This is a genomic window from Rufibacter psychrotolerans (genome assembly GCF_016924645.1).
GTDB lineage: Bacteria > Bacteroidota > Bacteroidia > Cytophagales > Hymenobacteraceae > Nibribacter > Nibribacter psychrotolerans.
In genome coordinates this window covers 57,672-115,342 of sequence record NZ_JAFFJV010000006.1, presented here as the reverse complement: position 1 = coordinate 115,342, position 57,671 = coordinate 57,672, and the positions used below count along the sequence as shown (strand labels likewise).

Sequence of the window (57,671 nt, the reverse complement as noted above, 5' to 3'; positions counted from 1 at the left end):
GCGTCTGTGATGACGCGGCGTTTCCGCAGCTCAAAGTAACACTCGGCCGTGGCCCTGGCGTCTACCACGGCATTGTGCTGGTCTTGCAGCGTTTTATGGAACAGATGGGTGTACAGTTCGCCTAGACGCAGGTATTTGCGGTGCGGTAGCAGGATGAGTTCAGACGAGGCCGCCATGGTGCAGAACTGGGGCAGCCCCGTAAACGGATTGGGCCAGCCCTCGCGGAAGAAATCGGCGCTCAGAACGTGGTAGTCAAACTCCATGAAATGCCCCACTACCATGGGTTGGTACTGCTGCAGGTCTTGCTGCAAAACGGCCAACACCTCTGCCCTGCCTTTGCCGTGGGCCCTGAGAAACTCGGGGGTTAGGTGATGCACCGCAATGGACGCCGGAGTCACCTCAAACCCCTCTGGCCTGATGAAGTGGTCTTCCTGCTTTACCAGCTCCCCGCCTTTGGTATAGACAAACCAGGCCACCTGCACGGTGTGCGGCCAGTTACCCTCTTTGGCGTACGGGGCCTCCCAGTCTTGGGGCAAGCCCGAGGATTCAATGTCGATGAACAGCAGGTAGTCTTTCACGCGTGGCGGGTTGGCGTTGGTGCCTCTTGGGAAACGCACAGCTAAAATTACGGAAACGGTTGCATACTCCACGCTTTACCGCAGGAAAGCAGCATGCCAGCGGAAAAGCCTTCTACCGTTCCGCTAAAAAGGGGCGGGCCAAAACCGGGTGCACACAGAAAGAGCGGGCTTTTTGTACCCGCTCTTTCTGTGTGTTTCTGTGCTGTTTTACCAGAATCTGACGTAAAGCGCACTCACCAGCAACATGGTAATGATGATCAGGATCAAGGTGGAGTTAGACACCCGGAACATGGAAGTATCCAGTTCAAACGCTTTCGGGTTGACCCTAGGCCCCAGCAAACTCAGCACCACCATCACAATCATGGTGAACAGGAAGGCCAGGCCCATGCAGATGAGGAACGGGATCTCATAGCCGCCTTTGCCGTTGGGGTACGCCGTGTACAGGAACGTCTCGTTCCCGAACCAGGCCGGTGCATAGTTGTTGAACACCACCGACAGCACGAAGCCCGTGAACAGACCGGCAATGGCCGCCGTACCCGTGGTGCGCTTCCAGAACATGCCCAGCAGGAACATGGCAAACACCCCCGGGCTAATGAAACCGGTGTACTTCTGGATAAAGGTAAAGCCGCCCTCGCCGCCAATGCCCAGCAGGTCATCCCAGGTCAGGAAGATGGAGAACACCATAGACGCCACAATGGTCAGCTTCCCTACCGACACCAGCTTTTGCTCACTGGCGCCTTTGTTGATGTACTTCTGGTAAATGTCAAGCGTGAAGATGGTGGAAATACTATTGGCCTTGCCCGCCAGCGAGGCCACAATGGCCGCCGTGAGGGCCGCCAAAGACAAGCCTTTCATACCCGTGGGCAGGAAGCCCAGGATGGCCGAGTAGGCGTTGTCGGCGTTGAAGTGCCCGCCCGGGGCCATTTCTTCCTGCAAGGCGCCGTTCTTGTACAGCACATACGCCGCAATACCGGGTAGCATTACAATAATAGGCATCATGAGTTTCAGCAGGCCGGCAAACAAAATACCGGTACGGGCGGTGTGCAGGTCGGCGCCCAGGGCCCGCTGGGTGATGTATTGGTTACAGCCCCAGTAATTGAGGTTCACAATCCAGATACCGGCGAAGTACATGCCAATGCCCGGCACCATCAGGTATTTGTTGATCTCGGCCTGGGTGGCATCCGGGCCCGGCTTGTCAAACACCATGTGGAAGTGCTCCGGCGAATCCTGCAGCAGTTTGTTGAAGCCCGCAAACATATCGGTACCCAGCCCGAAGTGCTCACTCACCAGCACCAGAGCGGTGTAGGTAGTGGCCAGGCCTCCCAGGATGAGGACTGTCACCTGAATCACATCGGTGAAGCCAATCACCTTCATCCCGCCCAGGGTGATCACAATGGCGAAGACCGCCAGCGCCACCATGATCAGGTGAAAGTTCTCGCCCCCGGCCAGGTTACTGATGGCCAGCGCCCCCAGGAACAAGATAGAAGTAAGGTTCACAAACACGTAGAGGAACAGCCAGAAAATGGCCATCACCAAACTGGTGGTCTGGTTGTACCGGTTCTCCAGGAACTGCGGCATGGTGAAGATCTTGTTCTTGAGGTACACCGGAATGAACCACACGGCCACAATGATGAGTGCCACGGCGGCGATCCACTCATACGCGGCCACGGCCACCCCTACCACAAACCCGTTCCCCGACATGCCGATGAACTGCTCAGCCGAGATGTTGGAGGCGATGAGGGAGGCCCCGATGGCCCACCAGGTCAGCGAGCCTTCGGCCAGGAAATAATCTTTGCTGTCGGCCTGGGTACTTTGCTTCTTGCGGTAAATCCAGTATCCATAGCCCGACACGATGATGAAGTACACTATGAAGATGACATAGTCTATGGTGGCGAATTTGCTCATATAAAAAGGTTACAGATGAAGGAACAGGGTAACAAGCTCATGGAGAGAACTTCCTGGATAGAAAACAGGCCTTGCGAAATACCCAAGGCCTGTTTTCAACTCATTTTTTTAAAATTAGCGGTAAACCTGATAGTAGGCTTCGCTCCAGCGCAATTCATTCTTGAACTGGCCCAGTTTGGTGTCCCGGTCAATGAGCACGCACTCAATGCCAGCCATCTCAGCGAAGTCTTGCAGCATTTCAGAAGAAACGTTCTGGCTGTAGCAGGTATGGTGCGCTCCGCCGGCCAAGATCCAGGCGGCGCAACCGGTTTTCATGTCTGGAAGTGGTTTCCATAACACGCGGGCTACCGGCAGGTTAGGCAGCTCGGCCTGCGGCTCCACGCCTTCCACCTCGTTCACGATCAAGCGGAAACGGTTGCCCATGTCCACAATGGACGCGTTGAGGGCAGCTCCACCCGACACGTTGAATACCAGACGCACCGGATCAGCCTTGCCGCCAATGCCCAGCGGGTGAATCTCGCAGGAAGGTTTCTCTGAGGCCAAGGCCGCGTCTACCTCTAGCATGTGCGAACCTAACACCAACGAGTTGTTCGGGTCAAAATGGTAAGTATAGTCTTCCATGAAGGCGTTAGCACCTTCCAGACCGCTGCCCATTACTTTCATGGCGCGCACCAGGGCTGCTGTTTTCCAGTCACCTTCCCCAGCGAACCCGTAACCATCGGCCATCAGGCGCTGCACCGCTATACCTGGTAATTGGATCATGCCGTGCAGGTCTTCAAAAGTATCTGAGAAGCCTTTGTAGCCGCCGTCTTCCAGGAACCTGCGCAAGCCCAGTTCAATCTTGGCCGCCTCGCGCAGCGACTCGCGCTGGGCACCGCCTTCTTTCAGGGCATCCACCACGTTGTACTGCGTTTCGTACTCCTGCATCAGGCCTTCAATGGCCTCGTTGCTTACTTCATTGATCACCTTCACCAGGTCGCCTATGCCGTGGGTGTTCACCGCGAACCCGAATTTAAGCTCGGCCTCTACTTTGTCGCCCTCGGTAACGGCTACGTAGCGCATGTTATCGCCAAAGCGCACGAACTTAGCGCCCTGCCAGTCAAACCAACCGGCGGCCACGCGGCACCATCTGCCAAGCTGCTCCAACACCTCGGGGTCTTGCCAATGGCCTACTACCACTTTGCGGTTGATGCGCATGCGAGATACCATGAATCCAAACTCGCGGTCACCGTGGGCGCTCTGGTTCAGGTTCATAAAATCCATGTCAATGGAATTCCACGGAATGTCGCGGTTGAATTGGGTGTGCAGGTGCAGCAAAGGCTTTTGCAGCACGTTCAACCCTCTGATCCACATTTTGGCCGGGGAGAACGTGTGCATCCAGGTGATGACTCCAATACAGTTTTCTGCTACGTTTGCCTCCTGGCAGATCCGGAAGATTTCCTCGGTGGTTTTAACGGTTGGCTTGAAAACCACCCGAACCGGAACCTGAGCCGCTCCGTCTAAACCTTTCACTATTTCCTGAGAATGCGCTGCTACTTGGTTCAGCGTTTCTTCGCCGTACAGGTGTTGGCTTCCGGTGACAAACCAAACCTCAAACTGTTTTAAATCAATCATTTTATTCTTCTTTTAGGCGGTTATCTTCTGTGAGGGACTGAAAAGCACCGTCTGGTTATGTATAGGGTTGATAATTCTGTTATTGACCGTAGTAGGAATGTGGTCCGTGCTTACGCTCATAGTGCTTCCGGATGAGGGAATCTTTCAGACGAGGCACATCTTGCCTGATCTGCTCCGTGAGGAACGCCATTCTGGCCACCTCCTCTACCACGGCACTGTTGTATACGGCTTTTTTGGCGTCTTTGCCCCAGGTGAACGGCGCGTGGTTGCCCACCAACACCATTTCCACCTCTTCATAGCTGATGCCTTTGATTTCCAGGTAATCCATGATTTGGAAACCGGTCTGGTACTCATAATCGCCCTGGATCATCTCGTCAGACATGGGCGGGGCACAGGGGATGTCAGCGGTGGTATGGTCTGCGTGCGTGGTGCCGTAGATGGGGATGTCGCGCTGGGCCTGGGCCCAGGCCGTGGCGTAGGTAGAGTGCGTGTGCACAATACCCCCGATTTTCTCCCAATGCTTGTACAGCACCGCATGGGTAAGCGTGTCTGAAGACGGACGCAAGGTTCCTTCTACGGTATTACCGTCAAAGTCTACAATCACCATTTTTTCCGGCGATAGGTCCTCGTAAGGCACGCCGCTGGGTTTAATGGCGAACACTCCCAGATCACGGTCAGCGGCGCTCACGTTCCCGAAGGTAAAAAGCACCAAACCCAGTTTGGGCAACTGCATGTTGGCTTCGTAAGCCTCTTGTCTGATATGCTGGTATTGGCTCATGAATTAGCGCGTGGTAGAAGCCTCTTCCAAGGCATCTTCTTTTTGGTTCTCTTCTTCTGTATGGCCGGGCTGGGCTTTGGTGCCGGTTTCCACTAAATCAGATTTAGCGGCCAGGCTACCACTGGTGATATGCTCTTCAATGGAGCTACCCAGCTCATTGTATTTGGCGTAGCGTTTGGCATAAATCTCTGCCCGCTCCTGGTTAGGGAAATATTCGGCGTCAAAGCCTTGTCCCATGACGGCCATGGCATCTTCTACTTTCTCGTAGAGACCGGCTGCCGTGGCGGCAAACATGGCTGCACCCACGGCGCAGGTTTGCTCAGACTTATGCACCCTTATGGGCATGTTCATGACATCGGCCATCATCTGCATGATGAACGGTGATTTCTTGGCCACGCCACCTAAGCCAATCAAGCCCTTTACCGGCACGCCCTGCTCTTCAAAACGGTCTACTATTTTCTTCGCGCCAAAGCAGGTAGCCTCTACCAGCGCGCGGAACACGCGTGGCGCATCGCTACCCAAACCAAGACCGGCTATAGCGCCTTTTAGTAACTGGTTAGCATCTGGCGTACGGCGGCCGTTGAACCAGTCAATGGCAAATTCGTTGTTTTCTGATAGAGGAATCTGATCGGCGGCTTTGCTCAGTTCTGGAATCAATCTGGAAGAGGCTTCCTCTACCAGAGCTTCGGCGGTAGCGGCATCCAGCACTTTGGAGTCTTTCAGCAGGTTCTGCAAAGGCCACATGAGCAGGCGCTTGAACCAGGCATACGTATCTCCGAAAGCCGACTGCCCGGCTTCCATTCCCATCATACCGGGTATGATAGAACCCGGCACCTGACCGCAGATGCCTTTCACCAGCACATCTTTCACCTCGTCCATGGGGGCTACCAGCATGTCGCAGGTAGAGGTTCCCATTACTTTGCTCAGGTGGTACGGCTCTATCTGGCCACCTACGGCGCCCATGTGGCAGTCAAAGGCTCCTACGCCAATCACTACATCGGTGGGGAGGCCTAAAAGTTCGGCCCACTCTGCGCTGATGGTGCCCACGGCCTGGTCTGAGGGGTAGGTCTCGGTGAACAGGCGGGAAGTAAAGCCGCTCAACACTGGGTCCAGGGAGGCGAAGAATTCCTCTGGGGGCAACCCACCAAAGTCTTCGGCCCACAAAGATTTATGACCGGCTGCGCAAACGCTGCGCTTCATAGCGGTTACGTCTGACCCGCCGGTTAACAGAAACGGAATCCAGTCACAGTGCTCTACCCAGGAGTAAGTAGCTTCCCGCACTTGCTCATCTTGTCTGAGCACGTGCAAAAGCTTGGCCCAGAACCACTCAGAGGAATAGATTCCGCCTACGTATTGCAGGTAATTGACATCAAACTTGGTGGCGTGCGCGTTGATCTCCGCGGCCTCGTTTACAGCGGTATGATCTTTCCACAGCACAAACATGGCATTGGGATTATTCTCAAAGCCGGGTAGCAACGCCAACGGCGTTCCGTTTCTGTCAACGGCCACCGGAGTAGAACCGGTAGTATCCACGGAAATGCCTCTTACGGCCTTGGCTACCGCCTCACCTCCGGCCTGCTCAATGCAGTCTTTGATGGTTTTCTCCAACCCCTCTACATAATCTAAAGGGTGCTGGCGCCACTGGTTGGCGGCCGGCTCACAAAACAGGCCCTGGTTCCAGCGCGGGTAGTTGAAAACGGAAGACGCCACTTCTTTGCCATTGCGTGCATCAACCAAGACAGAACGTACCGAATCTGATCCGTAGTCCACCCCAATTACATATGTCTCTTGTCCCATATCCCAAGTTATTGATGTAAAGCTAGTTGGCTTTGGCCGGGCAGAAAGCCCCTGCGGTTACCGATTTATAAATAATTTTCCTTTACCAAAGCATCATTTTACAATTATAATAATTTAGATTTATAAATTGTTATTATGACACTTAATTTTTCACCAGAATTTCCCGCCTCTGTCATTTACCGGAAATCACACACGAAATGCTCCCAGAAGCTGGCTGCATAAACCGGCAAGGCTCCCGTTTTGGGGCAGTTTTATAGAAACCACCTCCAAAATGGGAGCCTTGCCAAAGACCTCAGGCGTGCTGAATTTCCTCTTGCCAGGATGGGCACCAGGTTAGATCAGGAACTTCTCTGGGTTGGGGATGAACTTCAGGAACGCCTGGAAGTTGTCATAGTACTTCTCTTTGTCCAGCTTGAAGTAGAAGGCTCCTTTGCGGGAGTTCTCTTTGTCTTTCTCGTCTTGCTTTACCAGCAACCCCGTAGACAGCACCTTGCGGCTGAAGTTGCGCTTGTCAAACGTGGTGTCATAGAGCTTCTCGTAAAGGGTCTGTAGCTGCGGCAGGGTGAACTTCTCAGGCAACAATTCAAACAAGATGGGGTGCAGGGCCGCTTTGTAGCGCAGGCGCATTTTGGCCATCTCTACCATCTGCTCGTGGTCAAAGATGAGTTGGGGCTTCTCGCTGAGCAGAAACCACTCTGCGTGGTAATCTGAGCTCAGCTGGGCCTGGTACTTCTGAATATCAATAAGAGCGAAATACGGCACCACAATGGTACGCTCCACAGGGTCACGGTTAGGCTCACTAAAAGCCGAGATCTGCTCCAGGTACACTCCTTCCAGCCCGGTCAGTTGCTTTAGAACGCGCTGGGCACCTACTTCCAGGCTCTCATGGGGCTGAACGAACCCGCCCATCAAGCTCCACTTATTTTTCTCGGGGGCAAATCCTCTCTGGATCAGCAACAGCTTGAAATTCTCGCCGTCAAACCCAAAGATGATACAGTCAACGGCAACAAGAAACCTTGTTTGCCCGGCATACTTCATCATTTCACTTGTATTTTTTGCGGCAGTACCACTAGCAGGCAAAGCTACCACGTCTTCTTCTGTAACCTTATTTTCCATATGAATTACCTGGTCTATGCTGCCTTTGTGCCCCGGCTTGGGGTGGCTGCGCAAACGCTGCCTGAGAAACCGCAAATGAGGCACAGGGTACCACCGGTTAGGTGGTTAAAACCTCTGAAATTACAGAGCAGGACGCTCTTTCCCAAAGCACTGCCTTTAGACCTGGCAAGCTGGCCTCCCCGTTTCAGGCCCGTTTTAGCCAAAAGGCCCCTAAAACGCCTCTCCTAAGACGGTCCGGTACTTAGAGCAATAGTGGAGGAAAAGGTTTAATAAAGAAATCCCCGGAAATTATCCTGAGCAATAATTTCCGGGGAGAACAAAGGCTTTACGGTACGCTGAGAGTTACTTCGCAGCGAATTTGTACACGGTGGTGGTGTTGTAGGTCTGGCCGGGCTTCAGCACGGTGCTGGGGAAGTTTGGCTGGTTTGGCGTGTCTGGAAAGTGCTGGGTCTCCAGGCAGAACGCCGACCGGAACTCATCTTTGGTACCGTTCTTCAGCGTGTGGCTGGCATCCATGAAGTTGCCGCTGTAGAACTGCAGGCCTGGCTCCTGGGTGTGTACTTCCATGGTGATACCGCTCTTCTCTCCGGTTATGGTGGCCACTTTCTCCATTTCTGATCCGGCGCTTCCGTTCAGGACATAGTTGTGGTCATAGCCGTTGCCGTGCTGTAGCTGCTCGTTCTGGTCTTTGATCCTGGCTCCAATGGCCGTGGCCTGGCGGAAATCAAAAGGAGTGCCCTCTACCGGCGCAATGCCCGTAGGGATGAGGGTAGAGTCTACCGGGTTGTACCTGTCTGCGTTGATCTGCAGGGTATGGCCCAGGATGTCACCGCTGCCTTCACCGTTCAGGTTAAAGTAAGTGTGGTTGGTGAGGTTGACGTGGGTGGTTTTGTCAGTGGTTGCCTGGTAGTTGATCTTTAGCTCGTTGTCATCGGTGAGGGTGTAGGTCACTTTGGTGGTGAGCGTGCCGGGGTAGCCCTCTTCCATGTCTCTGGACACGTAGGTGAGCTCCAGGGTTTTGTCGTCTACCTGCCGGGCGTCCCACACCACGCGCGAGAAGCCTTTGTTGCCGCCGTGCAGGTGGTTGGCGCCGTTGTTGGTGGCCAGCGTGTACTCCTTGCCTTCCAGCTTGAACTTGCCTTTGGCAATGCGGTTGCCGTACCGGCCAATGGTAGCCCCGAAGAAGGTATCGGCGCCCTCGGTGTAATCTTCCACGTTGTCAAACCCCACGGACACATCGGTGAGGTTGCCGTTCTTATCGGGTACCAGCAGGCTTACCACGCGGCCCCCGTAGTTGGTGATGGCCACCTGGACATTGTTCTGGTTTTTGAGCACGTACAGATCGGTTTGCTTGCCGTCTATGGTCTTCTGGAAATTGGCGCGGGCGGGTAGTTTCACTTGGTTGGCGGTGGTAGAGGTTTGCGTTTGGGTTTCTTTAGATTCCTGGTTTCCGGAGTTTTGGTTACAGGCGCCGGCAAACAGCAGGGCGCTTAACAGCAGGGCAGAAACAGGTCTTCGTACGTATTTCATGGGCTAGTTATGAGTTTTAAGGGACTATTTTCTAAAACTGAGCTAAAAGCGGTGAAAACAAAACTTACTGCGCCAGGGCAACCACCGGCCACTGCTCCTTATCCCAGGTTAGCTTCTCTATGCGCAGTTTAGGCCGGCCATTCTCCGCAGCGCTGTAGCCGTGGAAAACAAGGTAATCGGTACCGTCAAAGGTGTAGACCGAGTTGTGCCCTACCCCGTTCCAGGCGGCATTCCCCTCCAGCAAAATAGTGCCGCCGCCCGCGTCCATGGCCACGCCGTTCTTGTCCAGGTACGGACCCTGTACCTTTTTAGACCGGCCCACAATCATCTTGTAATCGCTTTTGGCGCCTTTGCAGCAGTAGTCAATGGAAGCGAACAGGTAATAATAACCGTTTTTCTTGAAAATAAAAGGGGCTTCTATCGCATTTCCGCCCGCCTCCGGCGGATTACCTGGCAGCGGGGCTGGATTAGTCTGGATGGTGAGGCCCTTTTTTCGGCTGGCGATGGTGATAAACTTGCTGGCATCGTCGGCCACCGACAGGCGGTCTTTGTTCAGTTTCACCAGTTGCAACCCGCCCCAGAAAGACCCGAACGAGAGCCAGGGCGTGCCTTTCTCGTCGGTGACCAGGTTGGGGTCAATGGCGTTCCAGTTGGTCTGCCCCGGAATAGACTCTATGATCTTGCCGTGGTCCACCCACTTAAAGTTCTTGTCCTGCGGGTCCAGCGTCACGTTGGTGGCCAGCCCAATGGCCGAGGTGTTTTTCCCGAACGCCGAGATGGAGTAGTACAGGTAATACTTGCCCTTGTAGAAGCTGATGTCGGGGGCCCAGATGTGGTTGTTCTTGAACCCGGCCACCGCTTGCACCGCCCACTCCGGCGCCGTGGCAAACACCGGTTTCTCGCGTTTCCAGTTCTGCAGATCGGTAGAGGACAGCACCGAAATACCCGGGCCGGTACAGAACAGGTAGTACGTTTTGCCCTGTTTGGCCATGACCGGGTCATGCACCGTGATGTCACTGATGGGCCGGGTCTCTGCTTTCTGCGTTGCCGTCGTTGCCGGCGTGGTGGTTACCTGTCTGGCCTGTGCGCATCCCATTCCCGCCACCAGGCACAAGGCAACGTAAAATTGTCTGACTATCTTTTTCATACTTTTCGGTATTTGTTTCCAGGCCGATTCTTTGAAAACAGGCCTGAAACAGTTCTGTTACTAATTCCTTCTTGTCCACTTCCAGGGTCGGATACCGGTACTGGTATTCCTTGGGGCAGCTGCGCTTATCTTCCCGGGCTCGCCGTTTCCGGGCTTGGGAACACCAGCACAAAGCCGCCGTTGGGTTTCACGGTCACGGTGTAGTTGCCGCTGGCCGGCACTTCCACGCGCTGCTGCTGAAAGCCGGTAGCCTCCTGCCCGTCGGTGATCAAACTGCCTTTCTTTTGGGGCAGGAAGGAAAGGTCCAGCCGCAGCTCTTTGGCGGTATTCTCGCCGTTGATGCCGGCCACGTACCAGCGGCCGTCGGCCTGGCGGGCCATCACTACTTCTTTCCCGGGGTAACCGTCAATGAACCGGGTATCTTCCCACACGCTGGGCACCTGGCGCATGTATTCCTGCACATAGGCCGGCATTTTGGCCATACCCGAGGGAATCTCCACGTAGTGCTGAATGCCTGACGTGAACAGCACCGAGAGCGCCAGCTCAAAGCCCTGGGTAGTTTTCCGGGTGATGTTCGGGATTCTATCCAGGTTCACCGGTGTGAAATCCATGGGGTCAAAGACGTTGCGGGTAAACGGAATCACGGTGGCGTGGGCCGGGGCCTCGTCGGCGTTCTGCTGGTCAAAGGTGATAAACTCAAACCCTTTGATCGACTCCATGGTCATGAGGTTGGGATAGGTGCGCTGCCAGCCGCGGGGCAGGGTACAGCCGTGGAAATTGACCAGCAGTTGGTAGTCGGCGGCGTCTTTCAGGATGTCAGTGTAGTACTGCATCACGCTTTGCCCATCGCCCCCGAAGAAATCCACCTTCACGCCTTTGATGCCCATGTCCCTCAGGCGGCCAAACTCCTGCTGGCGGCTCTGGCGGGTGAGCATTTTGTCTTTGGGCGTGTAGGGCGTAGAGTTCCAGTCGCCGGCCGAGTTATACCACAGCAGCAGATCTACGTTTTGGGTCCTGGCGTAGTCAGCTAGTTCTTTCATCTTCTCGTAGCCGATTTTCCGGTCCCATTCGGCGTCAATGAGGCAGTAGCTCCATTTCATGCGGCTGGCGTAGTCAATGAAGCGTTTCTGCACGTCGTACACGGTGGAATCGTCTTTGAGCAGGGCCCAGCTCCAGGCGGACTTGCCGGGTTTGATGAACGAGGGGTCTAGTTTTATGGCTGGTTTGGCCAGATCGGTTCCCAGGGTAGACTCCGCAATGGTCTTGAGCGACCCCACGGCAATGATGCGCCAGGGCGTGTACCACGGCAAAGAAGATTCTGGGTTCACCACCCCACCGGACATTTTCTCGGCTTCCTGCGGAAACGCGATGCGGTACTCCCCGCCGGGAGCGTGCTGCGCCAACCGGGAACCGCAGTAATCGCCCTCCGGGGCCGACTCCGTGATCAGGGCCCAGTTCTCTCCTGTCTGAAAAAGCGCCGGGAACACCCAACCCGCCTTGAGCGGCGACGGCGTGCCCACCGGGATGCCCTTCAGGTAATGCTCCTCATACGAGGGGTTGGTCTGGCTCCAGCCGGTTTTAGCATCAGACATAGGTTGCAACCAACCTTTGGCATGCTCCGGAAACCTGAAACTGGTCACCTCCTGGCTGATCCGTTTTTTCTCTGAGGTCTGCCCGGGGAAGTAGTAGCGGAACGCCACGCCGTCGTCAGAGACCTGGAAAATAACATCCATTTTCTGGCCTTGGGCGTTTTTCAGGTGGAACGTGCGCTTGTGGGCCTTGTACGTGTTGCGCTTGCGCTTGGCCGTGAGGATCTCATAAGTGTTCTGCACCTCCTCCACATTAGACACGGCTTCCAGCGCCAGGCCTTGGGTAAAATCGGCATCTTCCATGCGCACACCCAGTCTGGAAGCCTGCAGGACCGGCACCCCGGCCTTGGCCACCGAGTAAGCAGCCTGCTGGTCTGGCGTAAGATGGAACCGCACCGAGATGCTTTTGTCGGGGCTCTCCACCAGGTAGTCGCTTTCTGTAGAAGCGCTGGAAGTGGTGCCGTTTTTGCGGGAGCATGCCCCCAGCAGGAACAATCCCAGCACTAGAAATCCGGCGAAACGCGTAGCAGATTGTATCATTCTATGGGTACAGTTTAAAAGCTTGTTGATGTCAAAACGCAGCGGGAGCCGTTTCCGGCCTTATTCTCAGAAATCAGCCCAAAAACAACTCGCCGTACATTTCACCCTGGCTCGGATTTACTTGTGTGGCTTATTGGGGCCCCCGTGGGAGGCCTAGAAGCAAATCCGTGCTTTGGTACGGAATGGTAAAAGGAGTTGAGGGAAGCGATCCCTGTTTTAGGGCTAAATCTCCCAAAACAGCCCTAAAACGGAACCACTGAAACGAAACCGCTTCCTCTCGTTACTTGGTATTCTTTGAGTATTGCCCCGGGTTAGGCGTTACTTTCACCCTGATGACGTTCACCGAGTAAGGCTCCAGCGCCAGCTTCACCCGCTTGTTTTTTACCTGCACCTGCTGCTGCACCGGACTGATGGCCGTAGGGTTGGCAAAGGAGTTCATCTGCTCCAGGTTGTTGCTTCTCAGTTTCTGCACGGTGCCCTTGCTTTGCGTGCTCTTCACGCCCTCCAGCACAAATTCCCCCTCCTGTGCCTGGCGCGAAGTGTTCACCACTTTCAGGATCACTTCGTTCGTCTTTCTGTCCAAGCTGGCCGAGGCAAACAGGCTGTCCTGCCCCGTCACGTTAACATTGTTGCGCTGAATGGGCACCAGGTGCGTGCCTACGTTGGTGGAGAACAGCTTCTGCACGTAGTAATTAGGCGTGCCGTAAGACTGCAGGTTGTTCACCCAGATCATGTCGGGCGTCCACTGCCAGCCCTCTTCGTGGGCGAACAGCGGCGCGTACGAGGCCATTACTACCACATCGGCGTTGCGCTCCAGACCGGTCATAAACGCCGCCTCTGACAAAGCGCCGCGCCAGTTGTTTTTGTTGTCTGGGCTGGCAATGGCTACGGTCTGGGCCGCATATTCCCCGGCGAAGATCTTGGGACCTTTGCGGTCATAGGCATCATAGCGGGTGGCGTTCTGCTGGAACCACTCCGGCGCCCGGTAGTAGTGCTCGTCAATAATGTCGGCGTTGAGGCTGCGCATGGTTTTGTTCAGATACTCAAACTCAGGCCCGTCTGGGAAAGGACCGGTGGTGGTGATGAGTTTCACCTCTGGGTACTTGGCCCGAAGCGCCTTCTCAAACACCTTGTAGCGCTCTACGTACTGCTCTCCCCACTGCTCATTGCCCACGCCCAGGTACTTCATGTTGAACGGAGCCGGGTGGCCCATCTGCGCGCGAATTTTCCCCCAGGGAGAATCCACGGGGCCGTTGGCGAACTCAATCAGGTCCAGCGCATCCTGCACGTAGGGGTCTAACTGGTCCAGCGGCACCACCTCACCGGTATTGAACTGGCAGGCCATGCCGCAGTTAAGAATGGGCAGCGGCGCGGCGCCAATGTCTTCGGCTAATTGAAAATACTCAAAGAAGCCCAACCCGAAGGTCTGAAAATAATCGGGCGTATGGCGGTGCTTAAACTCGGTGTTCCAGCGGTTCACCAGGGTTTCTCTGTCTTCAATAGGCCCTATGGTTTTCTTCCACTGGAAACGCTCGGCCAGCGTACGGCCCTCCACAATACACCCGCCGGGGAAGCGCAGAAAGCCGGGCTTCAGGTCGGCCAGGAGCTGCACCATATCGGCGCGCATGCCGTTGGGGCGCTGCTTCCAGGTGTTTTTGGGGAACAGCGAAATCATGTCCAGGTCTACGGTGCCGGTGCCTTGCGCCAGCAGCTGTAGTTGCGCCTTAGGCTCGGTAGCGGTGGCGGTAAGGCTTACCTCATACTTTTTCCACTCGTTACCTGCAGGTGTTACTTTGCCGGTCCCAATTTCTTCTCCCTTGGCATTGACCAGGCGCACGGTCAAAGGCACTGAACCCGTGCCTTGCTGGCGCGCCAGTACACTAAAGTTGTACTGTTCGCCTTTCTTGATGCCCATGCCCCGGAAACCTTCGTTGGAAAGCCCGTAGGTCCCGTTGTTGGTTTTAGAGGTCAGCCGGATAAACCTTGGGTTGGCTTTTCCCTCTACCCCGGTGTTGATCATGAGAAGACTGCCTTCGGTGTCGTTCTTCTTCAGTTCTTTCCAGCCCATGAGGGGCGTATCAAATTCAAAGGAGCGGTTCTTGACCAACTCCGCGTAGATACCGCCATCGGCACCCAGGTTAATGTCTTCAAAGAAAATCCCGTACATGGTGGGGGCAATCTCGCCGTACACCTGGTCTGCTTTCACCTGGAAAGTTCTGGTGGCACTGGTCTGCGCCGACAGGTTGAGCGCCAGCATGCAACTGGCGGCCAATGCCGTAAAAGAAAGGGTTTTGTGTGTCATGGTAATCAAAATAGAATACTGTGAACAATCATTTCTGGCAGGCAGATGGGCCCAGCCTGTATTATCAAATGAGTTTTACTTCAGCAAGCGCACCTCATAGATGCCGGCCGTGGAAGAACCTTCCTTTGCCTTGAAGGTCACCTTGAGGAGGTTATCAGAGGCTTTGTTGAGGATCTCTGCGGGAATAGCGTAGTCTACCTCCACAAACTTTTCGCCGCCGGTACCGTCTGCTGTTACCGTCTGCAGCACTTTGTCATTCACCAAGATCTGGAAGTTGCGGTCGCGGTCCAGCCCGTAGTAGGTAACGCGTAGTTTGCGGGGCCCCTGACCTTTGTTTTTCAGGTTGTAGCTGAACCAGCCGCTGGCGTGGCGCCAGTGCCGGTCTTTGAACACGCCCGCCTCGGTGCGTTCGCCCTGGAAGCCGTGGTCAGATTCAGGCTGCTGCTCTCCCGGCGACACCTGGTCAACGGTAATGGCGGCCAGCGCCAGCTTCTCTCTTTCCTTTTCATGGAGGGCTGCCTTACGGGCCTCCAGCTCCTCAGGCGTGGTCACGGGCCAGTACACCATGTAGCGGGCATCATGGATCTGGTAAAAAGGCACCAACTGCACAGGCTGCTCTGTTTTTTGCCCGGCCAGCCCAGACAAGGTGAAGGTCAACGGCTTGTCCGGCAGCGACGAGAGGTAAGACGTCAGGTCTTTGCCAGAGGAAACCAGCACCGGGGCTTCTTCCAGCGAATACATGGGTCCGTGGGCAATGTGCCCCATGCGGCTCCCATCGGCTACCAGGCCGGTTAAATCCGTTTTGCCGGTTTCGGCGGCCAGCACAATGGGGCCGTGCACAAACGACACCCAGGGTGATTTGTCCGGCAGGTACTCGGCTTTGGTTTCCATGGGCAACAAAACGGTGACCACGTCCCCAGACTTCCATTTGCGTTCAATGCCCGCGTAGCCGTTGGCCGAAGCAGTTGGCTTTACCTCTTTGCCGTTCACCAGTAGCTTAAAGCCATTTTCCCGTACCCATTCTGGCTGCCGGATGAAGACAGTAAACTTGCGGGCTTTCTTCAGTTTCAGCTCTACCTCTGATTTTTCCTCGAAAGGGAAACGAGTGGTTTGGGCCAGGGTCAGGCCTTTGTCTTTCCACTCCAGTTCTGACGGAATGAACAGGTTCAGGTACAGGTCTTGGTCTGCGTGCGCGTAAATGAGCTCCCCGTATTTTCCGTGGTTCTCCAGACCTGAGCCCACGCAGCACCAAAAACTTTCCTGCGGACTGGAGTACACCCGGTAATGCCGCGGCCGCATAGACGTGAAGTACACAAACCCACCCCGGGTGGGGTGCTGCGACGAGAGAATGTGGTTGTAGAGCGCCCGCTCATAGTAGTTGAGGTAACTGGCCGAGGCACTGTTGAGGTACAACTGCTTCGTGAGTTTGAGCATGTTGTAAGTATTGCAGGTCTCCGGCCCCTCATTGCTCTCAATCATGGACGAGAAGTTATTGGCCGGGTGGAAGTGCTCCCGCACGCTGTTGCCGCCAATAGAAACCGTGCGGTTGTTCACCACCGTTTTCCAGAAGAAATCAGCCGCATTGGTCCAGGTCTTATCTCCGGAGACTTCGGCCACCCGTTGGTAGCCAATCACCTTCGGGATCTGGGTGTTGGCGTGCATGCCGTTCAGTTGGTCCTTGCCCTGCAGCAAGGGGGTAAGCACGGAGGTCTGTGAAAAACGTTTTGCGAGAGTTAAGTATTTTTGGTCACCTGTCATCTCCGCCACATCGGCAAAGACTTCGTTCAGGCCGCCGTGCTCACTGCGGAGCATGTCCTGAATCTGGGCATCGGTGAGGTTGGCGGTCAGGTCCAGCGCCCAATCAGTAAGCTTGATGAGCATGTGCTTGGCCTTCTCGTTTCTGGCAAACCAGTAGGCATCGCGCAGTCCGGCGTAGGTTTTGTGGATGTTGTACAAGGGCACCCACTTCTTGTTCAGATCAAAACCTCCGGCGTTTATCTTGCCGGTCTTGATCTCCTGCCACATCTGCTTGCCCCCGGGCGTGCTGCCCAGGTAGCCATCGGGGCTTTTTTGCTGACAGGCCTCCAGCTGGTCTACCATGTAATTGATGCGGCGCAGGAGCTCAGGATTACCCGTAGAAGCGTACATCAGGGACAAAGCCGTTAGGTAGTGGCCGCCAATGTGCCCATCTAACCCGGTGTTCTCCCAGTTGCCGTAGTTTTCGGCCTTGGGCCGGATTCCGGCTTCTTTCTGGAAAGGAGCCAATAAACGGTCCATGTCCAACTCCAGAATGTACTTCAGGTCGGTCTGTTGCGCCTGCTGAAAAGGACTTTCCAACAATCGCACCGAAGACAGGGGGAAACTTTCTAATTTACCCGTTTGGGCATACCCTAACACCGGAAGCAACGCAACTGCTAAAACCCGAAAAGCTTTGTGTATCATCAGCACTCGTACTTGAAAAATTTAGAATGTATTTGCTCTTCTTAGCCACCATTGACCATTATGAGCCTATTTTTCAGAAAGTAGCCCTTAAACAGAAGAAAAGTAAAGAAGCAGGTGCACTAGAGAAGATTTAACTCTCTGTACACCTGCATTCCCAAACTACCCTATTTCTTTTTCAGCCAGATGGCTAATCCGCCCCCGTTCAAACCCGTCATGACAATGGTAGAGGGCTTTTTATTCTCCCAGTCCCGTTCCCTGGACACGTGCAGCCTGTCAATGAACATGCCGCCGGCCCAACGTAGCTCCAGCCAGGGGGCCGTGTAGGTCCAGGTGTTGTTGGGGTCATTGTTGATGGTTCCGTTGGCCGATAACATGGTGTTGAAAGCCTCAGACAAGTTAGGATTGGTTTGCTCGTTCCCGAAGCCCGGCACCACCGTTTGGGTAAGCACAATCTGCTCATAGTCGCCGGCCAGCTCGGCGGTGGTCACCGGCGTCTGCTCTACGTTGGCGTACCGCTCCGGCGACACCATGGGCCAGCCGTCCGGCGTCCAGAAGATCTTACGCACGTGCATCACCATGAAGCCTGGGTTTACGCCCGGCCGGCCCTGGTGCGCCATGTAGTACTGCCCGTTGTCCTGGAACACGGCCGGGTGCGACACCCCTTGCCAGCCGCCGTGGTTCATGAACTTATAAGGCGACAGGATCATGGGGCCGTTGTCTGCCTCATTGTCTACGTTGACGCCGTTCCAGTCCAGGAAAGGCCCGTTGGGGCTGGTGGAGCGGAACACCCGCACGTTGTACTTGGTAGACAGCCAGTCATAGGCCACAAACAGGTAATACATCTGGGTCTGCGGATTGTAGATGATCTCGGGGCCTTCCAGGTTGCCGTTGGGCAAGTTGCCGGATCTTCCTCTGCGGGCAATGCGCACCCCTTTGTCGCCGGAGGCTAAAGGCAAACCGGTAGCGGGGTTCAATTGCAGTTCAAACAGGCCGTCCCAGGAAGAGCCGTACACCATCCAGTGCTCCCCGCCCGGGGTCACCACCACCGATGGGTCAATGGCATTGGTACCCGGGCCTTCATTGACGGAGGTTACCACCAGGCCTTTTTCGGTCCAGGGGCCTTCCGGCGAGCTGGAGGTAAGCAACCCAATGGCGCTTACCCGGCCCTGGGTGGCCGCCAGCGAGTAATACAGCCTGAACTCACTCCCTACTTTCATGATGTACGGGGCCCACAAGCCCTGCACCGGCGTGGCGCCGTTAGAGGTGATGTGCTGCACCGCCAGGGAAGGCAGGGCGTTTACCGCCCACCCCACGTACTGCCAGTCTACCAGGTCTCTGGACCTGCGCACCATGATGCCCACCCTGGGGGTAGCCCCGTAGGCTACATCGGTGCTGTAGGCGTAAAACCACTCGCCGTGTTTTACAATGGAAGGATCATGCAGGTTGTAGGGCCCCCACTGCATAAAGAAGGCGCTGTTGGCCAGGTGCGCGTAGGTGTCGGTGAGCCCGTCCAGGGTGAAGGGCTTGGGAGCAAAGATCTCCGGGTCTATCTCGGTTAGGGCCTCCTCGTCGTCCTGACAGGCCGAAGCGAAAACCGTAGCTGTTAGCAGCGTATAGGTGACTATTTTTTTGAAGAAGTTCATCATGATTGCCCAGTGTTTGACAGGTGTTTTTTCAACGAAGCTTGAACCTAGCCACCGCCTGAACTTACTTTACAGAGAAGCCCAGGCGGCAGCGATGGTCATTTTTCTATTTGTTTGCCGGGTTAGGCAGCAGGTTGGCGTTGTTGTCTAGCTCAGACTGCGGAATTGGCAGGTACTCGTTGCCGGGGGTCCAGGTGTTGAAATCATCATCGTGCTCTTTCAGCATGGCCAGCTTGGCCGGGTCATACAACCAACCCCACCGGATAATGTCATGGATTCGCTGGCCTTCAATGGCAAACTCCAGGGCCCGCTCATGGGCAATCTGGTCCCGCATCTGCTCCTGGTTCATGTTAGGCCGCACCGTGGCCAGGTCTGGCAACTTGGCCCTTGACCGCACCTGCTGGATGTACGGGTAGGCTTCAGCGGTACGGCCCAGTTCGTTCAGCACCTCGGCGTACATGAGCAGGATATCAGCGTACCGCAGCACCCGGTAGTTCATCCCGCCGGTCTCTGGCGTCTCAAACGGCACCCCCAGACCTTCCATGGTATATTTCCTTGGATAAATCTTGTCCCGTAAGCTAGCTGTCCATGGAGCTCCGTAGGCCGTGGTGTTGCCTTCGGCCTCGTTGTAGTACAGAATGGTGGCCGGCAACCGGGGGTCTACCTGGTTGTCTACCGTTTTCTCCTGCCTGTATTCATTGTAGATCCACTGAGTAGGCTGGTAATCAGACCAAGCTTTGCCTTCCATTCCGTAGGCTACCGGCAAGGCAATGAATTGCCGCCAGTTGGCGCTTGGCTCGCCGGTCCAGTTGCCCACCGAACCGCCCGTGGCGCTGAACTGCACCTCAAACAAAGACTCGGCATTGTTCTCATTGGTGGTGGTGAAGTTGTCTCGGTAATTAGGCACCAGGGAGTAAATTCCTTGCAAGGGCCCGGTGAAGAACTTGGCTAGCTGTGCCTCTGCCTGGGGGTACATTTTGCGGTAGAGGTACGCCTTGCCCAGCATACCGGCCGCGGCGCCTTTAGTGGCCCGCCCTTTCTGCCCTCTGTCTGGTCCCACCACGTTGTCATAGTTGATTGGCAGCATCTCTTCACCGTTCCGCAAATCAGAGAATATCTGGTTCCAAAGCTCCTCCTCAGTGGCGGTGGCAGGGTAGTACTGCGTTTTGTCAACGGGCGGTTCCGTTACCACCGGTACCGCTTTGTACGTGATGGCCAGGTTGTAATAGGCCAACCCGCGCAAAAAGTAGGCCTGGCCCAGAATTCTTCTTTTTGCATCATCGCCAATAATGCTGGCGTCCATCTTGCCCACGCTGGAAATCACCTGGTTAGCCCGAAAGATGAGCATGTAGTGGTCTCTCCAGATCCATTGCGTTTCTGCGGCATTGGTGGGGAGTGTGAACTGACCGCCTAGCTCCAGGTAAACGGCCGGGCTGTCGCCGTACATGTCGTCTCCGCGGCTGTCATTGAAGCTGGGGAAAGTTCTCTGGTAGGTGCCGTCTGTGACCAAGGCATTGTACACAGCGGTTATCCCGGCAAAGGCCTGGGCTTCGGTGGCCCAGTAAGCATCTGCGGTTTGCTGGTTAGGGTTGGTGATCTCTAATTTATCATCGCAGCTGGACATAAGCATCAACGCGACAACCCAATATGTAATCTTTTTCATTTTAAACCTCTTTTGCGTAAAACAAACCTGAATTGATAGGACTAGAAGCCAACCTGCACACCCAACATCACCGTCCTGGGCCTTGGGAAAGAGCCGTTGTCAAAGCCAGGCTCAAACACGCCAGCCGTGAAGTCTGGATTGTAGCCTTTGTATTTCTGGAACGTGTAGAGGTTCTGGCCCGTGAGGTACACCCGCGCCTTGTTGATGCCTTTGACAAAACTTGGTTTGAAGTTGTAGCCCAGAGACACGGTATTGATGCGCAGGTGCGTTCCATCCTGCAGCCAGCCTTCACGGTTAGAGTCCCGGCCGTTTTCGTTGGGGTCTGTCCAGATCAGGCGCGGAATGTTGGTATCCGTGTTGGTAGAGGTCCAGCGGTCCAGGATATCCTCGTGCCAGTTGTCATCACCGCCGGTGTGCATCAGGGTGCGGTACAGCCGGCTGTTGATCAGGTACCCACCTTTGCCCGAGGCGAAGATGGTCAGGTCAAAGCCTTTGTAGGAAGCGTTGATGTTGATGCCATAGTTGTACTTGGGAATACCACTGCCCAGGTACGTACGGTCATAGGTGTCAATGAGGCCATCCGGGGTTCCTTCTGGTCCGCTGATGTCCCGGAACTTCAAGTCGCCCGGCGCGGTACCCGGCTTCTGGAACGCGTGGTTGTCAATCTCTTCCTGCGACTGGAAGATGCCGTCTACTAGCCAGCCGTAATGCCGGCCCACTTCACCGCCAATCTCGGTGATAGAACCCACGCCCAATCTTGAGTTCACGTTGGTTCCCAGGCTCAGCACCTCGTTCTTGAGGGTAGTGAAGTTCCCCGAAATTCCAAACTGGAAGTCGCCGATGGTCTGGTTGTAGCCGGCGGTGAACTCAAACCCTTTGTTCACCAGGGTTCCGGCGTTTACCAGCAGGTTGGCATTCACAGACCCCACCGAGGCGGGAATGGGAATGTCTACCAGCACGTCTTCACTCTTGCTGTGGTAGTATTCGGCAGAGAAGTCAACCCTTCCCTCAAAGAGCACCGCGTCAAAGCCCACGTTAGTGGTGGTTTTTTCTTCCCACTTAATAGACTCGTCTACCACGCTGGTCTGCAACCCGCCCAGCACCCGTTCGCCGTTGTTAAAGGTGTACACCACGTTGGAGTTGATGGCGGGCAGGTAGCGGTAGTTCCCGATGTTCTCGTTGCCCAGTTTCCCCCAGCTGGCGCGCAGCTTCAGGTCAGACACAATGGTTTTGGGCACCGTGAAGAAGGCTTCGTTGGTTAATTTCCAGCCCAGGGCCAGGGAAGGGAAGTACCCGTATCTGTTCACCGGCGAGAAGCGTGAGGACCCGTCTCTTCGCATGGTAGCGGTTAGCAGGTAGCGGTCATCAAAGCTGTAGTTTACCCGGCCCAGGTAAGAAGAAAGCACGTGGGCGTCCTCGGTACCGGACGAAGTGCTGGTGGCGCCGTTGCTCAGCACCGGGTAGTAAGGCTTGGTGAACCCTTCGGCGTAGCCTTGCTTGAACACGCCGTTTTCTGACTGGTACATCTGCCCCACCAACACGGCCAGGGAGCTTCTGCCCAGGGTAGCCTCGTAGTTCAGGGTGTTTTCAATGAGGGAGCTTTCGTACCTTCTGGAGTTGTCGTTCAGGCGGGCAATGGCATTGGGGAAGAAGTACCCCAGGTTGAACGTGGGGATAAAGGTTTTATCCCTAGCGGTTACCACGTCATGGCTCAGGTTGAGTCTGTACTTCAGGTTATGGTTGGCTCTCTTGAGCAGCTGCAGCTCACCGTAGCCGCTGGCAAAGATGCGGTCCACGTCGGTAGTGCTTTTGATCAGGCTGTTGTAGCCAATGCCGTTGAGCGAGATGGCATCTTCCCTTTCCTGCAGGGTGCCGCCAAAACCGCCCTCATTGGCTGGGTCATATACCGCCATGGTAGGGATGGCGATCACCAGGTCATTGATCAGCGGAGGTCTGCCCCCGGCCAGCACGCCATCGGCGGTTACCAGGCCGTTTTCGTCAGATCTGGCGTAAAACAAAGACTGGCCAAACTTAAAGATGCCTTTCTCCAGGGTAGAGTTTACCCGGGCGGTATAGCGCTCATACGTGGGGCCGTTACCTACGTAGGTTCCTTTGTTTCCGAAGTAGTCCAGCGAGATGTTGTAGGTGCTGGAAACGCCGCCCCCAGACAGGTTGATGTTGTGGTTCTGCCGGTTGCCGGTTCTCAGGCCTTCCTCCTGCCAGTCGGTGTCAATGTTGTTGACAAACCGTGGGTTGTTGGGATCGTTGGCCGGCGCCAGCGCCTTGGTGCCCGACCGCAAGCGGGACTCATTGTTCAGGATCTGGTAGTTGGCGCGGTTGGTCACCGGCATTTTCTGCCATACCTGGTCAATGCCGTAGTACCCGTTGTATTCTACCTGCAACGGCGTGTCTTTCCGGCCCTGGCGGGTGGTGATGATCACTACCCCGTTGGCGGCCCTTGACCCGTAGATGGCCCCGGCCGATGCGTCTTTCAGCACCTGCATGGATTCAATGTCATTGGGGTTGAAGTCACGGGGCACTCCGGTAATAGGCACCCCGTCAATCACGTACAGCGGATCTGAGTTTCCAAACGTGCCCAGGCCGCGGATCCTTACCTGCGGAAACGCCCCGGGCTGTCCGTCGGTGTTCACGCTCACCCCAGAAACCCTTCCCTGCAGCATGGCGCCTACATCATTGGTAGACACTTTTTTCATGTCGGCTACGTCCACCACGGCCACCGAACCCGTGATGTCGGCCCGGCGCTGGGTTCCGTACCCTACCACCACTACCTCGTCCAAAGACTTGGCGTCTGTCTGCAAGGTCACGTCGATGGTTGTGCGGTTATTGATAGCAACTTCCTGCGGCAAATAGCCAATGTACGAGACCACCAGGGTACCCTCTCCGCTCTGCACGTTCAGCACATAGTTTCCGTCTACATCGGTGGCAGAGGCAATGCTGGTGCCTTTGAGCAAAACGGAAGCCCCTGGCAGGCCTGCCCCACTCGCATCCGTGACTTTACCCTTGATCGTCATGCCCTGTGCCATCACCTGCGTCACGGCGGCATATAATAGAAAGAGTAGTAACATCCACCCTCTTTTACTTAGTAATACTTGCTGCATAGGAGTATGATTATAGATAATGATTGTGCGTTCAACGTAGATCAACAGGACTCAAGAAGGAGTAAGGCGCTTCTGTTAAGTGTAGTTTTAACATTTATTAATTTTTCATAAATGTATCTGTTGTTTATTTTTTTAGCAATAAGCAGGGGGATAAATATTTTCAGAAAATCATTATGGCAACAAACCCACTCTCTGGCCGGTTTACACAGGTTCTCTGGGCAGGTGTAAGGGATGCCTATACCTGCTACATGCGTAAAAGAAGCCTTACCGCAAAAACCCTGGTCGCTTGAGCGAAGGCGCCGGTGAAAGCGTGCTCAAACTTCGTGTGCCTGCGCCTGGAAACCTACTGGCAGGCGCGCCAGTCATTTATTAGTCTATCTTATATAAAGAGGGCCGCTTCGCCGGCTCTTTGTTCTCTGCTCAACTTTACCTTCCGGCGGCCGCCTTAGGGCGCCGCACTATATAGAAGCAGGTGCTACTGGCGTGGGCAATGGCTTACCCGGCCTAGGTAGCCCTAATTTCAAACCCGGGGGAGGTTTCTTTTTTAAAACTTGAAATTAGGTTGTATAAATGTAATAAATACACTTATATTTATTGCAAACTTTCCTGAAAAATATCTTTCAGTTTTACATTCTTCTAGCCGAACACCAATAAAAACAGCCATAAGTATGAAGAACGCAATCTTACCTTTCTTACTTCTTTTTGTTGCCTTAGGGTCTTTCGCGCAGAACACTGCCACTTTAACCGTACCCACCACCCCCACCAGAACCATTAGCCGCCACATTTACGGGCACTTTGCCGAGCACCTGGGCCGCTGCATTTACGGGGGCATTTACGTGGGGGAAGACAACACCAAGATCCCCAACACGGCCGGGGTACGGAACGACGTGGTGGCCGCTTTGAAGAAATTGAAAATCCCTAACCTGCGCTGGCCCGGCGGCTGCTTCGCCGACACCTACCACTGGAAAGACGGCATAGGCCCCAAAGACCAGCGCCCCACCATTGTGAACAACTGGTGGGGAGGCGTGACCGAGAACAACAGCTTCGGGACCCACGACTTCCTGAACATGTGCGAACTGCTGGACACCGAGCCTTACCTGGCCGGCAACATGGGCAGCGGCGCCGTGCAGGAACTGGCCGACTGGGTGCAGTACGTGAACTTCGCGGGCGTGAGCCCCATGTCTGACCTGCGCAAAAAAAACGGCCGCGAAAAACCCTGGAAAGTAAAGTACTGGGGCATTGGCAACGAGGCCTGGGGCTGCGGCGGCAACATGACCGCGGAGTACTACGCCAACGAGTACCGCAAGTACGCCACCTTCGTCTCTGACTGGAACAACTCGGGCGGGCTCTTCAGGATTGCCTCCGGGGCCAACTCCGCCGACTACAACTGGACCGAGGCCCTCATGCGCATCATCCCCAGGAACCTGATTGAGGGTGTGGCCCTCCACCACTACTCGGTGATTGACTGGGGCAAGAAAGGCCCTTCGGTAAACTTCAATGAGCAGCAGTACTTCACCACCATGAAGCAGGCGCTGTTTATGGAGGAGCTCATCCAGAAGCACTCCGCCATTATGGACAAGTACGACCCTGAGAAGAAGATTGCCCTGGTGGTAGACGAGTGGGGCGGCTGGTATGAGGTAGAGCCCGGCACCAACCCTGGCTTTCTGTACCAGCAGAACACCATGCGCGACGCCATGATTGCCGGCTCCACCCTCAACATCTTCAACAACCACTCAGACCGCGTGCGCATGGCCAACCTGGCCCAGGTGGTGAACGTGCTGCAGGCTGTGATCCTGACCGAGGAGGAGAAAATGCTCCTCACGCCTACGTACCACGTGATGGAGATGTACAACGTACACCAGGATGCCACTTACCTGCCCCTCACCGTCAAAAGCGCCGACTACGCCTTGGGCAACGAGAAACTCACCGCGGTGAACGGCTCTGCCTCCAGGGATAAAAACGGGGTGACCCACGTTTCGCTGGTCAACATTGACCCTAAGAAGAAGCAGGAGGTGTCCATCAACATTGAGGGTGCCAATTTCAAGTCGGTTGCCGGGCGGATTCTTACCTCTAAAACCCTGCAGGACCACAACACCTTCGCCAAGCCAACCCTCATCACTCCCACCGCTTTCAAAGGGGCCAAGCTCAAGGGCAAAACCCTGAACGTGGAACTGCCGCCGTTTTCGGTGGTGGTACTGGAGATGAAGTAAACTCCAAGGCCGGGAGGAGCCTTGCTTTCAGCCAGGCCCATTCCCTATCTCTGCTGACCTGCCCCGCCGTTTCAGACCTGTTTCCAGGAAAATGGGTTTAATACGGTGGGGTCTACTCAGCGAGTCCAGGTGCCACCAACGGCAGCCCGTTACGGGAACAGTCCGTTCCCTCCGTATTCTGTTATCTTATCCTTTAAAGCATGCACCCACTTTCGAACTTTCTTCGCAGCTTCTCCAAGGGAGCACTACTGGCCGTAGCCGGGACGCTCCTGCTGGCTGGTTCGGCGGTAGCCGGCCCTTTGCGCCTTGCCCGGCCAGACACGGTCATCAAAGCCACTGCAAACCCCATTTTCACGCACAAGTACACCGCAGACCCGGCGGCCCTGGTGTACAAGGACAAGGTGTACCTGTACGCAGGCCATGACGAAGCCCCCGCCCGCCGCGAGGGCTACGTCATGCATGAGTGGCTGGTCTTTTCCTCGCCAGACCTGGTCACCTGGACCGAGCACAAGGTGCCGCTCAAGGCCAGGGATTTCGCCTGGGCCAAAGGCGAGGCCTGGGCTTCGCACGTGATAGAGCGTGACGGCAAGTTTTACTGGTACTCCACCGTGGAGCACGCCACCATTCCGGGCAAGGCCATTGGCGTGGCGGTGGCCGACAGCCCCATCGGGCCCTTTAAGGACGCCATCGGGTCGGCGCTCATCACCAACAACATGACCACCCATACTTCCATTGGCTGGGATGACATTGACCCGGCCGTGTTCATTGATGACAATGGGCAGGCGTATATCTTCTGGGGGAACACCGTGCTGCACTACGCCAAGCTGAAGAAGAACATGGTGGAACTGGACGGCCCCATCAAAACCATTAAACTGCCCCATTTCACCGAGGCGCCCTGGGTGCACAAGCGCAACGGCTGGTACTACTTGTCTTACGCCTACCAGTTCCCCGAGAAGACGGCCTATGCCATGAGCAAGAGCGTGGAGGGTCCGTGGGAATACAAGGGCATTCTGAACGAGCTGGCCGGCAACTCCAACACTAACCACCAGGCCATCATTGATTTTAAGGGAAAGAGCTATTTCATTTACCACAACGGGGGCATTCAGCCGGAGGGGGGCAGTTTCCGGCGGTCCATCTGCATTGACCAACTGGACTACCACAAAAACGGCACCCTGAAACGGGTAGTCATGACCTCAGAAGGAGTCAAGCCCGCCAAGTAAAGCCCAGACCAGTTTTAGGCCCGTTTTTGGTAAAACAGACGCAAAACAGCCCCGCCGGTGCTTCCGGCGGGGCTGCTCCTTTTTTTTGAGGCCACCGCTGGCTCCCGGCGACTTGGCTCCTTCCGCATTGCCTAGTGGGCAGACTGGCTTTTTCCCCTAAAACGTATAACTTTAGCAACGCAGCAGGCCATCTGCTCCCAGGCACTCTCTTCTTTGCCCGAAGATTGACACCGCAAGGGGAGCAAGACCGCAACGCATCCTGCCGGGGATTTAATCATGAAAAAGAGCATGCTCCTTCACTGCCTATTCACGCTTCTGTTCTGGCTTAGCGGCTGCAGCCAACTAGACGAGTCCGCCCCAGATGCTCTTCCTGCGGAGGTGGAACCCACCAGAACCGCGGTGGTGCCCATGATCAGGGAGGCCTCTGGAATTGCGGACAGCAAGACCTTGCCCGGCCATTTATGGGTGCAGGAAGACAGCGGCAACCCGCCACAGCTGTACCTGCTGGGCCATGACGGCAAGGTTTTTAAGACAATTTACCTAAAAGGGGCCAAAAACAGGGACTGGGAAGACCTGGCCCTTGCCGGAGACCAGCTGTACCTGGCAGACATTGGCGACAATAACCACGTAGCCACCGAATACACCATTTACCGATTCAAGGAGCCGCAACCGGCAACGGACACAGTACGCAGCTTTACCACCATCCGCTTCCGGTACCCAGACGGGCCCCATGACGCCGAGGCGTTTCTGGTAGACCCCAACACAAAGGACATTCTCCTTCTCACCAAGCAAGATTCGCTGTCTAGCGTGTACAAGCTTAAACACCCCTACTCCACCACCGCCACCAACGTGGCCCAACGGGTGGGCACCCTGCCGTACCCGTTTGTGGTGAGCGCGGCGGTTTCGCCCAACGGGAAGGAGGCCATCGTGAAAACCTACTCGGCGCTCTACCTCTACCGCCAGAAGGCAAACGAAACCCTGGAGGAATTCCTCCTGCAAGACTTCCAGCCGCTGCCCTACCGGATTGAACCCCAGGGCGAGGCTGTTACCTTTGCCGCCACCGGCGCCGGCTATTTTACCTTGAGTGAAAAGGGATTGGCCTCGGCAGTGCACCTGTATTTCTACCAACGATGATGCGCTTGCAGGCAATGGCCGGCCTGCGCCGAAGGCCTAGCAGAAAAGTTGCCCGCTGATTCTTTGCCTCACCCTGCCCGACGCGGAGGCTAGTTTAGATACACCCCGGCCAGCAGGAACAGGCTGCAGAGCACGAACAAAAAGGGCAGCACCGGGCCAATGAACTTCCACCAGGTCTTCAGGCTTACGTTTACCAGGCTGAGGGAAGGCAGCGCCAAACCGGTGGGAATGACAAACCCGGCTATGCCCATGCCAAACAGGTAGGCGTTGACAATCTCCCGGCCGGGCACCTCGGCCACCGTGGCCAGCGAACCCATGATGGGCATGGTGACTACCGCAATGCCCGAGGTGCTGGGGATAAAGAACGTCAGCACCATGTAAAACACCAACAGCCCCACAATGAACAACCCCGGCGGCATGGCACTGATCCACTGCGCCGGGTAATACACTAGGCTATCGCTGATGTTTCCGTCTTCCAGCAGAATGCCCACTCCTCTGGCCGTCCCAATAATGAAGGCCACCACCACCATTCCTTCGGCACCTTTGATGAACTGCGCCAGGAACTCTTTCTCGTTCATCTGCATGATCAGGCCCACCAGCACCGACGCAACCAAGAACACCGCCGACATCTCTACCAACCACCAGCCGAAGAAAATAACCCCCGCCACCATGGTCAGGAAGGTAGCTACAAACAAGACCAGCAGCCCCACACATCTCCCCGACAAAGCCCTTCCGCCTTCGGGCGGACTCACCACCGCAAGGAAGGGCGAGGAAATGGCTCCGTCATGGCGCAGCACCAACGACCGCTCCGGTGCTTTCTTGACGGCACTGGCGTAGCGGGCCACATACCAGATGTACAGCAAGGAGGTTATAAAGAGGAGAAAAAGGCGGGTATACATTCCGTCGGTCCAGAGTACCCCGGCCGCATTGGAAGCAATGATGGTGGAGAAAGGATTGCTAAAGGAAGACAGCAGCCCCAATTGGGCGCCCCCGAAGATCACGGCCACGGGCACCAGCAAGTCATACCCCGCCGCCAGAAACAAAGGCACCAGGATGGGGTAAAACGCCAGTCCCTCCTCGGCCATGCCGAAAGACGCCCCGCCGAAGGAGAACAAAAAGGTGAGCACAATGATTAGCCAGCCCTCCCGGCCCTGCATTCTTGTTGCCAATGCCTGCAACCCCCGCTCCAGGGCACCGGTGGCGTAAAAAACACTCATAAAGCCCCCTATTAGCAGCAGGAACAGGATAATCTCCACCGTTTGCTGGAATCCGCGCAGTGGCGCTTTCACCACCGCCAGGAGTCCCTGGGCGTTCTGGGGCAACCGATGGAAGCTCCCCGGCACAGATAGCGTTTTCCCGGTTTCACCCTGCGCAAAGCTTTCCAGCCCCGCGGGCATGCCCAGGCTGTCCAGGGTGCTTTCCTTGAACGGCAGAGCCACCCTTTCACCCTGGCGTACCAGCGCAAAAGCCCCCTCCTGCTCATACACCAGTTTGGCGTACGCTCCGGCCGGCACCAACCAGGTTGCCGCCGCCGCCAGAAGAATCACGATGAAAAGAATGGTAATGGGGTGGGGGATGTTCTTCAAAAGGGTCATGGTACAAGTATATACCTAAATATAGGTATTTACATGTATTTCTGGAGGCCTTTCCCTGCTTAAGCAATGGGCTTTGTTTGGTCTTTGGAGGCTTGCTCCATTTGAATGGCTTCTCTGCTGCTTTTTTTGGATGGGGCTGCCCTTAGACCACAGGCTTGTGGCAGGCTACCAAGAGGGAAAGGTACAGAAAACAAGAAGGCTTCTCTTAGAGGAGAAGCCTTCTTGTTTTCTGTACCAGGAGCGGGAATCGAACCCGCACGACCTAATGGTCACAAGATTTTAAGTCTTGCGTGTCTACCAGTTCCACCATCCCGGCGACCTCATCCCCTAAGCAGGAAATGAACTAGGCAGATAAACAAAAGACGTTACCGAGGCAACGTCTTTTGTTTTGAGCGAAAGACGGGGTTCGAACCCGCGACCTCGACCTTGGCAAGGTCGCGCTCTACCAACTGAGCTACTTTCGCGTTTTTTGTTTTGACTAACTCGCCGTTTGAATTAGTGATACAAAGGTAAGCACAGAAATCTTATTGTCAAGTATTCCCCTCAAAAAAAATTCACCAAAAACAGATTCTACCTGAAAATCAGGGAGAAAAATTTCAGATAAATTCTTCCCACGCTCTCGTTTTAAGCCTGCTTTTCAGAAACCAGCCCTAAAACCCTCTGTGTCTCTTCTGCAAAAACGGAAAACTTTGCCCATGCAATGCTGCCAGCCGCTTTCAAAAGGCCATTACTCCCGGATATGACAACCGGCAGGGCTCCTTCTTTCATCTGCTTCCGCCTGTTTTGAAGGGGAAATGGCGGCTTTAGCCACCTAACCATGATTCTAGAACCTGATTAGCGAGGCAAGCTAATCGTCCTTGTTGGTAAGAACACCAACAAGGGCAAGTACGAGGCTTCTTCCGCTTGTTGGTGAAAACACCAACAAGGGCTAGAGGGCCAAATCAGCAACAAAAGCGATAGTTCTTTGCTTTGCCTCCCTACACAGTTTCCTATCCACTGAGGGAATCTATTCCTACTGGCACAAAAAAATCCGTTTAGGGGCCGTTTTCCTAAAAACAGCTCCTAAACGGAGTTAGATGGTATTCAAACCTGAAACTTAGACTTTCTGCTTCTTACCTTCCACCAGCATCTTCAGCTCATTCAGCTTTAAGAGCGCCTCCACCGGCGTGATGGTGTTAATATCCAGCTTCTCGAATACTTCCTTGATGCGCACCAACTGCGGGTCGTTGAGCTCAAACATGCTCAGCTGATACGGCTGCTTGGGTAAAGATTTGAGCGTTTCCTGCGGATCCTGGTGCGGATGGCTGATTTTCTCCTGTTCCAGGTGGTGCATGATCTCGTTGGCCCGGAGCACAATGCTGTTAGGCATACCCGCCATCTGGGCCACCTGTATCCCGAAACTGTGGGCACTGCCGCCTTCCACCAGCTTACGCATGAACAAAATCTTGCCGTTACTCTCCTTCACGCTCACGTTGAAGTTGTGCACCCGCGGAAAATCTTCGGCCAATTGGTTCAGCTCGTGGTAATGCGTGGCGAACAAGGTCTTGGCCCGGCCTTTAGGCGCGTTGTGCAGGTGCTCCACAATAGCCCAGGCGATGGAAATCCCGTCATAGGTGCTGGTCCCGCGGCCGATCTCGTCCATGAGCACCAGGCTGCGGTCCGAGAGGTTGTTCAGGATACTGGCCGTCTCGGTCATCTCCACCATGAACGTACTCTCGCCCCGGCTCAGGTTGTCTGACGCGCCCACACGGGTGAAGATTTTATCGATCACGCCCACCTGCGCCGCCTCGGCGGGCACAAACGAGCCGATCTGCGCCATAAGCACAATCAACGCAGTCTGTCGCAGCAAGGCGCTTTTACCGGCCATGTTTGGGCCCGTGATGATGATGATCTGCTGGTCCTCGTTGTCTAGCCTGATGTCATTGGGCACGTAGCGCTCTCCCACCGGCAACTGCTTTTCAATGACCGGGTGACGGCCCTGCGTGATATTGAGCACAGTGCTCTCGTCCACCTGCGGCTTCACGTACCCGTTCTGGGTAGCCAGCTGCGCGAAGTTGGCCAGACAGTCCAGCATGCCCAAAGCTTTGGCGTTCTGCTGAATCTGCGGCACAAACTCAGCGGCGCTCAGCACCAACTCATTGAAGATGCGCTGCTCAATCACGTACAGGCGGTCCTCGGCGTGCAGAATTTTCTCCTCGTAGGTTTTCAGCTCCTCGGTGATGTAGCGCTCGGCGTTCACCAGCGTCTGCTTGCGTATCCAGGAGGCAGGCACCTTGTCTTTGTGGGCGTGCGTCACCTCCAGGTAGTACCCGAACACCTTGTTGTAGGCAATTTTCAACGACGAAATGCCTGTGTTCTGCACCTCGCGCTGCTGAATCTGCAGCAGGTAATCTTTGCCCGAGAACGCAATAGCCCGCAGTTCGTCCAGTTCCGCATCAATGCCGTTCTGCACCATGTTGCCTTGATTAGTAAGCACCGGTGCATCTGGCTTCAGAATTTTCTGGATCTCGTCCCGGATGCTTTCACAGGGCAGCAGTTGGTCAGAAAGTTTTTGCAACGCAGGAACGCCGCTCACGGCCAGCAACTCCTTGATGGGCAGCGTAGCCTCCAGCGCCCGCGCCAGTTGCAGCAATTCCCGAGGGTTCACCCGGCGCACGGCCACTTTGGAGATGAGACGCTCCAGGTCACTGATTTGCTTGAGGTAATGGTGGATATCCTGCAACAAATCCGGACGGGCCTGTAGCGCCTCCACGGTGTCTAACCTACGTCTGATCTGGGCCGCATCTTTCAATGGTAACACCAGCCATTTGCGCAGCAACCGGCCGCCCATGGGCGTGATGGTATGGTCCAGCACATCTATCAGAGGCACGCCCTCGGGGTGCTGCGGATAGATCAGCTCCAGGTTCCGTACCGTGAAGCGGTCCAGCCAGACGTACCTGTCCTCCTCCAATCGGCCCAGGGCTGTAATGTGGCGCAGATCGTGGTGCTGGGTCTCGGCTAGGTAGTGCAGGATGGCTCCGGCGGCGGTAATGCCCTCAGTGAGCGCCTCCACGCCAAAGCCTTTCAGGGTGGTGGTGTTGAACTGTTTGGTGAGTGCCTCCAGCGCGAAGTCATAGCTGTACACCCACTCATCCAGCGCGTAATGGCAGAAATCGGGGCCGAAGGTCTGGAAAAACGTTTCCTTTTTGCCTTTGCAGAACAGCACCTCGGCGGGGCTGAAGTTCTGCAGCAGTTTGGCGGCGTACCCGGCATCTCCCTGGGCCAGCAGGAACTCACCGGTGGAGGCATCCAGCAGGGCAATGCCCACCAGCTGTCCTTTCCCGAAGTGCAGCGAGGCTAGGTAATTATTCCTTTTCTGCTCCAGTACCTGGTCGTTGAACGATACGCCGGGCGTCACCAGTTCGGTTACGCCGCGCTTCACAATGCCCTTTACCGTCTTGGGGTCTTCCAACTGGTCACAGATGGCCACGCGCTCGCCAGCCCGCACCAGCTTGGGCAGGTAGGTATCCAGCGAGTGGTGCGGAAATCCCGCCAAGGCCGTCTCGGCGGCCGAGCCGTTGCCCCGTTTGGTGAGCAGAATGCCCAGGATCTTACTGGCCTTGATAGCGTCCTCGCCGAAGGTTTCGTAAAAGTCCCCCACCCTAAAGAGCAGCAATGCCCCGGGGTGTTTCGCCTTGATGGCATTGTATTGTTTCATCAGCGGCGTGGCGCTGAACTCTGCAGATTTGGCCAATGTCTAGTATGCTAATTTTTTGATGTGCTGATGGGCCAATGCCTCCCTAGGGAACATCGGCGCAGCCATTTTACTTTTTCCTGTTTCAGGGCTATTTCCGGGAAAACAGCCCTAAAACGCCTTCCTGCTTCCCCTTCCTTGAACGCTGTTTTAGAACTGTTTTCCCAAAAACAGGCCCAAAATGCATTTGTCCCTTTTGTGTTACCTTTGCGCTTCCATTCGGCTACGCCGAAAACAGATCTACCTATGCGCAAACTAAGCATGGAAGAACTCCAACGCGATTCGGTGGAGGACTTCAAAAATAAGCAAAAAAATCCGTTGGTGTTGGTGTTGGACAACGTGCGCAGCCTGCACAACGTGGGTTCGGCGTTCAGGACTGGCGATGCCTTTGCCGTGGAGAAAATCTACCTGTGCGGCATCACGGGCACGCCGCCCAACAAGGAAATCCATAAGACGGCGCTGGGGGCCACTGAGTCGGTGGAGTGGGTGCACGTGCCTTCTACCCTGGAGGCGGTGGAAGGCCTGCAGCAGCAAGGTTACCAGGTTTGGGCCGTAGAACAGGCCCAGGGAAGCACCTCGCTCTCAGCCTTCAGCCCGGCCGAGGGGGAGAAATATGCCTTTGTGTTTGGCAACGAGGTGTTTGGGGTGGAGGAGGAAGTGGTGAAAGCCGCCGATGGCGTGTTGGAGATTCCGCAGTTTGGCACCAAGCACTCGCTTAACGTGTCGGTGACGGTGGGCGTGGTGGTCTGGGATTTCCTGAGCAAGGCTAAGCTTGCCCACTCTTAATTCTTTGAAAAAGGCTATGGCTCCTTGCATCCTGAGGCAGGGGCCGTAAAAAAAAGCCACAAGCAGATTAACGTATACGTCTTCTCCGCTTGTGGCTGTAAAAGTCATGGTTTGGCTGCTTTGGCTACTTCCTGCACCAGGGAGAGGAAATTGCCTTCTGGTTTTACTTTGAACTCGGCGTAGGCCTCTACCTGGCGGGAGTTCAGGATTTTGAACAGCTCATTCTCAAAATTGCCCTCAATCTCTTTCAGGCGGGCTTCCAGCATTTCGGCATTGCCGCCGTACATTTTGGTTACCTCGGCCGCCTTGGCCAGGCGTGCATGGTTGAGGGTTCTCACCCGCAGGTATTCATTTTCATTCAGGCCAATAGACTGCATCATGAGCCGGGTTACCGCACTAGAGGTTTTCTCTACCGCCTGGTTTACGGTTCCGTCCTGGGCAAAGGCCTGCATGCCCAGCGCCAGGGCGAAACACATGGTTAAGGAAAGTTTTCGCATACTGATATGGTTTAGGTGGATTGATTTGCTGAATAATAAACTTGATAGGTGCCCCTGTGGCGGAGCACGAGGGTAATCGGGATTTAATTATTGGTATATCTTTTTTTTATAAGCTTTCTCTTTTAGTGGCGCGGCCCTTGCCTTCGGGTTACCTGAACCAGGGCTTTGGCCAGTGCGTGCTGCGCTTCTGCGTGCCCCGGGTAATATTCCAGAAACTGCCCCAGGTCAGCGGCGGCGGCTTCCCATTGGTTCAGTTCCATGCGTACAAGGGCACGGTTGAACAGGGCTTTGGGGTGCTGAGCCCGTTCAGCCACCACTTTATCCAGGTCCCGGATCGCTCCCCAAAGGTCATCCAGGTGGTACTTCGCCACGGCCCTTCCGTATAGGGCCTCTTCCGTTTCGCCAAGCTGCAGCCGCGCCTCAAAGTCTTGCAGGGCCTCTACGTAAGCGCCTATCTCCAGGAACGCGTGCCCCCTACTACTCAGGAAAGCCGCTTTATCTGCGGCCGGAAGCGCCAGGGCAGTAGAATAATCTCTGATGGCCCCGTATACCTGCCCCGCCTCCATCTTAAGGGAGGCACGGTCGGCATACGCCTGGGCGGCCTCGGGATGATGCCTGATAAACTGGGTAATCTCCCTCCTTCGTCCTTTGTTTTTGCCAACGTCTGAAGGGTCATTGGGCAACGCGTGCACCGGGAAAGCAGCCGCCACGGCCAAATGGAACATGATGATGCTTAGCACGTTGCCTACTTTATAACTGGGTTTAATAAGACTCATTTTTCAACTACACACCTGATCTGCAATAGGGCAAGTACTGCACCCATTACATACAAATAATCTACATCTATAAAAGAATGAGACAAATCTAAAGCATTTACCGGCACTTAACCAAGCTATTTTGTAAAATATTTATTAAAAAATATAAAATAACTGCAAACACCAATACAGAAGTGCTCCAAGAAAATCAGGCAGAATCGTTACTCATGGTCTAGGAAACCGGTTGTAAAAGCGTGAAGCGATTAAGGCAAAAGCACCACTTCTCCATGGTTCTATAACCCATAACTGGCTATGAATCTATGAGGTAAAGCACTGCTCCCCAAGTTAGAGCAAAAGCTCCAGGTTTAGGACGCATCAAGTCCCCCACTACCAGGCAAATGCCCAAAAGGGTTAGTTAGAGGCTTTGTGTACAGAAGAGAAAAGTTGCGGTAAGGCCTTGCCCCAAGCAAAGAAAGGCGTTGATCTGGAGAGCCCTTGCCGGGCATGAGTCCAGGGCGAGCGCCACTAGGCTGTGTCTGAAAAATGCTCCCGGAGCTTTTTCATCCGGTTTCCCTCGGCTGATCTCTGCCGCCATAGCCTATTGTAGGCCGGCGTTTTGGGGCTACTTTCCCAAAAGCAGCCCCAAAACGGTACTGCCCCGCCATTTTTCAGACACAGCCTAGGATAATCGGCGGGATGATTGGCGAACTACACCCAGGGCCTACTTGCCGTATGCATTAAAGCCGAGGCTCCTTTTCCTCAGTGGGAAAAGGAGCCTCGGCTCTGGTTAACGGAAGAAGTTGGTATTCTAACGGCGTAGGGTTTAGATGTAGGGCACCACCCGCTCCCTGAAAGCACTCTGGAGCATTGCCTTTCTGCTGGAATCAGCGGCCTGAACCATGGTCACGACCGGCAGTACGTGCGGATCTCCGGTTACGTAGGTGATGGTCAGGTCAAACGCATCAAGCAGCTCAATCCGGTTCCCGGATTGGTCACAGATGGGGAAAACCTGGGTGAAGTCGATGGGATTTCCTGCCTCAGGGGCAACGTGGTATTTCTCAATAATTGACTCGCAGAAGGTACGGCGCTTCTCTGAATTGGAAGATTTTACGATGCTCTGCCCCATGATGAACTCACCGTGCAGGAAATGGAGGCACTGCGTCACTTTAACAGACCCAATGGAGGAGAAGTAGAAAAGCACCTCATGGCCTACCACCTCCTCTTTGCCTTTGTTGGCGTGCAGTTCTGGCTTGCCCAGGAGTTTCTTGGCTTCCTTTATGGTGGCCCCAAAGGGCAGGCCCCTGAACGTAACTTCCTGTGCGGTGTTCGCTTTAACCCGGGTGCGGCCCGCCAAAGCATTGCGCAGCCCCGCAACGGTACGAACGTAATTAAGGCTATCAAAATAATCCTTTTTATTTTGACGCCCAGCTCCTGTCTTCTTCTTAGATTTTTTTAATGAGAAAGCTTTCCAAACAGAACTAAACATCACCAGTATAAGTCAATAAAATAATCTAAATTTTTATCTATAAGCAGTTCTTCTTCAATAAGTACAGAATTGAGCAAAATCCTCTCCTCCTACTTAGGCACTCCTTAATTTTAAGCTATTTAATATTGAATTCTGGGGTCTCAAAACCTTTCCTTGAAGAATATAACAACTTCTTCCTATTACCTAAAACTTTTTTAGGTTTACGGCAGTGGTTCAACTGCGTCCTACGTTTGTCCTATTGAACAGATAAGCGGGTGCTGGAGAGGAACCTGCGGAACTTAACGTGGAGGGGTAAGTAGCTAACGCAGAGCGCCCGACCGTTTGGAATACGGCCGGGCGCTTTGCATTCTAGGCAGAGAAGTGGCGGGTTACCCTGCTCTGCGCTTTTCCTCCTCAGCCCCGCCGGTGCGGCGGCGGGTGGGGGCCACCTGGCTTTTCCCGAAGCGGTACGTAAAGCTAAGGGTGGCTACGCGGGTATCCCGGCGCTGGTAGAAATTCTCGGTGTAGCCGGTGAGCGCGGTGGTAGCCCTGGTCCTGTTAGAGTAGAACACATCAGACACGTTCAGCTTCACATTGGCCTTTTTGTCCAGGAACTGCTTCTGCACGCCCAGGGACAGGTATTGTACGGGGCGGATGTCCAGGAACCCGTAGATCTCGCGGGAGTTGTAGACCCCGATCACCTCGGCCGACCAGTTCTTAGGCAAGGTGAAGTTGTTAGTAGAGTTCAGGTTGAGGGTGGGCCTTCCGTTGCGCAGGTTGGTATTGGCCAGGTTGCCCTGGTAAAGCCCGTAATACACCTGAATGTTGTTGGTGCTGGTGAACCACCTGGCCACCGAAACGGGCACCGAGACACTCAGTCCATAGTAATCCAATTGGGCCAGGTTCTGGTCTTGCTGCATGATTACCGCCTTGCCATCGGTTGACTTCTCTTTGGTAGGCAGGAGCACCGTTACAATATTGTCTGTGGTGCGGCTGTAGCTGAGTTTGGTCACAATTTTCTGCCCGAAGGTGTGCGTCAGCTCAAAGGAATAGGTGAGCTGCGGCCGCAGGAACGGGTTGCCCTGCGCGTAGGTGGTAGGGTCCAGGAAGAACTTGAATGGGTTGAGCTGGTTGTACGTTGGCCGGTCAATGCGGCGGCTCAGGGAAAGCCCCACATCGTGCTTTTCGTTCACCTGGTACCCCACGTAGGCGCTGGGGAAAAGCTGGGTGTAGTTTCGGTCAAAGCTATCGCCGCTGATCAACTGCTTGCCTTCAGAAATGGTGTTCTCCAGGCGCAGCCCCAGTTGCAGGCTCAGTTGCGTCCACTTTTTGTTCAGGTTCACATAGGCGGCGTTGATGTTTTCTGAGTACCGGAAGTGGTTGCTCTGCTGCTCAATAAAGTCATGGCGGTTTTCTGTGAGGTCAAAGAACTGCAGGTTGTTGTCTGCCTTTACCAGGCTGCTCTTGAAGCCGGCTTCAAGGTTGGCGCCCACTGCCGTGAGGGGCTGAGAGTAATCTACCTTGGCGGAGTAAATGGAAAGCTTGCCGTCCAGGTCGCCAAACAGCACAGAGTCTGGCCGGGCCTTGGGCAAGTCAAAGTATTGGGTCCTGAAGTTCTGCAGGTCTTTGGTGCTGAAAGCGGCATAGTCCACGTCGGCCGAAATCTCGCGGCCGGTGGTGTCAATGGTGTGTTTCAGGTTGAGGTTGACGGCGTGGTTGTTGCGGTCAGAATCGGTGAAGCCGTTTGTGAAGAAAGAGCTCATGTAGCGCCGCTCGGGGTTCAGTTCCTGCGCGGCATTGTCCACGGTTCGGTTAATGTCCACCAGGGTGCCGCTGGCCACTATGCCCACCAGGGTCTTGGGCGAGAGGGTGTAGTCAAGGCCAATCCGACCATTGTTGTTGTTGAGGATGTAGCCAAACACGTTCTTCTGGTCGTAGATGCCCATCAGGTCCCCCGAGATGGAGTCGCCGGCCTCGGTCTTCACCACTTCGTAGAACTGGCGGTACAGGTCCAGCTTGTTGATGTCGTTGCGGTGCACGTAGTTGTAGGACCCAAACAGGTTCACTTTTTTGTTGCGGTAGTTGAGCTGCAGCCCCTGGTTGGCTTTGGGATACATGCCTTGCCCGAAAGAGGAGGTAAGGGTGCCGTTGGCTCCTACGCGGTTGTCTTTCTTCAGCCGGATGTCAATGATGCCGGAGTTCCCGGCGGCTTCGTACTTGGCCGAGGGGTTGGTGATCAGGTCTATCCTGGCCACCGAGTTTGCCCCCAGCCCGCGCAGCATATTGGCCAACTCAGCCCCCGACATAGGCACCCGCTTACCATCTATCATGACCACCACCCCGGTTTTGCCGCGCATGCTAAGGTTATCGTTCTGATCAATGCGCACGCCCGGGGCTTTCTCCAGCACCTCCAGCACGGTGCTGCCGGTGGCCGAGATGCTGTTCTCCACGTTCAGTACCGTTTTGTCAAAATGCTGTTCCACAAACGGCTTCTGCGCCTCAATCTTCACCTCCTTCAAGGCGACGGCGCGTTCAGGCAAAATCAGAGTGCCTAGATCAGTGTCTTGCCGCAAAGAGAGCGAGGGCGAGGTGAACAGGGCGTAGTCATAGTGCAGGACCATGACCTTGTAGGTGCCCGCCGGAATGCCCGAGAACAGGAAAGTGCCATCGGCGCCAGACACTTCTACCTTCACCAAGGCCTGGCTTGAGTCTTTGACCAGCTGCACGTTGGCGGCCTGCAACAGCTCCCCTTTGGCTCCTTTCACGGTCCCTTTCAGCTCAAACATTCTGAGCTCCTGGGCCCAGGCCTGAGGGCCAACCAGCATTAGCCAAAGGGCTGCCAGCAGAGCAATTTTCTTAGTGTACATAGTTTTCAATAATAGTTCTGGTTAGATAGAAAAGCTGCTTGGTTGGGGCCCTGCACCGCTGCCCCTTGCCCAGACTTAGACAAGCCGAATGCCAGAAATGCATTACCTTAAATATCAACTACTTACGCCAGTTTTCCAAGTCTACAACTGTCCACTACTGAACACTTTTTCACTGAAACCGGACACTTGCCGCCCACCCAAGACCCCGCCGAGCAGAGGCCGGTGGGCTTCCCGTTTAAGGGGTATTTTATGGAAAACAGGCCTAAAACAGCACTCGGCAGATCACCGAACAATCCTTACCTTTGTGGCTTAGTTTCTAAAGAACAGATACAATGCTTCGTTCACACACCTGCGGCGAATTACGCCTGGAGAATGTTGGTCAGGAAGTGACCCTGACCGGTTGGGTACAGAAATCACGCGACAAAGGCGGCATGCTTTGGGTTGACCTGCGCGACCGCTACGGCATCACGCAGCTGAGCCTGGAGGAAGGTGTTTCTGACGCACAGGTTCTCACCACTGCCCGTACGTTGGGTCGTGAGTTCGTGGTGAAGGCCACCGGCACCGTAATTGAGCGCGTGTCTAAAAACGACAAAATCGCCACCGGCGACATTGAGATAAAAGTAACCGCGCTGGAGGTTCTGAACCCGGCCAAACTGCCTCCGTTCCTGATTGAGGACGAGACCGATGGCGGCGATGACCTGCGCATGAAGTACCGCTACCTGGACTTGCGCCGCTCGCCAGTCCGCAAAAGCCTGGAGCTACGCCACCGCATGGCTCAGCAGACCCGCTCGTACCTGGACGGCCAGGGCTTTATTGAGGTAGAGACTCCGGTACTCATTAAATCCACACCAGAAGGAGCCCGCGATTTCGTGGTGCCTAGCCGCATGAACCCCGGTGAGTTCTACGCTTTGCCGCAGAGCCCGCAGACCTTTAAGCAGCTGTTGATGGTGTCTGGCTTTGACAAGTATTTCCAGATTGTGAAATGCTTTAGAGACGAAGATTTGCGCGCCGACCGTCAGCCCGAGTTCACCCAGATTGACTGCGAACTTTCCTTCGTAACCCAGGAAGACATCCTGAACACGTTTGAAGGCTTGGTGAAACACCTGTTCCGTACCGTAAAAGGCATTGAACTGGCTGATTTCCCGCGCATGACCTACGCCGATGCCATGCGCCTCTACGGCTCAGACAAACCAGACACCCGTTTCGGGATGCAGTTTGTGGAACTGAACGACGTGGTGAAGAACAAAGGCTTCAAGGTGTTTGATGACGCCGAATTGGTAGTAGGCATCAACGCCAGCGGCAGCGCTTTCTACACCCGTAAACAAATAGATGAACTGACTGATTTCGTGAAACGTCCGCAAGTAGGTGCCACCGGTTTGGTGTACGCCCGCGTGCAGGAAGACGGCAGCGTGAAATCAAGCGTGGACAAATTCTACTCGCCGGAAGATTTACAGCAATGGGCCCAAGCCTTCAACGCCCAACCCGGAGACTTACTGCTGGTATTAGCCGGCGGAGCCGATAAAACAAGAAAAGCTCTAAACGAGCTACGCCTAGAGATGGGCACCCGCCTGGGCCTGCGCGACAAAGACACGTTCTCTACCCTGTGGGTGCTGGACTTCCCGCTCCTGGAGTGGGACGAGGAAAGCAACCGCTACCACGCCATGCACCACCCGTTCACCTCGCCCAAGCCTGAGGACATGGACCTGATTGACACCAACCCCGGTGCCGTGCGCGCCAATGCCTATGACATGGTCATCAACGGTGTAGAAGTGGGTGGCGGTTCTATCCGTATCCATGACCGCGCCGTGCAGTCCCGCATGTTCAACTTGTTAGGCTTTACGCCGGAAGAGGCACAGGCGCAGTTCGGATTCTTGTTGGATGCCTTTGAGTACGGCGCACCTCCGCACGGTGGTATCGCTTTCGGGTTTGACCGTCTGTGCTCTTTGTTCGGTGGCGCTGATTCTATCCGGGACTTCATCGCGTTCCCTAAAAATAACTCAGGCCGTGATGTGATGATTGATGCCCCCTCGCCAATCGCGCAGGCGCAGCTGGATGAGTTACAGATTGACACCCGCGTGAAATAATTGCTGATTGTTTATTGCTGATTGCTATAGAAACCTGTGAGGTCTTGGAGACCTCACAGGTTTTTTCGTTTTGGGCCTGTTTCCCAGAAATAGGGTCAAAAACAAAAACGTAGCGTCGTTACCCTGTAACGACGTGGTTCTCCGCAGCAGGACTGGCTCACATCTTCTAGAAACAGCTCCTATGTTGTTTGAATGTTCCTGCTTGCCTGAAGAGAAGATATTGTTCCATAGAGACACGTCGTTACAGGGTAACGACGCTACAAATGGTAATTCTGTTTTCGGCTTTGTTTCCAGAAAAGGGCTTGAAAATAACCGATACTTGGCTACCACTAATCCCTACACCGCTTACCCCTTGCAATAACCGCTCATCATATTTTGCTTCCGCAGGGCGCTTTCAACCCTCACCTTTGGGTCAATCATTCACCAAATCAACCCAAGTCTGTAAAGCCATGAAAGCAAAAATTACTTCAATCCTGGTGCTGCTGTTGTGCGTCACTTTAACCACCTCAGCCCAAGCGCCTTCCTTTAAAGTAGTGAAAACGGGCAAAGGCCCGGCCATGATCCTGATTCCAGGCCTGAACTCGGGCGGTGAGGTGTGGGATGGGACAGTGGCGCACTATCAGAAAAACTACACTTGCTACGTGCTTACCCTTCCGGGCTTTGCGGGGCAGCCTGCTATTAAAACCGACCACTTCCTGAACAGCATGCGCGACGAGGTGCTGGCCTTTGTGCAGGAAAACAAATTGAAGAAACCCGTGCTGGTGGGGCATAGCCTGGGCGGGTACCTGGCCCTGGCGCTGGGCATTAAAGCCCCCGACACCTTCGGGAAGATAGTGGTGGTAGACGGACTCCCGTTCGTGGGGGCCGCCCAGAACCCCACGGCTACCGTGGAGAGCATCAAACCCATGACCGACCAGTTCCGCAAAGTCATGGCCACGCCCAACCCAGAAATGCAGAAGCAGCAGGAAGCCAACATGGGGAGCATGGCCACCGACTCGGTGCACATCAAACAGATCATTGCCTGGGGACGGGCCTCCCACTACCCCACCACCGGCCAAGCCATGTACGAGATGTACACCTCTGACCTCAGAAAAGACATTGCCGCCATTAAGAGCCCGGTGCTGGTGCTGGGGGCCTGGTACGGCTACAAAAATTACGGGGTCACAAAAGACATCACCACCCACATGTTTAAGGCGCAATTCGCTAATTTGCCTACGGCAGACATCCGGATCGCCGACACCGCCAAGCACTTCATCATGTATGATGAGCCCGCCTGGATGTTCGCGCAGCTGGATGCCTTCCTGAAAAAGTAAGCTGCCGTAGCCAAGTTGTCCATGTCAACGCATTCACACAAGAGGTACTGGGTCTGCCAATCCGTTGGCTGGGCCTTTTACCTGTTTATAGGGCTCCTGATGAGCTTTCTGTTCTTCAAGAAGCAGCCCGGCATGGTAGCGGTGCAGTTTGTGGGCACGGGTATGTTCTTAGCTACCACGCACCTGCAACGCCACCTGAGCCACCGCTATCGCTGGACCGATCTGCCCCTGGGCCGGCTGGTGCTCCTGCTCCTGGCCTACAACGCTCTGGCCTCTTTTGCGGTGCAGCTGCTGGTGAGCCTGTTCATGCTGGTCATCCACGTTGTGACCTGGGAGCAGTACAATTTTGGGTATCTGCTCATGTACGCGCTCAATGGCCTGGTTATGCTCAGTTTCTGGTCTACCATTTACTTTGCGTACCAGTTTATCCAGCGCTGGAAAGAGAAAGAGGTGGAGGCCTGGCGGCTGCAGCTTTCGCTCAAAGAGGCGGAGCTGGAGGCCATCAGGTCGCAGCTGAATCCGCATTTTCTGTTCAACAGCCTGAACAACATCCGCTCGCTGGTGCTGGAAGACCCCGCCAAGGCCCGCGAGATGATCACGCGCCTCTCGGCCATGATGCGCTACGTGATTGGCTACAACCGGGAGAACCTGGTGCAGGTATGCCAGGAACTGGAGTTCCTGGATCATTATCTGGCGTTGGAGAAGATCCACTTTGAAGAGAAGCTGGATTTCAGGGCCCAGATTGACCCGGCCGCCCAGCAGGCCGCCATTCCGCCCCTGGGCATCCAGTTGCTGGTGGAAAACGCCATCAAGCACGGCATTGGCAACCAAGCCCGGGGCGGGCACATTGCACTTTGGGTACAACGGCAGAATGGCTTGCTGCAGGTGCAGGTAGAAAACACCGGTTGCCTACCTATCTCCTCGGCCCCGGCCGGCATAGGCATTCAGCGGCTCCTGGAACGGATATTCCATACGTTCGGGAGCCCGGGCCATTTTGAGTTGGCGCAGGTAGAAGAAACCACCGTAGCGGCTACGCTTCAGATTCCTTTTAGATCTCATGAAAATCTGCATCATTGAAGACTCCCGGCTGGCGCGCCGGGAGTTGAAGCACCTGCTGGCGAACTTCCCGGAGCTGGAACTAATCGGCGAAGCCGAAAACGCCGAGGAGGGCATCCAGCTCACGGAAGCGCTGCGGCCCGACCTGATTTTCCTGGACATTCACCTGCCCCAAAAAAACGGCTTTGAGCTGCTGGAATCGCTGGCCTATACGCCGCAGGTCATCTTCACCACCGCCTATGACCAATACGCTCTCCAGGCCTTTGAGCGCAACGCCCTGGACTACCTCATGAAGCCCATTGAGGAAACCCGGTTGCGGCAGGCCGTGGAGAAGGCGCTGAAGCGGCACCAGCCCCCTAAGCCAGCTGCCGCCCCCGCGCTGCTCAGCGAGGAAGACCGCGTGTTTGTGAAGGACGGGGAGCGCTGCTGGTTCGTGGCGCTCAGGCAGGTGCGCCTGATAGAGTCTAACGGCAACTACGCCTTCCTGTACTTTGAACAGGAGCGCCCCTGCATTTTAAAGTCACTGAATTACCTGGAGACCCGCCTGGACCCCAAGGTGTTTTTCAGGGCCAACCGCCAGCAGATCATCAACGTGAACTACATTGCGCAGATTGATCCCTGGTTCAGCGGCAGCATCAAGATCAGGCTGCAGGGCGGCGAGGAGGTGGAGGTGAGCCGGCGGCAGTCGCAGGTGTTTAAGGAGCTGATGAGCCTGTAGCCCCTCCTTTTCAGGCTTCTTTTCTGAGAAACGGCCCCAAAATAGATTTCTGCGTATCTCTCTTTTCACGCATCTCACGTTATGAAACACCTGCTTTGCTACGCGTTGCTCTTCATCAGCCTTCAGGGATTTGCCCAGACCCTGCCCAAACGAACTCTGAAAGAACTGGTCACGGTGAAGGAACCCGGCTGGGACCTGGTCTCTGCGTGGGTAAAAAGGGCGAAAAACAAGGTGGAGGTGCTGCCCAAAACCCAGGCCAGCGCCGAGGCCGCTTTGCTGCAGGCACAGGTGACTACCCGGTCGCCCATGGGTGCGGTGATTTATGAAACCGGCGGCATTCTAGTAGATGACGGCTGGATCAGGATTCTGGGTTCCGGCTCCTCCCGCCTGCCCCGTAGCCTCATGGCCTGGAACAAAGGCAAATCTTACCTCCAGGAAGGCACCCAGCCCTCCTTTTTGCTGATAGCCGATGATGTGCTGGGCGGGTTCTTCGCCATCAATGCAGGTGCCATCAGCGAAACGCAAATTGGGAAGATTTTCTATTTGTCCCCGGATACTCTACAATGGGAACCCACTGAATTGGGCTATTCAGAGTTCCTTCAATTTTGTTTCTCCGCCAACTTAGCAGGCTTCTATGCCGGCATGCGTTGGAAAGGCTGGGAAGCAGACGTAAAGAAACTTGCAGGGGACCGAGGCATCCATTGTTATCCCTACCTCTGGACCTCCGAAGGAAAAGACATCAACAAGGTTAGCAGAAAAGATGTGCCTATAGAAGAGCTGTGGCTACTTTATAGCGGACAGAAGAAATAGAGACAAAGCTGCCTGTCTTTGGGGTAGGACACTCGTAGGAGCTGCACCCACTACGAGGTCCTTTGAACCAGCCTTATAGCGGCAGAAAAAAAAACCTCACAGGTTTTTAAAAATTTGTGAGGTTTAAACTTACCAAAGCGCCAGTCTCCATGACCTCGTAGTGTGCGCAGCTCCTACGATTGTCTCCGCCAATAGCTTTTAGAGCCTTATTTTCGGGAAACAGCTCTAAAACGCCCTAAAAGCAGAAGAGGCACCCTTGGGCGCCTCTTCTGCTTCTATTTGCAATAGTGATTTAGGTTTACAGCAGGTTGCTGAACAAGCCCGGCACCACGCCCATGAGCACGGTGAGTACCACCAGTGAAATCAAGGTGAAGGTAGCCAGAGGATCAACGGCAATGCGCGTACCCTCGGCATCACGCATGTACATGGCAATAATCACCCTGAAGTAGTAGTAAATGCCTACCGCAGACATCAGCACGGCCACCACAATCAGCCAGACCATGCCTTGCTCCAGGGCCGCTGAGAACAGGAACAGTTTCCCGAAGAAACCGCCGGTTAACGGGATACCCGCCAAAGACAGCATGGCCACGGTCATCACGAAGGCCAGCAACGGGTTGGTTTTGCCCAGGCCGTTGAAGGCAGTGTACTCGTCAGAACTCCGCTCATCGGCAACGTACTTCAGCACGCCAAACGCGGCAATGGTCGCCACGGCATAGGCCAGGGAGTAAAACAGGATGGCGTTTTCTGAGCGGTCGTTGAAGGAGGTCAAGGCGATCATCAGGTAGCCAGCGTGCGAAATACTGGAGTAGGCCAGCATCCGTTTCAGGCTGTTCTGCGCCACCGCGCCAATGTTGCCTATTACCAGGGTAAGCACCGTAATGGCGACTACCGTAGGGAACCACTGCTCGTACACGCCGCCAAAAGCTGCCGACATGAGTTTGTAGAAAGCGGCAATACCGGCGGTCTTCACCACGGTAGACATGTAGCTGGTAAAGACGGTGGGCGTACCCTCGTACACGTCGGGGGTCCAGAAGTGGAACGGCGCGGCTCCAATTTTAAAAGTAACCCCTACCAATACCAGCAGCAAACCCATCAGGAGCAGGGGCGCGGTAGCGGGGTCCATTCTGGCGGCCGCGGCGGCAATGTCTGTTAAGTAGAACGCGCCGGTGGCTCCGTAGAGCAGCGCCACCCCAAACAAGATGATGCCGGTGAAGAATGAGCCCATGAGGAAGTACTTCATGGAAGCCTCGTTAGAGAGGATGTTGCGCTTGTCTGAACCTGCCAGGATGTACATGCTGATGGACATGATTTCAATGCCCAGGAACAGGACGAGCAGGTTTTCATACGTCACCATCATAATGCCGCCCACTAGCGAGAACAGCAATAGAGAGTAATATTCGGCCAGGTTGGCGTTCTCGTTGATGGCGTACCGACGGGAAAATGGCAGAATGAGCAAAGTAGAAACCACCATTACCGCCGTAAAGCCCACCGAGAAGTTGTCGGTGGAGAGCATGTTGCTGAAATAACTCTGGGGCTGGTTCCAGTCTAGCAGGGTGGCCACCAGTGCCACTGCCAAGAACAGCAACACCACCGGCATGAGCACTCTTTTGGATTTCATGAACCCTACAAAGAGGTTCAGGATACCGAATATGGAGAGTAAGATTATGGATGTCATGAGCAGGTAATTTCTCCTGGTTTTTAAATAGCGACTGGGGTTAGCGTTTGATCACGTCCAGCAGTTTGAGGACAGATGGCTCAGAAAGGCTCAAAAACGTGTTGGGGTGCAGCCCAATCCAGAACACCATTACCACCAGCGGCACCAAAACGGCTTTCTCATTGAAGGTCAGATCGGTGAAGCCTTGGGTGATCTCGTTTTTCTCGCCAAACATCACGCGCTGGAACATGCGCAGCATGTACACGGCCCCCAGAATAATGGTGAGGCCGGCAATGGCCCCCAACCAGTTGTTGTACTGGTACACACCCATCAGGAGCAGGAACTCGCCCACAAACCCGTTGGTCAGCGGCAAGGCCACCGTACCCAGCAACAGCACCAGGAAGCAAACCGATAAGAACGGCGTGTTCTGCGTGATGCCGCCCAGGGCCGCAATCTCACGGGTACCGGTACGCCGCTGAATAATGTCGATGATAAAGAACATGCCCACCACGTTAATGCCGTGGCTTAGCATCTGCACCATGGCGCCTTGCAGGCCGTGGTGGTTGAGGGTGAATAAACCGGCGGCAATCAGGCCCACGTGCGACACAGAGGAGAACGCCACCAGACGCTTCATGTCCTGCTGCCGGATGGCGATGATGGCCCCGTAGATAATCCCGATGATGGCCAGTACTACCACTACATCGGCCCACTGGCTCACGCCCAACGGCACTACCGGCAGTAACCAACGCAAAGCCCCGTAGATACCCATTTTCAGCATGATACCAGACAGGAGCATGGTACCGGCGGCCGGAGCCGTGGTATAGGTATCGGGTTGCCAGGTATGGAACGGGAACACCGGCATTTTGATGGCAAAGGCAATAAACAGGAACCAGAACAACCAGCTTTGGGTACCGGCATCCAGCACCAATTGGTAGAAGGCAACTTCTTCAGAGCTGTGCGTGCCCGGCGTCTGGAAATACAGATACACAAAGGCGGCCAGCATGAACAAAGAGCCGAAAACAGTGTAGATAAAGAACTTGAACGTTACGCGCACGCGGTTCTCCCCGCCCCACATCCCGGCAATGAAATAGATGGGAATAAGCGCTACCTCCCAGAAGAAGTAGAACACAAAGGCATCCAAAGCGGTGAACACGCCCACCAGACCGGTTTGCATGAACAGGATGAGCGCGTAGAAGGAATTAGGCTTCTCGTAAGTGTGCTTGGCCGTGGACAGGATGATTAGGGGCACCAGGAACACGGTCAAAAGCACCATGAGTAAGCTGATGCCGTCCATGCCCACCTTGAACATAATGCCGGCTTCGGCAATCCAGGGCTCGTTGAGCAGGAATTGGGTACTCGCGTTCGGAACGAAGTTAATCCAGGCCCAGACGCCCAGCACCAGTTCCACCAAGGCAGCCCCGAAAGCAATTTTCCGGGCGCCGTCTCCTTTTACCAACAGTACCAGCAGTGCGGCCAATGCAGGCCATAAGATTATTAAAGCGGTTAACATGTTTGGCAGTATCAGATAATAAAGTTCAGCAATAAGATTAACGCGATGCCCAGCACCATCAGGAGCAGATAAGACCCGGTGGCACCGCTCTGCACAAAGCGCAGTGAACGACCGCCGCCCAACGTGGCTTTCCCAAACCCGTTCACGATGGGGTCAATCAGGCCTTTTTCCACAAAGCGGTACAACCCGGTAGACAAGCCCATCACGGGTTTTACAAACAGGCCGTTGTAGAGTTCATCCACATAGTATTTGTTGTACACCAGCTTGTGCAGCGGCGACAAGGCAGCCCCTTCCTCGACGGGAACGGTTCTTTTCTTGCCGTAAATCACGTAGGCCAAAATGATGGCCACTACCGCTACACCTACCGAAACCGCCATCAGAATATACTCGGTAGAGTGGGATAGGTGGTGGGCTTCAAACGCGCTCGGCACAGATCTTCTGGCCAGTTCATACACCGGCGACAGGAAGTTGGCCAGCATGTGGTTCTCACTAAATACCGCCGGCAAGCCCATGAACCCACCAATGGTGGAAAGGATTGCCAAGATAATCAACGGAATAGTCATCACGGCCGGAGATTCGTGCAGGTGATGGCGTTGCTCCTCGGTGCCTCTGAACTCGCCGAAGAAAGCCAGATACAGCAGACGGAACATGTAGAACGCGGTCATGAACGATGTCAACAGACCGAAGGCCCACATTACTTTGCTGTGCATGAACACGTGCGCCAGCAACTCGTCTTTAGAGAAGAAACCAGCAAATGGCGGAATACCGGAAATAGCCAGCGTTCCGATTAAGAAGGTCAAAAACGTAACCGGCAGCGCTTTTTTCAGGCCGCCCATTCTGCGCAGATCCTGCTCGCCGCTCATGGCGTGAATCACGCTACCAGCCCCCAAGAAAAGAAGGGCTTTGAAGAACGCGTGCGTCAATACGTGAAACAGCGAAGACGAATACGCCATCACGCCCAACGCCAGGAACATATAGCCTAACTGGCTTACGGTAGAATAAGCCAATACCTTTTTGATGTCGTTTTGGAAAAGGCCAATGGTAGCGGCAAACAAAGCCGTAGCCAGACCAATGATAGCAACAACTTCCAGTGTCTGTGGAGCCAGCGTGTACAACACGTTGGAACGGATGACCATGTAAATACCGGCCGTCACCATGGTTGCAGCGTGGATGAGAGCAGAAACCGGAGTTGGACCGGCCATCGCGTCTGGCAGCCAGGTGTAAAGCGGTAACTGCGCTGATTTACCCATGGCGCCCACAAACAGCAACAGGGTAATGGCAACCACTACACCGTCGTTTACTTCGCTCAGCTGAGACGCCTGATTGAACACCTCGCCGTAGCTCACGCTTCCGTAGGTGATGAAAATCAGGAAGATACCCAGCAAGAAGCCCAAGTCCCCGATGCGGTTGATGATGAAAGCTTTCTTGGCTGCGTTGTTGTACGGCGTGACCTTGTTCCAGAACCCGATGAGCAGGTACGAGCAAAGCCCCACACCTTCCCAACCTACGAACATCATCACGTAGTTAGACCCCATCACCAGCAGGAGCATGGAGAACACGAAAAGGTTTAGGAATGCGAAGAATTTACCGAAGTTCTCGTCATGGCTCATGTAGCCGGCCGAGTAGATATGGATCACCGAACCCACACCCGTTACCAACAGCAGCATGATGAGCGATAGTTGGTCAATCTGGAACGAGAACGGAATACGCAGGGCGCCCACGTTGATCCAATTGAAGATATCTGTCGTATACGGACGGTTGCCGTAACCTTCAAACCCGAAGAAAAGGAACAATGACAGCAGGAATGAACCGATCACAGTGGCACAACCCACCAGTCCCGCCAGCCCTTTCGGCAATTTCCGGTTACCCAGCCCGTTGATCAGGAACCCGATCAGCGGCAGGAGCGGAATCAGCAAACACACCCAGGTCATCTCAGCGTTGTTTGCCGGCAAAATAAATTCTTGCATTTGTTAAAACGTAAATGGAACGGTATTCTTTAGAGATTCAGCAGAGCGGAAACCCGCTTTACCATTTCAGCTTGTTCAGGATGTTGATGTCGGTGGAACGCACGTTCCGGTAAATCATCACAATAATGGCCAAACCCACGGCCACCTCGGCGGCAGCCACTGCCATGATGAAAAACACGAAAATCTGTCCGTTGGGGTCTGAACGATACGAAGAGAAAGCCGTCAGCAATAGGTTCACCGAATTGAGCATCAGCTCAATGCACATAAAAATAATGATGGCGTTACGGCGGGTGAGCACCCCAATAATCCCGATACAAAAAAGAGCGGTGCTGAAAAACAGGTAATAGTTCAGCGGGATGGTCCTAATGACCTCAGGAATATCATTCATGATAAGTATGTTGGTGAAATAGGCGTTGGAAGCGCCTGACAACAGCGCCCAAAGTTATTCCCATTTTTTGGTAAAACCATATGAAAAGCCGCCCTCTGCGGGGCAACCGGTGTTCTAATTTTCGCGTTTCAGGGCCGTTTTCTGAAAAATTGCCTTGAAACAGCTGCCTTTCTGCCAGATCTGCTCGTTGTGTTTTGGGCCTGATTTCAGGAAATGATGCCTAAAACAGAAAGCGACCGCAGCGGCATTAAAAAAGGACAACATGGATAGCTGTCCTTTTTCAGTCTCCCGCAGGAGACTTAGAATCTATTCTGCTCGCCCGGCTCGCGCTTACCCAGCATCACGGCACCGGCCATAGCCGCCAGGAACAACACCGATGCCAACTCAAACGGCAACAGGTAATCTCTGAAAAGCACTTTCCCCAGGTTCTCCACCATGCCTATCTGGGAGTCAAACACGGCGGTGGTGGCCAGTTGGGTATTCACATCTTTCAAAGCGGCAATCATCACCACAAACAAAATACCTCCGGCAATGGCGGCGGCAATCTTGCTCAGCATGGGTTTGTGCTGCTCAGTGTCTTCGCGCATGTTCAGGAACATGATCACAAAGAGGAACAACACCATGATGGCGCCCATGTACACAATAAAGTTCACAGCCGCCAGGAACTGGGCATTGAGCATGATGTAGTGCCCGGTGAGCGCGAAAAACGTCAAGATCATGAACAGAACGCTGTACACTGGGTTTTTAGAGGCAACTACCCCAATAGCGGCAAACAGCGTCAGGAAAGTGAGAAAGTAAAAAAGATTACCCGTCATAAGGATTATAGGTGATGCGCGTAGGGCGGCAAATTATACGTTTTGAATGGGCATGGGCTCTACCAGACGGTCTTTGCCGTAGATGAACTCATCGCGCTCGTAGCGGGCCGGGGCCAGTTTATCGTTCTGCAGGAAGATGGCCGCTTTAGGGCAGGCTTCCTCACACAGACCGCAGAAAATGCAGCGCAGCATGTTGATCTCGTAGCTCACCGCGTATTTCTCCTCGCGGTACAGATGCTCCTCGCCGCGCTTGCGCTCCCCGGCCACCATGGTAATGGCCTCGGCCGGACACGCCACCGCGCACAGCCCGCAGGCCGTGCAACGCTCTCTTCCTTTCTCATCACGCTTGAGCACGTGCAGACCGCGCCACACCGCACTCATCGGGCGAGTTTCCTCAGGGTATTTAATAGTCGCTTTCTTTTTGAAGAAGTGACGCATGGTGATAGACAAGCCCTGGAAAATAGCCGGGAGATACATTCTCTCGGAAAAATTCATGGGTTTCTTCTCCAGCTTTTTCGCTCTATTACTAAGTGATTGCATTTCTTTTATACTCTTTGATGATTGGCAGAGGAGCGGTTTTGTTGGGGCTGCTCCTCGCCTATTCAATTCGTGCTTAGAACAACTCCTGCTTTAACAGAATGGCACCGCCGGTCAAGATCACGTTGGCGATGGACAACGGAATCAGGATCTTCCAGCCCAGGTTCATCAACTGGTCATAGCGGAAACGCGGCAAGGTCCAGCGTACCCACATGAAGAAGAAGATGAAGAACAGGATTTTAGCGAACAGCACCACGGTACCCAAGATGGTCACCACGTTGTGCGGCAGGCCTAATTGATCCATGAACGGGAAGTTGTAGCCCCCGAAGTACAGCGTGGACATCACCGCCGAAGCCACAAAGATGTTCACGTACTCGGCAAACAGGTACAAGCCCATTCCCATGGAGCTATACTCGGTGTGGTACCCGCCCACCAGCTCGGTCTCGCACTCCGGTAAGTCAAACGGTACGCGGTTGGTCTCCGCGAAAGCGCAGACAATGAAGATCAGGAAGCCCAGGGGTTGGTAGAAGATGTTCCAGTTCAAACCAGAAATTCCGAATAGTTCTTGCCCCTGCTGAGCCGCGATGTCGCGCATAGACAGGGTGCCGGTTACCAGCAACAAGGCGATGATAGACATCCCCATGGCCAGCTCGTAGCTGATGTTTTGCGACGCCGCCCGGATAGCTCCCAACAGCGAGAACTTGTTGTTAGAAGCCCAACCGCCAATCATGATGCCGTACACCCCCAAGGCCACAATACCGAACACGTACAGAATCCCGATGTTCACCTCAATGGCCTGCAAGTGAATGGCTTCTCCGCCAATGATTAAGGTACCGCCAAACGGAATCACCGCGCTGGACATACAAGCCGTTAACATGGCCAGTGATGGACCGGCAATGAACAGGAACTTGTTTGCGTTAGCGGGCACGAATTCTTCTTTGAAGAACAGCTTCACCGCATCGGCTAAAGGCTGTGCCAACCCGAACGGTCCCGCCCGGTTAGGCCCCACGCGGTCCTGAATGAAAGCAGCTACTTTACGCTCGGCGTAGGTAGAATAAGTGGCAATCAGCAACGTTACCCCGAAAACGGCCAGGATGATGAGTGCTTTGATCAATAATAAGGATAGCTCCATTATGCGTGTCTTCCTAAGTTAAAAGGAGTGTCTTTCAAATCTTCTTCGGTAGAGCCTGGTAAGTTAGGCACCACCGGCACGTTCAACACCGGCAACTCGTAGTGGTTGGTAGAAATCACCGAGCCACGGTCAATTTTGCGAGGGCCTTCAATGGTCCAGTCGTTCGGGTCTTTGTGGTCAAAGCGGCACTCGTTGCAGATGAACTCCTGCACCTCGTTGTACTGGTCTTTGCGGGCCGTAACACGCAGCACGTCATTCCCCCGCATCCACAACACGGTTTTACCAGAACACTTCGGACAATCGCGGTGCGCGTCTACCGGCTTGGTGAACCACACACGGTTTTTGAAGCGGAACGTCTTGTCAGTCAAAGCACCTACCGGGCACACGTCAATCACGTTTCCGGAGAAATCGTTGTCAATTACGTTCTCAATGTAGGTTCCAATCTCGGCGGCATCGCCCCGGCCCAACACACCATGCACGCGCTTATCAGTGATCTGATTGGCGGTGTACACGCAGCGGTAACACAGGATACAGCGCGTCATGTGCAGCTGCACCAACGGCCCGATGTCGATCTTGTCAAAGGTGCGGCGCTCTTCTTCGTAGCGGGTGCCGGATGTACCGTGCTCGTAGGCGAAGTTCTGCAGGTCGCACTCCCCCGCCTGGTCGCAGATAGGGCAATCCAGGGGGTGGTTAATCAACAGCATCTCCACTACGCCTTTGCGGGCAGCCAATACATCTGGGTTAGTGGTGTTTTCCACCACCATACCGTCCTGTACCGGAGTCACGCAGCTTGCTACCAACTTAGGCATTGGGCGCGGATCTTTGGCTGAGCCAGCCGCCACTTTCACCAGGCACGCGCGGCATTTACCACCGCTTCCTTTTAAAGGAGTATAGTAGCACATGGCTGGGGGCACCACCTCGCCGCCGATTTTACGGGCTGCGTTGAGGATGGTAGTTCCTTCCTCTACCTCCACCTCTATGCCATCAAAAGTAATCTTTACCATGTTTTGTTTATTGTTGATTGCTGATTGTCACATATTATGAACATTCAGCAAATGGCTATTTAGTTGTATTTCTGTTTCAGGCCAGATTTTGTAAAAACTGTCCAGAAACAGCATTCTTTGTTTAGTATGAAACAGGTATCTGTTTCTATTTCACTCTTCCTTTCACCCTTCTCTCTTTTGTCATTCTGGAAGAATCTTGTGGGCGAACTAGAAAAGCAACTGCTACTACCGTTCGCCACCAAGTTCCTTTCAGGATGACAGGGTGTTGGGACTTTCACAGAAACTGCCCTTCCAGAAGCCAGCCTTTACTTCAAAGTAGTAATTAGAAGCAACTCTTCTAATCTTGCGTTTTTGTGCCTGATTTCTCTTAATCAGGCGCAAAACGTACTATTTATGCTAATACAGATTCAGCTTTGTTGAACACGGCACCGGGAGCCGTAGCAGCTTGCGGATGTTTCACGTGCCATTCAAACTCCTCACGGAAGTGACGAACGGCGGCGGCTACCGGCCAGGCAGCGGCATCACCCAACGGGCAGATGGTGTTTCCTTCAATCTGCTTGGCAACACTCACCAACAGGTCAATGTCATGCATGTGGCCGTGGCCGTACTCAATGCGGTGCAGGACTTTCTCCATCCAACCGGTTCCTTCTCGGCACGGACTGCACTGTCCGCAAGACTCGTGGTGATAGAAGCGGGCCAGGGTCCAGGTGTGACGCACGATACAGGTGTGGTCATCCATCACGAAGAACCCACCGGAACCCAGCATGGTACCCGTGGCAAATCCTCCGTCAGAAAGCGACTCGTAGGTCATCAGGCGGTCTTCACCGGCAGCCGTTTTCAGGATCAATTCTTTGGGCAGAATTGGAACGGAAGAACCTCCGGCAATCACCGCTTTCATGTCACGGCCTTTCCAGATGCCGCCGCAGTACTCGTCTGAGTAGATGAACTCCTCTACCGGAACGCCCAACTCAATCTCGTACACACCTGGTTTGTTGATGTTACCACCCGCAGAGATCAGCTTGGTACCCGCACTACGGCCTACCCCAAACTTGGCGTACTCGGCTCCGGTGTTGGTCACAATCCACGGCACCGTAGCAATAGACTCCACGTTGTTCACCACAGTTGGGCAACCGTAAATCCCCCAAACCGCCGGGAACGGAGGCTTGTTACGCGGGTTCCCGCGCTTGCCTTCCAGAGACTCTAACAGCGCCGTTTCCTCGCCGCAGATGTACGCGCCACCGCCTGGGTGTACGTGCAAGTCTAAGGAGTAACCGCTGCCCAGGATATTCTCGCCCAGGAAACCGTTGGCATAGGCTTCGGCAATGGCTTTCTCCAGAATGCGCAGCACGTACAACAATTCTCCACGGATGTAGATATAAGAAGTGCGGCAGCCCAAAGCGTAGCTGGAGGTAATCATGCCCTCAATTAAGAGGTGCGGCAGTTTTTCCATCAGGTACCGGTCTTTGAAAGTACCCGGCTCTGATTCGTCGGCGTTACACACCAGGTAGCGTGGCTTGCCTTCTGGTTTGGCCAGGAAGCTCCACTTCATACCGGTAGGGAAACCAGCACCACCCCGGCCTCTTAAGCCAGAAGCTTTCACCTCTTCCACCACTTCCTCAGGGGTCATGGTCCTGAGCGCTTTCTCTACCGAGGCGTACCCGCCGTGCTTGCGATACACGTCAAAGGACTGAATGCCTTCAACGTTGATATGTTCAGTTAATAATTTTCTTCCCATGGTTTCCTTACAGTTGAGGCTTTCAGCTCTTCCAGCATCTGGTCAGCGCTGGCGGGGTCTAGGTTCTCGTAGAATTTCTCGCGTACCTGCAACATGGGGCCGGTTCCGCAAGAGGCTAAGCATTCCACGGTTTTCAGGGTAAAGTTGCCGTCGGCAGAGGTTTCTCCCACTCTACAGCCTAAGCGGTTCTCCAGATGCTCAATCAATTGATCTGAACCGCGCAGCATGCAAGGACCGGTGCGGCATACTTCCAACACGTGCTTGCCTACCGGCTTCAGGTTGAACATGGTGTAGAAGGTGGCTACCTCGTACACCTCAATAGGCAGAATATTCAGGATTTCGGCCACTTTGTCCATCACCTCGGGGCTCACCCATCCGCCAAACTCCGCTTGCGCGATGTGCAGGATAGGCAGGATAGCAGATTTCTGCCGTCCTTCTGGGTAATGCGAAATGTAGCGCCGGATTTCGGCCATGGCCCCTTCCGAGAACTGTACTTCTTTTTTTTCTACTGTTTGATCCATTTGGTCAATGGCAGGTATAAAAGCTGCCTTGCGGCAGGCTTGGGAAAAATCGTTTCTTTTTACAGGAGTTGCTTAGGCGTCCAGTTCCCCGGCAATCACGTTCATGCTGGACAGCGTCACGATGGCATCAGACAACTGTGAACCCACTACCATCTCCGGATAAGCCTGGTAATAAATGAAGCAAGGTCTTCTGAAGTGCAGACGGTACGGCGTGCGGCCTCCGTCAGACACTAAATAGAAGCCCAGTTCGCCGTTTCCACCTTCCACCGAGTGGTACACTTCACCGGCCGGAGCATCAATCTCACCCATCACAATCTTGAAGTGGTAGATCAAGGCTTCCATGTTGCGGTACACCTCTTGCTTGGGCGGCAGATAGAACTCAGGGGCATCGGCGTGGAACGG

The 57,671-nt window shown here is 54.6% G+C and carries 41 protein-coding genes and 2 tRNA genes (2 of these 43 cut by a window edge); 9 read left to right on the top strand and 34 right to left on the bottom strand.

Annotated elements, in window-relative coordinates:
- The 14 genes from JT718_RS07310 to JT718_RS07245 form a co-directional block, all read right to left on the bottom strand.
- Window positions 1-617 carry the 5' portion of a 3'-5' exonuclease gene (locus tag JT718_RS07310; RefSeq protein WP_205501579.1) on the bottom strand. Its footprint begins 133 nt before the window's first position, so the window shows 617 of its 750 coding nt (coding positions 1-617); the start codon lies at window positions 615-617; its stop codon lies beyond the left edge, outside the window.
- Between the two features lie 168 nt (window positions 618-785).
- Window positions 786-2,483 (bottom strand): sodium:solute symporter family transporter, encoded by a 1,698-nt coding sequence (locus JT718_RS07305; protein WP_205501578.1) that lies wholly within the window; start codon window positions 2,481-2,483, stop codon window positions 786-788.
- A gap of 114 nt (window positions 2,484-2,597) precedes the next feature.
- The gene (gene araA, locus JT718_RS07300) at window positions 2,598-4,097 is read right to left on the bottom strand and encodes an L-arabinose isomerase (protein ID WP_205501577.1); all 1,500 of its coding nucleotides are present in this window, start codon (window positions 4,095-4,097) and stop codon (window positions 2,598-2,600) included.
- A gap of 79 nt (window positions 4,098-4,176) precedes the next feature.
- Complete coding sequence (locus JT718_RS07295; RefSeq protein ID WP_205501576.1) at window positions 4,177-4,875, bottom strand: L-ribulose-5-phosphate 4-epimerase; 699 nt, start codon at window positions 4,873-4,875, stop codon at window positions 4,177-4,179.
- Window positions 4,876-4,878: 3 nt separating this feature from the next.
- Window positions 4,879-6,672, bottom strand: coding sequence for a ribulokinase (locus JT718_RS07290; protein ID WP_205501575.1), 1,794 nt, complete (start codon window positions 6,670-6,672; stop codon window positions 4,879-4,881).
- 333 nt (window positions 6,673-7,005) lie between these two features.
- A complete protein-coding gene (locus JT718_RS07285) occupies window positions 7,006-7,713 on the bottom strand; it encodes an NUDIX hydrolase (RefSeq protein ID WP_205501574.1) in 708 nt (235 codons plus the stop codon).
- Window positions 7,714-8,130: 417 nt separating this feature from the next.
- Window positions 8,131-9,318 carry an aldose epimerase family protein gene (locus JT718_RS07280; protein ID WP_205501573.1) on the bottom strand — a complete coding sequence of 396 codons (1,188 nt, stop codon included), beginning with the start codon at window positions 9,316-9,318 and terminating at the stop codon, window positions 8,131-8,133.
- A gap of 64 nt (window positions 9,319-9,382) precedes the next feature.
- Window positions 9,383-10,465 carry an arabinan endo-1,5-alpha-L-arabinosidase gene (locus JT718_RS07275; protein ID WP_240336983.1) on the bottom strand — a complete coding sequence of 361 codons (1,083 nt, stop codon included), beginning with the start codon at window positions 10,463-10,465 and terminating at the stop codon, window positions 9,383-9,385.
- Between the two features lie 125 nt (window positions 10,466-10,590).
- On the bottom strand, window positions 10,591-12,594 hold the full coding sequence (locus tag JT718_RS07270; protein WP_205501572.1) for a glycoside hydrolase family 97 protein: 2,004 nt from the start codon (window positions 12,592-12,594) through the stop codon (window positions 10,591-10,593).
- Between the two features lie 280 nt (window positions 12,595-12,874).
- Complete coding sequence (locus JT718_RS07265) at window positions 12,875-14,896, bottom strand: alpha-L-arabinofuranosidase family protein (protein ID WP_240336982.1); 2,022 nt, start codon at window positions 14,894-14,896, stop codon at window positions 12,875-12,877.
- Between the two features lie 75 nt (window positions 14,897-14,971).
- Window positions 14,972-17,242, bottom strand: a complete 2,271-nt coding sequence (locus JT718_RS07260; protein WP_317195494.1) for a beta-L-arabinofuranosidase domain-containing protein — start codon at window positions 17,240-17,242, stop codon at window positions 14,972-14,974.
- A gap of 260 nt (window positions 17,243-17,502) precedes the next feature.
- Window positions 17,503-18,984, bottom strand: a complete 1,482-nt coding sequence (locus JT718_RS07255) for an arabinan endo-1,5-alpha-L-arabinosidase (RefSeq protein WP_205501570.1) — start codon at window positions 18,982-18,984, stop codon at window positions 17,503-17,505.
- Between the two features lie 103 nt (window positions 18,985-19,087).
- A complete protein-coding gene (locus JT718_RS07250) occupies window positions 19,088-20,644 on the bottom strand; it encodes a RagB/SusD family nutrient uptake outer membrane protein (protein ID WP_205501569.1) in 1,557 nt (518 codons plus the stop codon).
- A 41-nt stretch (window positions 20,645-20,685) separates the two neighbouring features.
- Window positions 20,686-23,730: a SusC/RagA family TonB-linked outer membrane protein gene (locus JT718_RS07245; protein WP_205501568.1), complete on the bottom strand. Its 3,045-nt coding sequence runs from the start codon at window positions 23,728-23,730 to the stop codon at window positions 20,686-20,688.
- A 701-nt stretch (window positions 23,731-24,431) separates the two neighbouring features.
- Between JT718_RS07245 and JT718_RS07240 the strand changes: the two genes are divergently transcribed.
- The 3 genes from JT718_RS07240 (at window position 24,432) to JT718_RS07230 (ending at window position 28,327) form a co-directional block, all read left to right on the top strand.
- Complete coding sequence (locus JT718_RS07240) at window positions 24,432-25,973, top strand: alpha-N-arabinofuranosidase (protein ID WP_205501567.1); 1,542 nt, start codon at window positions 24,432-24,434, stop codon at window positions 25,971-25,973.
- A 200-nt stretch (window positions 25,974-26,173) separates the two neighbouring features.
- Window positions 26,174-27,193: a glycoside hydrolase family 43 protein gene (locus JT718_RS07235; RefSeq protein WP_205501566.1), complete on the top strand. Its 1,020-nt coding sequence runs from the start codon at window positions 26,174-26,176 to the stop codon at window positions 27,191-27,193.
- A 288-nt stretch (window positions 27,194-27,481) separates the two neighbouring features.
- A complete protein-coding gene (locus tag JT718_RS07230; protein WP_205501565.1) occupies window positions 27,482-28,327 on the top strand; it encodes a YjiK family protein in 846 nt (281 codons plus the stop codon).
- A gap of 89 nt (window positions 28,328-28,416) precedes the next feature.
- Here the strand turns inward: JT718_RS07230 and JT718_RS07225 are convergent, their stop codons facing one another.
- The 5 genes from JT718_RS07225 to mutS form a co-directional block, all read right to left on the bottom strand.
- The gene (locus JT718_RS07225) at window positions 28,417-29,922 is read right to left on the bottom strand and encodes a YfcC family protein (protein ID WP_205501564.1); all 1,506 of its coding nucleotides are present in this window, start codon (window positions 29,920-29,922) and stop codon (window positions 28,417-28,419) included.
- Between the two features lie 232 nt (window positions 29,923-30,154).
- Window positions 30,155-30,238, bottom strand: a tRNA-Leu gene (locus JT718_RS07220).
- A 75-nt stretch (window positions 30,239-30,313) separates the two neighbouring features.
- A tRNA-Gly gene (locus JT718_RS07215) sits at window positions 30,314-30,386 on the bottom strand.
- Between the two features lie 160 nt (window positions 30,387-30,546).
- Window positions 30,547-30,690: a hypothetical protein gene (locus tag JT718_RS07210; RefSeq protein ID WP_205501563.1), complete on the bottom strand. Its 144-nt coding sequence runs from the start codon at window positions 30,688-30,690 to the stop codon at window positions 30,547-30,549.
- A gap of 328 nt (window positions 30,691-31,018) precedes the next feature.
- Window positions 31,019-33,619, bottom strand: coding sequence for a DNA mismatch repair protein MutS (mutS, locus tag JT718_RS07205; RefSeq protein ID WP_205501728.1), 2,601 nt, complete (start codon window positions 33,617-33,619; stop codon window positions 31,019-31,021).
- Between the two features lie 282 nt (window positions 33,620-33,901).
- On the opposite strand from mutS, the gene JT718_RS07200 reads away from it, so the two are divergent.
- Window positions 33,902-34,441 carry a TrmH family RNA methyltransferase gene (locus JT718_RS07200; RefSeq protein ID WP_205501562.1) on the top strand — a complete coding sequence of 180 codons (540 nt, stop codon included), beginning with the start codon at window positions 33,902-33,904 and terminating at the stop codon, window positions 34,439-34,441.
- A gap of 104 nt (window positions 34,442-34,545) precedes the next feature.
- On the opposite strand, the gene JT718_RS07195 is transcribed toward JT718_RS07200, so the two are convergent.
- From JT718_RS07195 to JT718_RS07180, 4 genes are all read right to left on the bottom strand, one after another.
- Window positions 34,546-34,938 (bottom strand): hypothetical protein, encoded by a 393-nt coding sequence (locus JT718_RS07195; RefSeq protein WP_205501561.1) that lies wholly within the window; start codon window positions 34,936-34,938, stop codon window positions 34,546-34,548.
- A gap of 122 nt (window positions 34,939-35,060) precedes the next feature.
- Window positions 35,061-35,714, bottom strand: coding sequence for a tetratricopeptide repeat protein (locus JT718_RS07190; protein ID WP_205501560.1), 654 nt, complete (start codon window positions 35,712-35,714; stop codon window positions 35,061-35,063).
- A gap of 802 nt (window positions 35,715-36,516) precedes the next feature.
- Window positions 36,517-37,047, bottom strand: coding sequence for a hypothetical protein (locus JT718_RS07185; RefSeq protein ID WP_205501559.1), 531 nt, complete (start codon window positions 37,045-37,047; stop codon window positions 36,517-36,519).
- 500 nt (window positions 37,048-37,547) lie between these two features.
- A complete protein-coding gene (locus JT718_RS07180) occupies window positions 37,548-40,025 on the bottom strand; it encodes a TonB-dependent receptor (protein WP_205501558.1) in 2,478 nt (825 codons plus the stop codon).
- Window positions 40,026-40,357: 332 nt separating this feature from the next.
- On the opposite strand from JT718_RS07180, the gene aspS reads away from it, so the two are divergent.
- The 5 genes from aspS (at window position 40,358) to JT718_RS07155 (ending at window position 46,006) form a co-directional block, all read left to right on the top strand.
- Window positions 40,358-42,109: an aspartate--tRNA ligase gene (gene aspS / locus JT718_RS07175; RefSeq protein WP_205501557.1), complete on the top strand. Its 1,752-nt coding sequence runs from the start codon at window positions 40,358-40,360 to the stop codon at window positions 42,107-42,109.
- 449 nt (window positions 42,110-42,558) lie between these two features.
- The gene (locus tag JT718_RS07170) at window positions 42,559-43,422 is read left to right on the top strand and encodes an alpha/beta fold hydrolase (protein WP_205501556.1); all 864 of its coding nucleotides are present in this window, start codon (window positions 42,559-42,561) and stop codon (window positions 43,420-43,422) included.
- A gap of 21 nt (window positions 43,423-43,443) precedes the next feature.
- Window positions 43,444-44,499, top strand: coding sequence for a sensor histidine kinase (locus tag JT718_RS07165; RefSeq protein ID WP_205501555.1), 1,056 nt, complete (start codon window positions 43,444-43,446; stop codon window positions 44,497-44,499).
- Complete coding sequence (locus tag JT718_RS07160) at window positions 44,480-45,196, top strand: LytR/AlgR family response regulator transcription factor (RefSeq protein ID WP_205501554.1); 717 nt, start codon at window positions 44,480-44,482, stop codon at window positions 45,194-45,196. Before JT718_RS07165 ends, JT718_RS07160 begins: the two co-directional genes overlap by 20 nt.
- A gap of 81 nt (window positions 45,197-45,277) precedes the next feature.
- The gene (locus JT718_RS07155) at window positions 45,278-46,006 is read left to right on the top strand and encodes a DUF2625 domain-containing protein (protein ID WP_205501553.1); all 729 of its coding nucleotides are present in this window, start codon (window positions 45,278-45,280) and stop codon (window positions 46,004-46,006) included.
- A gap of 298 nt (window positions 46,007-46,304) precedes the next feature.
- Here the strand turns inward: JT718_RS07155 and JT718_RS07150 are convergent, their stop codons facing one another.
- The 11 genes from JT718_RS07150 to nuoD all read right to left on the bottom strand — a co-directional run.
- Window positions 46,305-47,681, bottom strand: a complete 1,377-nt coding sequence (locus tag JT718_RS07150; protein ID WP_205501552.1) for an NADH-quinone oxidoreductase subunit N — start codon at window positions 47,679-47,681, stop codon at window positions 46,305-46,307.
- Window positions 47,682-47,721: 40 nt separating this feature from the next.
- Window positions 47,722-49,170, bottom strand: coding sequence for a complex I subunit 4 family protein (locus tag JT718_RS07145; protein ID WP_205501551.1), 1,449 nt, complete (start codon window positions 49,168-49,170; stop codon window positions 47,722-47,724).
- 11 nt (window positions 49,171-49,181) lie between these two features.
- Window positions 49,182-51,137, bottom strand: a complete 1,956-nt coding sequence (gene nuoL, locus JT718_RS07140) for an NADH-quinone oxidoreductase subunit L (protein ID WP_205501550.1) — start codon at window positions 51,135-51,137, stop codon at window positions 49,182-49,184.
- A gap of 58 nt (window positions 51,138-51,195) precedes the next feature.
- Complete coding sequence (gene nuoK / locus JT718_RS07135) at window positions 51,196-51,525, bottom strand: NADH-quinone oxidoreductase subunit NuoK (protein WP_123131430.1); 330 nt, start codon at window positions 51,523-51,525, stop codon at window positions 51,196-51,198.
- 299 nt (window positions 51,526-51,824) lie between these two features.
- Window positions 51,825-52,340, bottom strand: coding sequence for an NADH-quinone oxidoreductase subunit J family protein (locus JT718_RS07130; protein ID WP_205501549.1), 516 nt, complete (start codon window positions 52,338-52,340; stop codon window positions 51,825-51,827).
- A 33-nt stretch (window positions 52,341-52,373) separates the two neighbouring features.
- On the bottom strand, window positions 52,374-52,835 hold the full coding sequence (locus JT718_RS07125; protein ID WP_205501548.1) for a NuoI/complex I 23 kDa subunit family protein: 462 nt from the start codon (window positions 52,833-52,835) through the stop codon (window positions 52,374-52,376).
- Between the two features lie 118 nt (window positions 52,836-52,953).
- Window positions 52,954-54,009 (bottom strand): NADH-quinone oxidoreductase subunit NuoH, encoded by a 1,056-nt coding sequence (gene nuoH / locus JT718_RS07120; protein WP_205501547.1) that lies wholly within the window; start codon window positions 54,007-54,009, stop codon window positions 52,954-52,956.
- Window positions 54,009-55,013 carry an NADH-quinone oxidoreductase subunit G gene (locus JT718_RS07115; protein ID WP_205501546.1) on the bottom strand — a complete coding sequence of 335 codons (1,005 nt, stop codon included), beginning with the start codon at window positions 55,011-55,013 and terminating at the stop codon, window positions 54,009-54,011. Before JT718_RS07115 ends, nuoH begins: the two co-directional genes overlap by 1 nt.
- 391 nt (window positions 55,014-55,404) lie before the next feature.
- On the bottom strand, window positions 55,405-56,748 hold the full coding sequence (gene nuoF / locus JT718_RS07110; protein WP_205501545.1) for an NADH-quinone oxidoreductase subunit NuoF: 1,344 nt from the start codon (window positions 56,746-56,748) through the stop codon (window positions 55,405-55,407).
- Window positions 56,730-57,269 carry an NADH-quinone oxidoreductase subunit NuoE family protein gene (locus JT718_RS07105; RefSeq protein WP_205501544.1) on the bottom strand — a complete coding sequence of 180 codons (540 nt, stop codon included), beginning with the start codon at window positions 57,267-57,269 and terminating at the stop codon, window positions 56,730-56,732. The genes nuoF and JT718_RS07105 overlap by 19 nt, the downstream gene beginning before the upstream one ends.
- 72 nt (window positions 57,270-57,341) lie before the next feature.
- Window positions 57,342-57,671, bottom strand: partial view of an NADH dehydrogenase (quinone) subunit D gene (gene nuoD, locus JT718_RS07100; RefSeq protein ID WP_205501543.1) — the 3' end only. The gene runs 885 nt beyond the window's last position; the window shows 330 of its 1,215 coding nt (coding positions 886-1,215); its start codon lies beyond the right edge, outside the window; its stop codon occupies window positions 57,342-57,344.

Coding starts and splice junctions, on each gene's coding strand:
- JT718_RS07295 (WP_205501576.1), bottom strand. CDS start 4,875: ATGAGCCAATACCAGCATATCAGACAAGAGGCTTACGAAGCCAACATG.
- araA (WP_205501577.1), bottom strand. CDS start 4,097: ATGATTGATTTAAAACAGTTTGAGGTTTGGTTTGTCACCGGAAGCCAA.
- JT718_RS07235 (WP_205501566.1), top strand. CDS start 26,174: ATGCACCCACTTTCGAACTTTCTTCGCAGCTTCTCCAAGGGAGCACTA.
- JT718_RS07130 (WP_205501549.1), bottom strand. CDS start 52,340: ATGACGGGTAATCTTTTTTACTTTCTCACTTTCCTGACGCTGTTTGCC.
- nuoL (WP_205501550.1), bottom strand. CDS start 51,137: ATGCAAGAATTTATTTTGCCGGCAAACAACGCTGAGATGACCTGGGTG.
- JT718_RS07145 (WP_205501551.1), bottom strand. CDS start 49,170: ATGTTAACCGCTTTAATAATCTTATGGCCTGCATTGGCCGCACTGCTG.
- JT718_RS07195 (WP_205501561.1), bottom strand. CDS start 34,938: ATGCGAAAACTTTCCTTAACCATGTGTTTCGCCCTGGCGCTGGGCATG.
- JT718_RS07190 (WP_205501560.1), bottom strand. CDS start 35,714: ATGAGTCTTATTAAACCCAGTTATAAAGTAGGCAACGTGCTAAGCATC.
- nuoF (WP_205501545.1), bottom strand. CDS start 56,748: ATGGGAAGAAAATTATTAACTGAACATATCAACGTTGAAGGCATTCAG.
- aspS (WP_205501557.1), top strand. CDS start 40,358: ATGCTTCGTTCACACACCTGCGGCGAATTACGCCTGGAGAATGTTGGT.
- JT718_RS07180 (WP_205501558.1), bottom strand. CDS start 40,025: ATGTACACTAAGAAAATTGCTCTGCTGGCAGCCCTTTGGCTAATGCTG.
- JT718_RS07305 (WP_205501578.1), bottom strand. CDS start 2,483: ATGAGCAAATTCGCCACCATAGACTATGTCATCTTCATAGTGTACTTC.
- JT718_RS07265 (WP_240336982.1), bottom strand. CDS start 14,896: ATGACACACAAAACCCTTTCTTTTACGGCATTGGCCGCCAGTTGCATG.
- JT718_RS07245 (WP_205501568.1), bottom strand. CDS start 23,730: ATGTTACTACTCTTTCTATTATATGCCGCCGTGACGCAGGTGATGGCA.
- nuoK (WP_123131430.1), bottom strand. CDS start 51,525: ATGAATGATATTCCTGAGGTCATTAGGACCATCCCGCTGAACTATTAC.
- JT718_RS07200 (WP_205501562.1), top strand. CDS start 33,902: ATGCGCAAACTAAGCATGGAAGAACTCCAACGCGATTCGGTGGAGGAC.
- JT718_RS07225 (WP_205501564.1), bottom strand. CDS start 29,922: ATGACCCTTTTGAAGAACATCCCCCACCCCATTACCATTCTTTTCATC.
- JT718_RS07230 (WP_205501565.1), top strand. CDS start 27,482: ATGCTCCTTCACTGCCTATTCACGCTTCTGTTCTGGCTTAGCGGCTGC.
- mutS (WP_205501728.1), bottom strand. CDS start 33,619: ATGAAACAATACAATGCCATCAAGGCGAAACACCCCGGGGCATTGCTG.
- JT718_RS07160 (WP_205501554.1), top strand. CDS start 44,480: ATGAAAATCTGCATCATTGAAGACTCCCGGCTGGCGCGCCGGGAGTTG.
- JT718_RS07125 (WP_205501548.1), bottom strand. CDS start 52,835: ATGAATTTTTCCGAGAGAATGTATCTCCCGGCTATTTTCCAGGGCTTG.
- JT718_RS07105 (WP_205501544.1), bottom strand. CDS start 57,269: ATGGATCAAACAGTAGAAAAAAAAGAAGTACAGTTCTCGGAAGGGGCC.
- JT718_RS07250 (WP_205501569.1), bottom strand. CDS start 20,644: ATGAAAAAGATTACATATTGGGTTGTCGCGTTGATGCTTATGTCCAGC.
- JT718_RS07270 (WP_205501572.1), bottom strand. CDS start 12,594: ATGATACAATCTGCTACGCGTTTCGCCGGATTTCTAGTGCTGGGATTG.
- JT718_RS07275 (WP_240336983.1), bottom strand. CDS start 10,465: ATGAAAAAGATAGTCAGACAATTTTACGTTGCCTTGTGCCTGGTGGCG.
- nuoH (WP_205501547.1), bottom strand. CDS start 54,009: ATGGAGCTATCCTTATTATTGATCAAAGCACTCATCATCCTGGCCGTT.
- JT718_RS07290 (WP_205501575.1), bottom strand. CDS start 6,672: ATGGGACAAGAGACATATGTAATTGGGGTGGACTACGGATCAGATTCG.
- JT718_RS07155 (WP_205501553.1), top strand. CDS start 45,278: ATGAAACACCTGCTTTGCTACGCGTTGCTCTTCATCAGCCTTCAGGGA.
- JT718_RS07210 (WP_205501563.1), bottom strand. CDS start 30,690: ATGAAAGAAGGAGCCCTGCCGGTTGTCATATCCGGGAGTAATGGCCTT.
- JT718_RS07280 (WP_205501573.1), bottom strand. CDS start 9,318: ATGAAATACGTACGAAGACCTGTTTCTGCCCTGCTGTTAAGCGCCCTG.
- JT718_RS07115 (WP_205501546.1), bottom strand. CDS start 55,013: ATGGTAAAGATTACTTTTGATGGCATAGAGGTGGAGGTAGAGGAAGGA.
- JT718_RS07255 (WP_205501570.1), bottom strand. CDS start 18,984: ATGATGAACTTCTTCAAAAAAATAGTCACCTATACGCTGCTAACAGCT.
- JT718_RS07240 (WP_205501567.1), top strand. CDS start 24,432: ATGAAGAACGCAATCTTACCTTTCTTACTTCTTTTTGTTGCCTTAGGG.
- JT718_RS07285 (WP_205501574.1), bottom strand. CDS start 7,713: ATGATGAAGTATGCCGGGCAAACAAGGTTTCTTGTTGCCGTTGACTGT.
- JT718_RS07165 (WP_205501555.1), top strand. CDS start 43,444: ATGTCAACGCATTCACACAAGAGGTACTGGGTCTGCCAATCCGTTGGC.
- JT718_RS07170 (WP_205501556.1), top strand. CDS start 42,559: ATGAAAGCAAAAATTACTTCAATCCTGGTGCTGCTGTTGTGCGTCACT.
- JT718_RS07150 (WP_205501552.1), bottom strand. CDS start 47,681: ATGACATCCATAATCTTACTCTCCATATTCGGTATCCTGAACCTCTTT.